Source organism: Paraburkholderia madseniana, assembly GCF_009690905.1.
GTDB lineage: Bacteria > Pseudomonadota > Gammaproteobacteria > Burkholderiales > Burkholderiaceae > Paraburkholderia > Paraburkholderia madseniana.
The window spans coordinates 56,946-114,616 of record NZ_VOSW01000012.1 but is presented as its reverse complement, the minus strand read 5'-3'; the positions used below and the strand labels follow the sequence as shown (position 1 = coordinate 114,616).

At 61.7% G+C, this 57,671-nt stretch carries 44 protein-coding genes (2 of these 44 cut by a window edge); 17 read left to right on the top strand and 27 right to left on the bottom strand.

Going from position 1 to position 57,671, the window contains the following annotated elements:
- Both aguB and FSO04_RS08845 read right to left on the bottom strand, forming a co-directional pair.
- Nucleotides 1-309: the 5' end (the start) of an N-carbamoylputrescine amidase gene (gene aguB / locus FSO04_RS08850; RefSeq protein WP_154559315.1), read on the bottom strand. Its footprint begins 585 nt before the window's first position; the window shows 309 of its 894 coding nt (coding positions 1-309); it begins with the start codon at nucleotides 307-309; its stop codon lies off the left edge, out of view.
- Between the two features lie 197 nt (nucleotides 310-506).
- Nucleotides 507-1,544, bottom strand: a complete 1,038-nt coding sequence (locus tag FSO04_RS08845) for an AraC family transcriptional regulator (RefSeq protein ID WP_154559314.1) — start codon at nucleotides 1,542-1,544, stop codon at nucleotides 507-509.
- A 184-nt stretch (nucleotides 1,545-1,728) separates the two neighbouring features.
- On the opposite strand from FSO04_RS08845, the gene FSO04_RS08840 reads away from it, so the two are divergent.
- The 3 genes from FSO04_RS08840 (at nucleotide 1,729) to FSO04_RS08830 (ending at nucleotide 5,236) form a co-directional block, all read left to right on the top strand.
- Entirely contained in the window at nucleotides 1,729-3,078 is a 1,350-nt protein-coding gene (locus FSO04_RS08840) for a glutamine synthetase family protein (protein ID WP_154559313.1), read from the top strand.
- 13 nt (nucleotides 3,079-3,091) lie between these two features.
- Nucleotides 3,092-4,477 carry an aspartate aminotransferase family protein gene (locus FSO04_RS08835; RefSeq protein WP_414693406.1) on the top strand — a complete coding sequence of 462 codons (1,386 nt, stop codon included), beginning with the start codon at nucleotides 3,092-3,094 and terminating at the stop codon, nucleotides 4,475-4,477.
- 111 nt (nucleotides 4,478-4,588) lie between these two features.
- Nucleotides 4,589-5,236, top strand: a complete 648-nt coding sequence (locus FSO04_RS08830; protein ID WP_154559311.1) for a GntR family transcriptional regulator — start codon at nucleotides 4,589-4,591, stop codon at nucleotides 5,234-5,236.
- A 94-nt stretch (nucleotides 5,237-5,330) separates the two neighbouring features.
- On the opposite strand, the gene FSO04_RS08825 is transcribed toward FSO04_RS08830, so the two are convergent.
- Nucleotides 5,331-6,227 (bottom strand): LysR family transcriptional regulator, encoded by an 897-nt coding sequence (locus tag FSO04_RS08825; protein ID WP_154559310.1) that lies wholly within the window; start codon nucleotides 6,225-6,227, stop codon nucleotides 5,331-5,333.
- Nucleotides 6,228-6,384: 157 nt separating this feature from the next.
- Between FSO04_RS08825 and tam the strand changes: the two genes are divergently transcribed.
- On the top strand, nucleotides 6,385-7,161 hold the full coding sequence (gene tam / locus FSO04_RS08820) for a trans-aconitate 2-methyltransferase (protein WP_154559309.1): 777 nt from the start codon (nucleotides 6,385-6,387) through the stop codon (nucleotides 7,159-7,161).
- Between the two features lie 164 nt (nucleotides 7,162-7,325).
- Nucleotides 7,326-7,691, top strand: coding sequence for a hypothetical protein (locus FSO04_RS08815; RefSeq protein WP_054037539.1), 366 nt, complete (start codon nucleotides 7,326-7,328; stop codon nucleotides 7,689-7,691).
- Nucleotides 7,692-7,773: 82 nt separating this feature from the next.
- On the opposite strand, the gene FSO04_RS08810 is transcribed toward FSO04_RS08815, so the two are convergent.
- From FSO04_RS08810 to FSO04_RS08800, 3 genes are all read right to left on the bottom strand, one after another.
- Nucleotides 7,774-8,988: a porin gene (locus tag FSO04_RS08810; protein WP_154559308.1), complete on the bottom strand. Its 1,215-nt coding sequence runs from the start codon at nucleotides 8,986-8,988 to the stop codon at nucleotides 7,774-7,776.
- A gap of 168 nt (nucleotides 8,989-9,156) precedes the next feature.
- Nucleotides 9,157-10,608 carry an APC family permease gene (locus FSO04_RS08805; RefSeq protein ID WP_174825281.1) on the bottom strand — a complete coding sequence of 484 codons (1,452 nt, stop codon included), beginning with the start codon at nucleotides 10,606-10,608 and terminating at the stop codon, nucleotides 9,157-9,159.
- Between the two features lie 288 nt (nucleotides 10,609-10,896).
- Nucleotides 10,897-11,895 (bottom strand): AraC family transcriptional regulator, encoded by a 999-nt coding sequence (locus FSO04_RS08800; protein WP_154559307.1) that lies wholly within the window; start codon nucleotides 11,893-11,895, stop codon nucleotides 10,897-10,899.
- Nucleotides 11,896-12,091: 196 nt separating this feature from the next.
- On the opposite strand from FSO04_RS08800, the gene FSO04_RS08795 reads away from it, so the two are divergent.
- Nucleotides 12,092-14,077 (top strand): primary-amine oxidase, encoded by a 1,986-nt coding sequence (locus tag FSO04_RS08795; protein ID WP_154559306.1) that lies wholly within the window; start codon nucleotides 12,092-12,094, stop codon nucleotides 14,075-14,077.
- Here the strand turns inward: FSO04_RS08795 and FSO04_RS08790 are convergent.
- Complete coding sequence (locus FSO04_RS08790; RefSeq protein ID WP_154559305.1) at nucleotides 14,006-14,617, bottom strand: hypothetical protein; 612 nt, start codon at nucleotides 14,615-14,617, stop codon at nucleotides 14,006-14,008. The genes FSO04_RS08795 and FSO04_RS08790 overlap by 72 nt on opposite strands.
- Between FSO04_RS08790 and FSO04_RS08785 the strand changes: the two genes are divergently transcribed.
- The 3 genes from FSO04_RS08785 to FSO04_RS08775 all read left to right on the top strand — a co-directional run bounded on the left by FSO04_RS08785 (nucleotide 14,607) and on the right by FSO04_RS08775 (nucleotide 18,245).
- A complete protein-coding gene (locus FSO04_RS08785; protein ID WP_199203018.1) occupies nucleotides 14,607-15,509 on the top strand; it encodes a hypothetical protein in 903 nt (300 codons plus the stop codon). The two genes, FSO04_RS08790 and FSO04_RS08785, sit on opposite strands and share 11 nt — an antisense overlap.
- A 174-nt stretch (nucleotides 15,510-15,683) precedes the next feature.
- Nucleotides 15,684-17,162: a phenylacetaldehyde dehydrogenase StyD gene (gene styD, locus FSO04_RS08780; RefSeq protein WP_154559303.1), complete on the top strand. Its 1,479-nt coding sequence runs from the start codon at nucleotides 15,684-15,686 to the stop codon at nucleotides 17,160-17,162.
- Nucleotides 17,163-17,309: 147 nt separating this feature from the next.
- Complete coding sequence (locus FSO04_RS08775) at nucleotides 17,310-18,245, top strand: LysR substrate-binding domain-containing protein (RefSeq protein WP_154559302.1); 936 nt, start codon at nucleotides 17,310-17,312, stop codon at nucleotides 18,243-18,245.
- An 11-nt stretch (nucleotides 18,246-18,256) separates the two neighbouring features.
- On the opposite strand, the gene FSO04_RS08770 is transcribed toward FSO04_RS08775, so the two are convergent.
- From FSO04_RS08770 to aldA, 4 genes are all read right to left on the bottom strand, one after another.
- On the bottom strand, nucleotides 18,257-19,918 hold the full coding sequence (locus tag FSO04_RS08770) for a GMC family oxidoreductase (RefSeq protein WP_154559301.1): 1,662 nt from the start codon (nucleotides 19,916-19,918) through the stop codon (nucleotides 18,257-18,259).
- Between the two features lie 104 nt (nucleotides 19,919-20,022).
- Nucleotides 20,023-21,240: a mandelate racemase/muconate lactonizing enzyme family protein gene (locus FSO04_RS08765; RefSeq protein ID WP_154559300.1), complete on the bottom strand. Its 1,218-nt coding sequence runs from the start codon at nucleotides 21,238-21,240 to the stop codon at nucleotides 20,023-20,025.
- Entirely contained in the window at nucleotides 21,241-22,563 is a 1,323-nt protein-coding gene (locus tag FSO04_RS08760; RefSeq protein WP_168435615.1) for an MFS transporter, read from the bottom strand.
- Between the two features lie 159 nt (nucleotides 22,564-22,722).
- A complete protein-coding gene (gene aldA, locus FSO04_RS08755) occupies nucleotides 22,723-24,147 on the bottom strand; it encodes an aldehyde dehydrogenase (RefSeq protein ID WP_154559299.1) in 1,425 nt (474 codons plus the stop codon).
- A gap of 283 nt (nucleotides 24,148-24,430) precedes the next feature.
- Here aldA and FSO04_RS08750 point away from each other — a divergent pair, with 283 nt between their 5' ends.
- Entirely contained in the window at nucleotides 24,431-25,588 is a 1,158-nt protein-coding gene (locus FSO04_RS08750; protein ID WP_154559298.1) for a porin, read from the top strand.
- Between the two features lie 126 nt (nucleotides 25,589-25,714).
- Here the strand turns inward: FSO04_RS08750 and FSO04_RS08745 are convergent, their stop codons facing one another.
- The 8 genes from FSO04_RS08745 to FSO04_RS08710 form a co-directional block, all read right to left on the bottom strand.
- On the bottom strand, nucleotides 25,715-26,083 hold the full coding sequence (locus FSO04_RS08745) for an ArsR/SmtB family transcription factor (protein WP_154559297.1): 369 nt from the start codon (nucleotides 26,081-26,083) through the stop codon (nucleotides 25,715-25,717).
- Entirely contained in the window at nucleotides 26,067-26,528 is a 462-nt protein-coding gene (locus FSO04_RS08740) for an SRPBCC family protein (protein WP_168435619.1), read from the bottom strand. Before FSO04_RS08740 ends, FSO04_RS08745 begins: the two co-directional genes overlap by 17 nt.
- A gap of 148 nt (nucleotides 26,529-26,676) precedes the next feature.
- Nucleotides 26,677-27,351: a type IV pili methyl-accepting chemotaxis transducer N-terminal domain-containing protein gene (locus tag FSO04_RS08735; RefSeq protein ID WP_154559295.1), complete on the bottom strand. Its 675-nt coding sequence runs from the start codon at nucleotides 27,349-27,351 to the stop codon at nucleotides 26,677-26,679.
- 100 nt (nucleotides 27,352-27,451) lie between these two features.
- Nucleotides 27,452-28,819 (bottom strand): MFS transporter, encoded by a 1,368-nt coding sequence (locus tag FSO04_RS08730; RefSeq protein ID WP_154559294.1) that lies wholly within the window; start codon nucleotides 28,817-28,819, stop codon nucleotides 27,452-27,454.
- 204 nt (nucleotides 28,820-29,023) lie between these two features.
- Nucleotides 29,024-33,226: a bifunctional nitrate reductase/sulfite reductase flavoprotein subunit alpha gene (locus FSO04_RS08725; protein ID WP_154559293.1), complete on the bottom strand. Its 4,203-nt coding sequence runs from the start codon at nucleotides 33,224-33,226 to the stop codon at nucleotides 29,024-29,026.
- A gap of 48 nt (nucleotides 33,227-33,274) precedes the next feature.
- Nucleotides 33,275-33,628 carry a nitrite reductase small subunit NirD gene (gene nirD / locus FSO04_RS08720; RefSeq protein WP_154559292.1) on the bottom strand — a complete coding sequence of 118 codons (354 nt, stop codon included), beginning with the start codon at nucleotides 33,626-33,628 and terminating at the stop codon, nucleotides 33,275-33,277.
- Nucleotides 33,629-33,663: 35 nt separating this feature from the next.
- Nucleotides 33,664-36,204, bottom strand: a complete 2,541-nt coding sequence (gene nirB / locus FSO04_RS08715) for a nitrite reductase large subunit NirB (protein ID WP_154559291.1) — start codon at nucleotides 36,202-36,204, stop codon at nucleotides 33,664-33,666.
- A gap of 787 nt (nucleotides 36,205-36,991) precedes the next feature.
- Nucleotides 36,992-37,867, bottom strand: a complete 876-nt coding sequence (locus FSO04_RS08710) for an MOSC domain-containing protein (RefSeq protein WP_154559290.1) — start codon at nucleotides 37,865-37,867, stop codon at nucleotides 36,992-36,994.
- 63 nt (nucleotides 37,868-37,930) lie between these two features.
- On the opposite strand from FSO04_RS08710, the gene FSO04_RS08705 reads away from it, so the two are divergent.
- From FSO04_RS08705 to FSO04_RS08695, 3 genes are all read left to right on the top strand, one after another.
- Entirely contained in the window at nucleotides 37,931-38,194 is a 264-nt protein-coding gene (locus FSO04_RS08705; protein ID WP_154559289.1) for a hypothetical protein, read from the top strand.
- A 36-nt stretch (nucleotides 38,195-38,230) separates the two neighbouring features.
- Nucleotides 38,231-38,635 carry a heme-binding protein gene (locus FSO04_RS08700; protein ID WP_054037573.1) on the top strand — a complete coding sequence of 135 codons (405 nt, stop codon included), beginning with the start codon at nucleotides 38,231-38,233 and terminating at the stop codon, nucleotides 38,633-38,635.
- A gap of 102 nt (nucleotides 38,636-38,737) precedes the next feature.
- Entirely contained in the window at nucleotides 38,738-40,912 is a 2,175-nt protein-coding gene (locus tag FSO04_RS08695; RefSeq protein WP_154559288.1) for a malate synthase G, read from the top strand.
- Nucleotides 40,913-41,094: 182 nt separating this feature from the next.
- On the opposite strand, the gene galU is transcribed toward FSO04_RS08695, so the two are convergent.
- Together galU and FSO04_RS46290 are read right to left on the bottom strand one after the other, a co-directional pair.
- Nucleotides 41,095-42,012 carry a UTP--glucose-1-phosphate uridylyltransferase GalU gene (galU, locus tag FSO04_RS08690; protein WP_154559287.1) on the bottom strand — a complete coding sequence of 306 codons (918 nt, stop codon included), beginning with the start codon at nucleotides 42,010-42,012 and terminating at the stop codon, nucleotides 41,095-41,097.
- 306 nt (nucleotides 42,013-42,318) lie between these two features.
- Entirely contained in the window at nucleotides 42,319-42,462 is a 144-nt protein-coding gene (locus tag FSO04_RS46290) for a hypothetical protein (RefSeq protein WP_165923841.1), read from the bottom strand.
- A gap of 243 nt (nucleotides 42,463-42,705) precedes the next feature.
- Here FSO04_RS46290 and FSO04_RS08685 point away from each other — a divergent pair, with 243 nt between their 5' ends.
- The gene (locus FSO04_RS08685; RefSeq protein WP_154559286.1) at nucleotides 42,706-43,908 is read left to right on the top strand and encodes an acyltransferase family protein; all 1,203 of its coding nucleotides are present in this window, start codon (nucleotides 42,706-42,708) and stop codon (nucleotides 43,906-43,908) included.
- Between the two features lie 262 nt (nucleotides 43,909-44,170).
- Here the strand turns inward: FSO04_RS08685 and FSO04_RS08680 are convergent, their stop codons facing one another.
- From FSO04_RS08680 to FSO04_RS08670, 3 genes are all read right to left on the bottom strand, one after another.
- Entirely contained in the window at nucleotides 44,171-46,618 is a 2,448-nt protein-coding gene (locus tag FSO04_RS08680; RefSeq protein ID WP_154559285.1) for a glycosyltransferase family 4 protein, read from the bottom strand.
- A complete protein-coding gene (locus tag FSO04_RS08675; RefSeq protein WP_154559284.1) occupies nucleotides 46,615-48,081 on the bottom strand; it encodes a flippase in 1,467 nt (488 codons plus the stop codon). The genes FSO04_RS08680 and FSO04_RS08675 overlap by 4 nt, the downstream gene beginning before the upstream one ends.
- A 66-nt stretch (nucleotides 48,082-48,147) precedes the next feature.
- The gene (locus tag FSO04_RS08670) at nucleotides 48,148-50,349 is read right to left on the bottom strand and encodes an NHL repeat-containing protein (protein ID WP_154559283.1); all 2,202 of its coding nucleotides are present in this window, start codon (nucleotides 50,347-50,349) and stop codon (nucleotides 48,148-48,150) included.
- Nucleotides 50,350-51,036: 687 nt separating this feature from the next.
- Here FSO04_RS08670 and FSO04_RS08665 point away from each other — a divergent pair.
- Genes FSO04_RS08665 through gmd form a run of 3 tightly spaced genes read left to right on the top strand, consistent with a single transcriptional unit; the run spans nucleotide 51,037 to nucleotide 53,952 of the window.
- Nucleotides 51,037-52,125, top strand: coding sequence for an acyltransferase family protein (locus FSO04_RS08665; protein ID WP_154559282.1), 1,089 nt, complete (start codon nucleotides 51,037-51,039; stop codon nucleotides 52,123-52,125).
- Nucleotides 52,122-52,853: an SGNH/GDSL hydrolase family protein gene (locus tag FSO04_RS08660; protein ID WP_154559281.1), complete on the top strand. Its 732-nt coding sequence runs from the start codon at nucleotides 52,122-52,124 to the stop codon at nucleotides 52,851-52,853. The genes FSO04_RS08665 and FSO04_RS08660 overlap by 4 nt, the downstream gene beginning before the upstream one ends.
- 55 nt (nucleotides 52,854-52,908) lie before the next feature.
- On the top strand, nucleotides 52,909-53,952 hold the full coding sequence (gmd, locus tag FSO04_RS08655) for a GDP-mannose 4,6-dehydratase (RefSeq protein WP_154559280.1): 1,044 nt from the start codon (nucleotides 52,909-52,911) through the stop codon (nucleotides 53,950-53,952).
- 99 nt (nucleotides 53,953-54,051) lie between these two features.
- On the opposite strand, the gene FSO04_RS08650 is transcribed toward gmd, so the two are convergent.
- The 3 genes in view from FSO04_RS08650 to FSO04_RS08640 are tightly spaced (each overlapping or abutting the next) and all read right to left on the bottom strand, a layout consistent with a single transcriptional unit that may run on beyond the window.
- Nucleotides 54,052-55,218, bottom strand: a complete 1,167-nt coding sequence (locus tag FSO04_RS08650; RefSeq protein WP_154559279.1) for a glycosyltransferase family 4 protein — start codon at nucleotides 55,216-55,218, stop codon at nucleotides 54,052-54,054.
- Entirely contained in the window at nucleotides 55,215-56,474 is a 1,260-nt protein-coding gene (locus FSO04_RS08645; protein WP_154559278.1) for a glycosyltransferase family 4 protein, read from the bottom strand. The genes FSO04_RS08650 and FSO04_RS08645 overlap by 4 nt, the downstream gene beginning before the upstream one ends.
- On the bottom strand, nucleotides 56,471-57,671 hold the 3' portion of the coding sequence (locus FSO04_RS08640; protein ID WP_154559277.1) for a glucose-6-phosphate isomerase. It continues 260 nt past the right edge of the window; only the last 1,201 of its 1,461 coding nucleotides appear in the window; the start codon falls outside the window, past its right edge — the gene reads right to left on this strand; the stop codon is at nucleotides 56,471-56,473. The genes FSO04_RS08645 and FSO04_RS08640 overlap by 4 nt, the downstream gene beginning before the upstream one ends.

The window sequence follows — 57,671 nt, the reverse complement described above, 5'->3', positions numbered from 1 at the left end:
CGCCACCGTGTTGTAGAAGACGTTGCCGGCCCTTTCGAAAAAGCTGATCGGCAGGACCACGTTTAACTCGGCCGCGACGCGGCTAAAGCGCGTGATGGCGGGATGTCCATCGAACGGCAGCGCATGGCGGAAGTGCTTTGAATCCTGTTCGGTGCAGAAGTACGGCAGCTCGAAAAGCTCGGGCAGCAGGATCACCTGCGCGCCCTGCGCCGCCGCTTCGCGCGCGAGGCGCTCGGCTTGCGCGAGATTCGCCTCGCGATCCCATCCGGGTACGGCCAACTGGATTGCCGCCACGCTGACTTCGCGCATCTGATGTCTCCTCCGTGTTCGTCTGGGAAAATTCTGCCCGAGGAACGCGGCTGGGCGATAACGGGGAAACGGTCATCGAGGGGATAAATGTGGCCAATCTGGCCGGGGCGGCATGACGTTGGAGCTGGACTCGACGACAGCACGTAGCCGCGCCGCCGACACAGTGCGCACAAAAGAACTCCGGAAAGAACCGCAGGCTACGCGCAGCGGTAGTCGCTCGGACAACGACCGGTCCAGCGGCGAAACGCGTGCCGGAAGCCGGCCGTTTCGCTATAGCCGAGCCGCTCGGCGATATCCGACATCGACAGGCGCGTACGCACCAGGTAGTCGAGCGCGAGATCGTGGCGCACGCGGTCGAGCAGCGCCTGGAAGGCGGAGCCGCTGCCCGCGAGACGCCGTCTGAGCGTGCGCTCCGACACGCACAGCGCATCGGCGAGCGAGCGCAGCGAGCCGTAGCGGCGTGGGTCGGAATACAGCAGGCGCAGGCTGCGCGCCGTGACGTCGTTGCCCGCCGCGGTGGCCCATTCGCGTTCGAGTTGCGCGCATTGCTGGCGCGACATCAGATAGCTCACCGGCTCGGCGAGGGGCAACGGTTCGTCGAGCCAGTTGGCCGGAAAAATCAGCGCGTTTTCAGCAGCGTCGAAGGTGGCGTGGCGGCCTATCCGCTCTTCGTAGGCATCCGCATGGGCGGGTGCGCCGAACGCCACCTCAAGCGCGGATGGCGCGCGCCGCGCCGACAGCACGTCGCAGACCACCGCCCACATCGACGCGAGACACATGTCCGTATTGATCGCGGCGAGATCCGGCCGGTAGCGATAATCGGCCGCGACGATCGCCGCGACGTCTGCGTTGCGGCGCAGCGAAACCTTGAAGTAGCTTCCGAGCAGTAAGGGAAAGTCCTGGGCACATTGCAGCGCGTCGCCAAGCGTGGGGCTCACCAGCATCGCGTAACCGAGGATGCCGTAGCTCGAGATATGCATCGCGCGGCCGATGTCGAGGCCGATGCGCGTATCGCCGCAAGCCTGCAACGCGTTGGAGAACACGATCAATTCCTGCGCGTGCGTGACGAGCCCGGACGGCTGACGCAAATCGCCCTCGCTGACGCCGCTTCCCGCCAGCAACACCTCAGCGCGAATCCCCTGCCGCTCCAGCAAGGAGACGGCGGCGGCAATCGTATGCAAGGTCGCAACGCATTGGGCCGGCGACGGGTGCGGCGACCACGGTGCATCGGTCATGGGTGATTCTCAGGTTCCCTCGATCAACCGATGATATTTGATCAAATTTCCCAAAAGGAAAAATCCATGCGATGATTTGATCAAATCCTATGATGCAAAACGCCCAGCTTTTCCGAACAGGCTCGTCCGCGCAAAGTTTGCAGCCGCGCTTCGCGCCGTCTTCATCAACCGACTGGAGTCAACCTTGCAAAGCGACCTACGCGACGACCTGCGTGAATTCCTGGAACATCACCGCATCCATGAAGTGGAATGCGTGATACCGGACATGACGGGCGTCGCGCGCGGCAAGATCGTGCCGAAGAACCTGTTTCTCTCGGAAGGCAAGATGCACATGTCGAACGCGCTCCTGATGATTACCGTCAACGGCGAGTTCGCGGATTTCGAGCGCTTTGTCGGGCCGAGCGATCCCGACATGGTCTGCATTCCCGATCCGAACACGGTACGGCTCGTCCCATGGGCGATCGAACAGGTCGCGGTAGTGATCCACGATTGTGTCGGGCTCGACGGCAAGCCGATCGGCATTTCGCCGCGCGCGGTGTTGCGGCGTGTGCTGAAGCTCTATGAGGAAAAAGGCTGGCGCCCTGTGGTCGCGCCGGAGATGGAGTTCTACCTGATCGCGCAGAACAAGAATCCGCATGAACCGCTGCGCCCGCCGCTCGGCCGCGCGGGGCGCAGCGAAGCCGGCCGCCAGTCGTTCTCGATCGACGCCGTCAACGAATTCGATCCGTTCTTCCAGGACCTCTCACGTTTCTGCGAGATGACGCATCTCGGCGTCGAAACGCTTGTGCATGAAGTCGGCGCGGGGCAGATGGAAATCAATTTTTCGCACGGCGACGCGCTCGATCTCGCCGACCGCGTGTTTCTGTTCAAGCGCGCGGTGCGCGAAACCGCCTACCGTCATGGCATTTTCGCGACGTTCATGGCCAAGCCGATGGAGCATGAGCCCGGCAGCGCGATGCATATTCATCAGAGCATCGTCGATAGTCAAACCGGCGAGAACATCTTTTCACTTCCCGATGGAACGGCGAGCCCGCTGTTTTTCAACTATATCGGCGGCTTGCAGAAGTACATGCCGCAAGCCATGCCGATGTTCGCGCCCTACGTGAACTCCTACCGGCGTCTGTCGCGCTTCACCGCCGCGCCGATCAACGTGCGCTGGGGTTACGACAACCGCACTTGCGGCATCCGCGTGCCGAATTCCGGACCGGATGGACGGCGGCTCGAAAACCGCGTGCCGGGCGTCGACGTCAACCCCTATCTGGCGATGGCGGCCACTCTCGCCTGCGGCTATCTCGGCATGGTGGAGCAGCAGGAAGCGTCGGCGCCGATGATCGAAAGCGCCTACGACCTCGAATACGAATTACCACGTGGTCTCGAAGACGCGCTCAAGGCGCTCCTTAAGTGCACCGAACTCGCGGACGTGCTCGGCGACAACTTCGTGCAGGCCTATTGCGCGGTGAAGGAAAAGGAGTTCGAGACATTCTCGCAAGGCATTACCGCGTGGGAACGCGAGCATCTGCAACTGCTCGTCTGAACGCGGGCGGCTTATGGAAACGTCATCGGAGAAGCTGGATTTGAATACTCGCCAAGGCATCAACTGGGAGCGCGCGCAAGCGCTCGTCGAACGCGAACGCCGCGCGTTTGCCGAAGCCATGCCGAAATCTCGCGCGCTGTCCGAACGCGCTGCGCGCCACCTGTTGTTCGGCGTGCCGCTGCACTGGATGAACGACTGGTCGACGCCTTTCTCACTCTATGTCGAAGAAGCACGCGGCGCCGCGTTTACCGACGTGGACGGTCATCATTACGCGGACTTCTGCCTCGGCGACACGGGCGCGATGTTCGGCCACTCACCCGCTCCCGTGGCTCGCGCGCTGGCGGTACAGGCTGAGCGTGGTCTGACGACCATGTTGCCGGGCGAGGATGCCGCGTGGGTCGGCGAAGAACTCGCGCGCCGTTTCGGCCTGCCCTACTGGCAGTTCGCAATGACCGCGAGCGACGCCAACCGCTTTGCGTTGCGCTGGGCACGCGCGGCGACCGGTCGCAAACAGATCGTGATCTTCAACGGCTGCTATCACGGCACCGTGGACGACGTGTTCGTCGATCTCGTCGACGGCAAGCCGCAACAGCGCGACAGCCTGATCGGCCAGGTGCACGACCTGCTCGGCACCACGCGCGTGATCGAATTCAACGATCTGGCCGCACTGGAAAACGCGCTGAAAGATGGCGACGTGGCCTGCGTGCTGGCTGAACCCGCGATGACCAACATCGGCATGGTGCTGCCCGAACCGGACTACTGGCGGCAAGCGCAAGCGCTCATGCGGCGCTACGGCACGCTGCTCGCGATCGACGAAACCCACACCATCAGTTGCGGGCCGGGCGGTTATACGAGAGCGTACGGCCTCGAACCCGATCTGTTCATTCTCGGCAAACCGGTGGGCGGCGGCTTTCCGTGCGCGGTGTACGGTTTCAGCGCGGAGCTCGCGGCCCGCGCGCAGCACGCCAAGCGCAGCGCACCGCCCGGTCACTCCGGCATCGGCACGACCCTCACGGCGAACATGCTGGCGATGAGCGCGATCCGCGCGACGCTCGCCGAGGTAATGACCGACGCCGCCTACGACCACATGTTCGCGCTTGCCGAGCGGATCGAGACCGGCCTGAAAAGTGCGATCGCGCGTCACGGCCTCGCGTGGTGCGTGACGCGCGTCGGCGCCCGCACCGAATTCCAGTTCACGCCGACGCCGCCGCGCAACGGTGACGAAGCCGGCCGCCAGCTCGACCCGGAACTGGAGCACATCGTGCACCTGTACCTGCTCAATCGCGGCGTGCTGATCACGCCGTTTCACAACATGATCCTGGTATGCCCCGACACGTCGGCGGCCGACGTCGACAGACTGGTTTCTACATTCGACGCCTGCCTAGCGGAACTGACCTGAGCTGAGCTGAGCGTTTTCAGATCGAGGTTGATCGAGCGTGGCCGACGCTAAACTCTCGGCCCGTTTTTCCGGCCTTTTTGCAGTCTTTTTTCGGCTCCCGAACCGAGCTTTATGAAAACTTCGCGCCATCACACGCTGCAGGATCAGACCTACGAAACGCTGCGGCAGTGGCTGACGATCGGGCGCTTCGTGCCGGGCGAGCGCATCAAGATCCGTCACGTCGCCGCCGAGCTCGGCGTGGGCGAAATGCCGGTGCGCTCCGCCTTGCAGCGCCTTGCGGCCGAATCGGCGCTGGTGAACGTGCCCAATTGCGGCGTGACGGTGCCGCGCCTGTCGAAAGAGCAATTCGACGACGTGCTGCGCGTGCGTCTGATTCTCGAGGGCCAGGCCGCCGAACTGGGTGTGCCGCATCTCAGCGAGCATGATCTGGAAACGCTGGAAAAATTGAATGCGCAGATGGTGCAGGCCTTGCGGACCGCCGACGCCAAGGGCTATCTCGACGCCAACGAGGCGTTTCACCTGATTCTGTATCGCGCGGCCGGCTCGCCGCTTTTGCTCGAATTGATCGAAACGGTGTGGCTGCAGGTTGGGCCGATTTCGAATCTGTTGTTCGGCGACGCGCAGTTCGCCGCTACGCTCAACGACGCCCACGACGATTTGCTGAACGCCGCGAAGGCGCGTGATGCGGCTGGTGTGCGACGCGCGATTGAGCACGATCTGAGTCATGCGGCGAGCTGTTTGCGCGCGCAGTGTTTGTAGAAGCTGGACTTGCCCTGGGCGTTCGTACTCGGGATTCGCGTCACGTTTCAGGCTTCAGGTTTCGAGCCCGATACCCTGCGCCCGGCCGCCCTCGTCACGCTTTCAACGTCGCCTGCTCAAGAATCATGTCGTAAAGCGCCTGCGCCGCTGGCGACAACTGAGCGGTCTTACGCGCCACAAGGACGAGTGTGCGCGAAACCACCGGATGCGTGAGCTCAACCGTGCGAACCGTCGGATACGCGCCCTTCTGAATCGCGAGTGCCGGCACGACCGCCGCGCCCACACCCTGAGCGACCAGCCCCACGGCAGTCGAACTGCGCTGCACTTCATAAAACGAGCGCAGCGCCAGTTCGCTCTTTTCCAGCGCGACATCGAGCAATGCGCGATTGCCGCTGACCTCGCCGGCAAAAATCAGCGGATACGATTGCAATTGCCGCCAGGCAATGCGCCGCCGTTTCGCCAACGGATGATCTTCATGGCAAATCAGCACGTAGCGGTCTTCCGTCAACGGCACGCTGGCAAGATCCGGATGATGCTCGCCGGCGATATTGATGCCGAACTCCACCTCCCGGCGCAGCACCGCCTCCTCCACCGCGGACGACGCGTGATCGAGAATCTTGATCCGGTTATGCGGATAACGCGCAGCATAGGCCTGCAGAATGCGCGGCAGATACTGCACGCCCACGGTCGGCACGCAGGCGATCGACACATCGCCGCGACGGGCAACCCCCGTCTCGCGAATCTCCACCAGCGCATCGGCAAGCTCGCCCAACAAACGGCGCGCCTGCGGCAGAAAACTGCGCCCGATTTCCGTCAGCGCCATGGAACGCGTGGTCCGCTCGATCAGCGTGACGCCGAGATACGTTTCGAGCTTGCGCAGACGCTGCGTAATGGCCGTTTGCGTGACGTGCAGTGAATCGGCGGCGCCTTGAAAGCTGCCGCGATCCGCGATCGCGACGAACGCCTGTACGCCGAGCGTGTCGATTTTCATTAGAAAAATGAAGGAATTGGAATGATAAATTCATTTTACTCCGCCTTCGCCGCCGCACAGAATGAGCGGATTGGATCGATTTGACACCGCACACTGTGCGCGGATGTCAGCGAAAACGGTCCGGCAATCGGGTGCAATCGGGACAAAGGAGCGCGAGATGACTTCATCGACGAATTGGCAGGCAAAACAGTACGTGTTGTTCGAAAACGAGCGCACGCGTCCAGTCAGGGATCTGCTGGCGGCGGTCCCGGCGACGGATGTGCGAGTGGCGGTAGACATCGGCTGCAGCCCCGGCAATTCCACCGAAGCGCTGGCGGCCCGCCTGCCCGGCGCGGCGGTCAGCGGTATGGACAGTTCCGCCGACATGATCGCGGCGGCTGCGAGGCGCCTGCCGCAATTCCAGTTCGAGGTGAGCGACATTGAAACATGGGATGCTCCCGGCCCCTACGACCTGATCCTCGCCAATGCCGTGCTGCAGTGGGTACCGAATCACGAGCAACTGTTTCCATCGCTGGTGAAAAAACTTGCGCCGGGCGGCAACCTGGCCGTGCAGATGCCGGACAACCTCGACGAACCCGCGCACCGTCTGCTGCGCGAAATCGCGGCGGACGGCCCCTGGGCGAACAAGCTGAGGGGTGTGGAACGCACCATGCGCTACGGCGCCGACTGGTACTACGCGCTGCTCAAGCCACTGTGCGCACGGGTCGACGTGTGGCGCACCGTCTACCATCACCCCCTCGCGGGCGGCGCGGACGCGGTGGTCGAATGGTTCAAGGGCAGCGCGCTGAGGCCGTTCCTCGCCGAGCTCGACGACAGCGAGGAAGGCGTCTTCCTCTCGCGCTACCGGGATGCGATCGCGCGAGCCTATCCGGCCCAGGCTGACGGCACCGTGCTGCTGCCCTTCCCGCGGCTGTTTATCGTCGCTACGCGCTAGCGAAGTCGGGCCGCTAGCCGGTTGCCGCGCGGCGTTTGTGGTGCCGGAGTCGCTAGGGTCAGTCAGGCATTGCCGCTCGTGAATTCTGCGTGATATTGTGTAACGTATGCGGGGGGCGGCTTGCCGTCCTCACCGGAACGCAAATTACACCAGCGAGCGTCGCCATGAGTGATGTACGCCATCATCTGAGTCCGCGAGACCGTTTGGAGCTGTTGTGCTGGCTCACATGCGGCTGCCTGGGCGCCTATTACCTGAATGAGGACTGGCCTGACGCGGCGTTTCACGTGCAGGCCGCTCATAAGTGGCTCGACTACCGGTCCCGGGAAGCAGACTGGTTGAGTATCGCCAGATTGTCCGCAACCGCACTGGAGATTGCCCAGCGGCACGCGAAATTTGTCGAGGCCGATTGGGCGCGGGATGCTGTCGAGGAAATTCTCGATACAGACGAGCTCGACCCTCAGGCGAGGCTGGTGAAACAGGTGCTGGCGGATTGCCAGAACGCGCTTTCGGATAAGCGCCTGGCAGATTAATTTTTTCCCCACGCGGCACTTTGAGTGAGTCGGGACGCGGCGTTGGCTCCGCTGATCTGTTTGCCAGCGCCGCGCAGGCAGATTAAAAATTGTGCCGCAAACCTACGATCACGGAGAGTTGTTTATCCGTGTCCGAATTGACGATATTCGGAATCTGCGCCAGATTCTCCGTCTGCCCCGTCGCCGGGTTGATCCCCAGCCCGGCGCCGGAAGACTTCTGCCCGATCGCCACCGCATAGACCGCCGTCCGCTTCGACAGGCTATACACCGCGCCAAGGTTGATCTGGTGCACGCGTGTCGAAGCGCTGCTGCTCGGTTTGGCGTCGTTGAAAATATAGGCCAGACCAAGCTGCAAATCCGGCGCGAGCATATAGGTCGTATTCACCTCGGCAATGTCGAAAGAGACATCCTCCCCCGCGGGCCTCGCCGCACTCGCGAAATACTGGCTCTGCGACAGACGAGTATGCGTATAGGTGAGCGCCACGCCCGCCTTGCCGAACGCATACGAGCCCCCTGCTCCGAAAATCCTCACCTTGCTTGCCTGCTGCAGCAGACAATACGACGCATCGGCATTCGCGCAACTGAAATCGCCGATATATCCGGCAGTGCCGCCCAAGGCCGCCTGCAACGGCTGGTTCAACTCGAGATACCCCGCGCTCAGCGACAACGGACCCTGCGCGTAATTCGCCGCCAATGCCCAGCCCTTGTTCTGCGAAAATTTCCCCGCCACGCCACCCAGGCTGAACAACCCGCCCACCGTCAAGCCACCGAAGCTCGGGCTGATGTATTTGATCGAGTTGTTGAAGTTGAACGCTTCGTTGAGGTTGTCGACGTCGCCGAAATGCGAGCCGTACAGCGTCGCCCAGTTATTGCTCGATGCGTACGCACCCATGTAGTCGGAGAACGGATCGTATTGACGGCCGAACGTCAGCGCGCCGTACGTGCCGTTGTTCAAACCGACCCATGCGTTGCGGTTGAACAGCGTATTCGATTGCAACATCGCGCCGTTGCCGATCAGAAAGCTGTTCTCCAACGTGAAGTTCACTGTGGTGCCGCCACCGATATCTTCAGCGCCCGTCAGGCCCCAACGCGACGGCACCAGATTGCCGCCCGCCAGTTGATAATTCGCGTGGCCGTTGGTACTGCCGTCGGCGAGCGTCGTCTGCTGGTTGGTGGTGTACACGACGCCGGCGTCGACCGTGCCATAGAGCGTCACCGAAGATTGCGCATGTGCGCCCATCGCGAGGCCGCACGCGGCCAGCGCAAGCGCTGAGCGCTTGACGAATGTGTCTGCCATATTTTTTAGCCGGAAGTTGAGTGGTGAAATCAGCAACAACAAACAGGACACCCCGAGGACGCCCCGAACGAACGACACCATTCCGCCGCCGCTCAGCAATGAACGGCAACAGTCGATTGTTAGAACGTGGCGAGCTGGCGCGCGCTGGGTGTCTTGCGCGCTGTTCGATTACTGCCCGAAGCGCGCGTAGATATCCGGTCGCTTCTTACGCAAGATGAGACCGATCACGACGCCAAAGAGCGCCACCGCGAATACGATCCAGGGGAAAGACTTGACGATCGGGCTATCGGAGCCGCTGAGCGCATCGAGATTGCGCACCAGAATCACGCCGATATACAGCAGGCCGATGCCACCGATGAGGGGCGCGACGAACGAGTGCCATACGCGCGTATCCTTGCGCGTCTTGCGAAAGAACGCGATGATGGAAAAACTCGTCACCGCTTGAAGCATCACGATCCCGATCGTGCCGAGCGCCGAACTCCAGCTGAATACGATGTTGAACGCATCGCTGCCCGCCGCGATGAAGAGCCCGAGCAGAACGCACACAGAGAGCGTTTGCAGATAGCTCGCCACATACGGTGAACGGTATTTTTCGTGCACGCGATTGAGCGCTTGCGGCAGGATGCCCTCCAGGCTGAGCGCGTGGATATAACGCACCAGCGTGTTATGAAACGACAGCAGGCTCGCGAAGATACTGCTGAGCAACAGGAAGCTCATCACCGTCGTCACTGCACCGCCCAGGTACTTGCCGGATTGAATGAACCAGAAGTCACCCGGCTGCTTCGTCGCGACGGTGACCACGTCGTTCAGTCCGTACGCGCAAACAATCGTCCACGTGACGAAAGCGAAGAACACGAGAATCAGCATCACCGACACATACGTCGCGCGTGGCACGGTCACCTTCGGGTCCCGGCATTCCTTGCCGTAAATCGCCGTCGCTTCGAAACCGATAAACGACGCGAAGGCGAACATCACCGCAATGCCGAGGTGGCCGCTGAACACATGCTCCGGCGTGAACGGTGCAAGCGTGAGGCCGTTCGGGCCACCACCATGCACGACGATCGCAATCGCAAGCAGCAACAGGATGCCCAGTTCGAGACACATCAGCACGCCGAGCAACCGGCTATTCAGATCGATACCGCGGATGCCCGTGAATTGCACCACGGCCACGCAGATCAGCGAATAGCCGTACCAGGGCATCGCCGTGTGCAGGAGTGGAGAAAGAATCACCGTACAGAAAAATCCAAACAGCCCATACAGCGCGATCTGGATGAAGGTGTACGACATCAACGCGACGAGTGCGCCGGCCATGCCCAACGGCCGCCCAAGTCCGGCGGTGATGTACGCGTAGAACGCACCGGCGCGCACCACGTGGCGGCTCATCGACGCGAAGCCCACGCTAAAGATCAGCAGCACGACGCCGGCAATCACGAACGCGCCCGGAATGCCGGCGCCATTGCCCAGACTGATCGCGGGCGGCACCGCGCCAAGCATGCCGGTAAGCGGCGCGGCCGCGGAAATCACGAGAAACACGATCTGCCACAGGCCCAACGTATTGCCCTTCAGTTCCACGGGATTCTCCGCGTCGACCAGACGGGTCGGAGAGTAGGGTTCATTCATCGCTGCCTCTATTTTGTTGGCTAGTCTGGAACTCGCCTAAACCCTGGAAATACTGGTCCAGACGCTCGCTTGACCGACGTTCGACGTTTCGGTGTGAGCGCATGGTAGGTAGCTAAAAAATAAAGCGACTTCGCGAACTGCGCCAAATTTTCGATAAATTGCGCCAATGCTCGTGAGCGTCTCAGGCAGTGCGGTTCGCAGCGAATAGTTAGGAAACGGAAGTTTTTTCGTGTGAAGATTGCGCCTTCACGTGCTTTCAGAATGAAAGCAACTGCGGCGCCACCACCTTTATTGTTTTTTCCAGTTGCGCGTGGCGCGCCACAGCACGGTTGCGTCGGCATAACCCACGGCGCGAGCGATCGCCGCGTTGGTGAGCCCTTCACGTTCAAGCAGTCCTTCCACACTACGCTGCCGCTCTTCGCGCACGATCTGCCGCACGGAAGTCCCCGCCTCGGCCAGGTGCCGCTGCAACGAGCGATGCGAGAGACCGAGATCTTTCGCAATGTCGGCAACGATCAGCTTTTCGTGCGCGAGCCGCCGCGTCACCAGATCGCGCACCTGGTCGGCGATGCTGTGGGGCACCGCATCGCGCGCAATCAGATCGGTGGCATGGCGCTCCATCATGCGCGCCATTTGCGTGTCGGCGCTTTTGAGCGGCGCATCGAGATCCGACGGACGCAGGATCACGCCATTGAAAGGCTGCTGAAAGCGCACTGGCACGCGGAAAATGCGTGCATACGGTTTGAGGTCAGCGGGCGCGGCATGCTCGAAATGCACTTCGGCCGGATTCCACGCCGCGCCGCGCACGGCCCGGATCATATGGCACATCGTCGAGAGGCTGTATTCCGCGTCCTGCCGGCGCGGCCAGATCTGCGGATTGGCGATCTGATAGGTCCATACCGGCCATTCGCCATCGCGCAGCAACTCGCAGGTCGTGGTGTTCTGCCACGACGCGAGCGCGAGCGAGAACTTGCGCACTGCCGCGTTCAAGGTCGGCGACGACAGAAACACGAGACCCGCCGGCCCGAGCTCCGTCACCTGCAATTCGCTGCCCAGACGCAAGCCGAGCAACGGTTCGCCGAGTACTTCGGCCGCGCGCTCGAAAGCTGCCACGTAACGCGTGAGCGGCAGGATTTCATAGGGATTCGACAGGAGCTTGCGGCTCATGCCGAACGCTTCGAGCAGCGCGTCGCAATTGGCGCCTGATGCATCGAGTGCGCGCACAACCGGCCCCATGACCGCGGCGCGGATCATCGGGAAGCTACCGTTGAGCGTGACTTTTTTCATGCTGAGCGTCTCCTCTCAAGTCTTCGCTGATGTGCTGCAGTGTTCTTCCTCGTGGCGCACTTTATCGTTCATTTGGCGCGATAAGCAAGCGCGAAAATATTATTGGGTTCCTACGATTTGCCATCGACTCAGCGTTCGATGCGTTTCACGCAGCCTCGCGCGCAGTCCGGTCCAGCAAACTCCTTCCGGGAATCTTATGAACACGAATGCCACGAAAACCGCACACGCCCCCGTTCATCCGCTCGATCCGCTGAGTCCGGACGAAATGCAGCTTGCCTGCGATCTCGTGAAGGCCGCCGAAAACCTCGACGGGCACGCGCGCTTTCCGATGGTCGAATTGCGCGAGCCGCCGAAGGCCGAAGTGATCGCATTCAAGGCCGGCGAATATTTTTCGCGCACGGCGTTCGTCCTGGCAATTGATCGTACGAATGGAGCGACCACCGAATTCCATGTAGACCTGAGAGAGAAAAGAGTCGCCTCGCACAACGTGCTGCCGTTCGATCAGGCGCCATATGGCCAGCCGCCGATCATGATCGAAGATTTCATGAACGCCGAGCAAATCGTCAAGAGCGACGACGCATGGCGCGTTGCGGTGATGAAGCGCGGCCTCACCGAGAAGGATCTGGAGCGCGTCCAGGTCGATCCGTTTTCCGCCGGCTGCTTCGACCGCGAGAACGAGAATGGCCGCCGCCTCGTGCGTTGCGTGAGCTACTACCGCGAGACCGTGACCGACAACGGCTATGCGCATCCGATCGAGGGCGTGGTGGCGGTGGTCAATCTGCTCGAGAAGAAAGTGATCGAGTTGGTGGACGACGGCCGCATCATTCCGATTCCGCGCGCGAAACACAACTACGACACACCGAGCCTCGGCGAGCCGCGCAGCACACTCAAACCGCTGTCGATCAGCCAACCCGAGGGGCCCAGCTTCAAGATCGACGGTTGGCACGTGAGCTGGCAGAACTGGAACTTCCGGGTCGGCTTCACGCCGCGCGAAGGGCTGGTGCTGCATCAATTGTCGTGGGACGACGGCAAGAACACGCGGCCGATCATCTACCGTGCGAGCGTGACGGAGATGTGCGTGCCCTACTCCGACCCGAGCACGAATCACTACTGGAAGAGCGCATTCGATGCCGGCGAATACGGCCTCGGCAAACTGGCGAATCAGCTTGAACTCGGTTGCGATTGCCTCGGCACGATCCGTTATTTCGACATTCCGTCCGCCGACGATTTCGGCAATGCGTTCGTGATGAAGAACGCCGTGTGCATGCACGAAGAGGACTACGGCACCTTGTGGAAGCACTACGAGTTTCGCACCGGCGTCTTCGAAATGCGCCGCTCGCGACGCCTCGTGATCTCCTTCTTCGCGACGGTCGGCAACTACGACTACGGCTTCTACTGGTACCTGTACCAGGACGGCACCATCCAGCTCGAATGCAAGCTGACCGGCATCGTCCAAACCTCGGCCGTAGCCGACGGCGACACGTATCCGTGGGGCGGCATGATCACCGAGAACCTCGGCGGCCCGACCCATCAGCACTTCTTCAATGCACGGATGCACATGATGGTGGACGGCGAGCGCAACACCGTGACCGAACACGAATTCGTGCCGCGTCCGATGGGCGAAACGAATCCGTACGGCAACGTCTTCGACACCACCAAACACGTGTTCAAGACCGAGAGCGAAGCCGCACGCCTGGCGAACGGCCGCACCGGACGTTATTGGAAGGTGACCAACCCGAACGTGAAGAACGCTGTCGGCGCGAATCCGGGCTACAAGCTGATCGTGAACGACTCCCCGCTGATGCTCGCCGACGAGCGCTCGAAGGTCCGCCAACGCGGCGGCTTTGCGACACGTCACGTGTGGGTTACACCATTCGATCCGGCTGAACGTTACGCGAGCGGCGACTATCCGAACCAGCACGCGGGCGGTGACGGGTTGCCGCGCTACGTCGAGGCGAACCGCAACATCGAGAACGAGGACATCGTTTTGTGGCACAGCTTCGGCCACACGCATGTGTGCAAACCCGAGGACTTCCCCGTGATGCCGGTGGAATACGCCGGCTTCATGCTCAAGCCGAACAACTTCTTCTCCGCCAACCCGACGATGGACTTACCGTCGGAGCGTGACCAGAACAGCGTCGAAGACGGCAAGTCCGCGGATCATGGCTGCTGCAAGCGCTGATTCGATGGCGCGCCGCGCGCGGCTCGCTGCTGCACGCGTGGCCGACGCGGCATGCGTGCGTCCCGCGACTGCGTGCAGCGTAGTACGCCGGCTGACTTCAAACGAAGGCGGCGTGGCACGCATGCTGATTGCGGGCGCGGGTGCGGGCGCGGGCGCTGCGGTGCACGGGCGGATTGCGTGCGCGAGGAGCACGGTACGCGGGTTAATTGCGGGCGTGGGTTGGGTAGCACGTGTGTTGATGGCGAGCATGGGTGGCGCAGCGCGCGGGCTGACGGCGAGCGTGAGTTGGGCAGCGCGTGTGTTGGTGACGAGCGTCGGTGGCGCGGCACGCCGGCTGACGGCGAGCATGAGTGGTGCGGCGTGTGTGCTGCTCGTGAGCGGTGCCGCGACGCTGGTGACGCAAGCCGGCCTCGGCCAACGAGCCAACGCGTTGTGGATGAGCGCGTTGGCGTTAGCAACGATGACGATCGTGCCGCTGTTGATGTCGCGCGTATCCAGGACACACACCACGCTTGCGACGGCGGTGACGTTGATTGCCACGATGAGTGCGATGGGCGTCGTGCCGGCGTATGTGAGTGGACTGGAGCATTCCACCACGATAGCTGGGTTGTTTGTGGCGGTAGGTGGCGTGTTGCTGTTGTACGGGCGGCATCTTGTTGGCTCGTCAGCCTTGCCTCATGAGGATTTCGATCGAAATCAGTACGCGGATCAAAACACGGATCAGTCGCCCAGAGCCATCCACGCAACCGGCACGACGGCGCTGCTCGCATTGCTTGCGGGCATATCGAGCGGCAGTCTTGCGCGTTTCCAGTTGTATGCGATTTGCGGCATGAGTGGCGCCCAACCGATATGGCAGATCTTGCTCTCGGCGGGTGCCGTTTGCGCGCTGGCGTTCATCGCCGACCGTTCCGGCAACAGCAACCGAATGTTGATTGTGCTGTACGTGCTACGAGCGGCGTTAATTGGGGTCCTCGCAGCCGTGGACAGTCCAACACTTGCACTACTCGCAGCAAAGATATTTCTGGTTCTCGACTGCCTGACGATTCCGGCGCTGATGAAACTGCGGAAAAAATCGCGCAGCGCATTGAGCGCGGGTTGTCCCGGCGGGGCGCACCACATCGGGATGGTGTTGGGCGCAACGTTATCGACGACGCCCTACTTTTTCGGCGACGGATTCATCGTGCTGTATGCGCTAAGCGCGATCACGAACCTGATATGTGCCGGCACATTAGCAACCAACTGGTTCGAAAGAAAGGCGCACCGCGAGCACCTAAACCATCACTCCCGCCAGGCAGACTCTTCCGACGAGCACGAAGTGCAAGTCGGGAAGTATGACTCCTTTGTCACGAACGCCGAATGCACGAGAACACAGATTCCAGATGCACCACTACCGTCTGCGAGCTGCGGGCCCCACTTAGCAGGAGTGGTTTGAGCCGCTTTCTTTTGCCTACTTTTCTTTGCGGCATGCAAAGAAAAGTAGGTGCCGCCCCGCACAGGGGCAACGCTAATAGACCACTAGCAATTCAAGGAAAGGCCAAAGCCCCAGGCAAGCAAACAAAGCGACAACCGAATAGCACCACCACCATCACCCCGTCGGAGACAAATGATGCCCGAACAGAAAACCCCAGCAAAGCTGCCAACCACAATGTTCATCAACGGCGAAAAAACCCCAAGCGCCGCAGGCAAAACCTTCCCCATCTACAACCCATCGACAGGCGAAGAACTAGCCCACCTCCCAGACGCATCAGAAACCGACATCGACCACGCGGTCAAAACCTCAAAAGCAGCCTTCGAGTCAGACACCTGGCGCAGAATACCGCCAGCCGCTCGCGAACGTCTGATGCTAAAACTAGCCGACCTGGTAGAACAACACACTGACGAACTAGCCACATTAGAAACCCTAAACCAGGGAAAACTAATAGCCTTCTCCAAGATGCTGGAAGTCTCAGGCAGCGTCCAATGGCTCCGCTACATGGCCGGCTGGGCCACCAAAATCGAGGGCACCACCTTCGACGTGTCGATCCCCTTCCCACCCGGCACCCGCTACAACGCCTCAACAAAACGCGTCCCAGCAGGCGTAGTCGCCGCAATCGTGCCGTGGAATTTCCCGCTCCTGATGGCGGTCTGGAAGATCGCCCCAGCCCTCGCATGCGGTTGCACCGTCGTGCTGAAACCAGCGGAAGAAACGCCTTTAACAGCAATCCGCCTGGCCGAACTGGCCTATGAAGCCGGCTTCCCTCCGGGCGTATTCAACGTCGTCACAGGCCGCGGCGAAACCGCCGGCGCAGCGCTAGTCAAGCATCCGCTCGTGAACAAAGTCACCTTCACGGGATCAACAGAAGTGGGCCGCATCATCGGCCGCCAATGCGCAGGCGATCTGAAACGCGCATCGCTGGAACTGGGCGGCAAGAGCCCCGTGATCGTACTGGACGACTGCGACCCGAAGAAAGCGATCGAAGGCGCCGCCGGCGCGATTTTCTTCAACCACGGGCAGGTCTGTACCGCGGGTTCCCGCCTGTACGTTGCGCGCTCGATTTACGACGAAGTGGTGGAAGGTATCGCCGCCGTAGCCGATGGGATCACATTGGGTTCCGGTTTCGATGCCGCAACGCAGATGGGACCCATGGTTTCCGCACGGCACCGCGACAAGGTCATGGGAATGATCGCGCAAGGCCGCCAGGAAGGCGGCGAGATCCTGTCACGTGACGCGGCCGTTGATGCGGATGGCTTCTTTGTCCGCCCGACGGTCATTGCCAATCGCGCATGCAAGCCGCTTTCCGTGGTCAGGGAGGAGGTTTTCGGACCGGTGCTGGTGGCGATGCCTTATGACGATATCGATGAGGTCCTGATTCAGGCCAACGCATCGGAATATGGTCTTGGCGCGAGTGTGTGGACGAATCAGCTCGACAAGGCGCTGCGGCTGGTTGACGGCATCGAAGCGGGGACCGTTTGGGTCAACACGCACAACATGGTCGATCCCGCCATGCCGTTCGGCGGATTCAAGGCGTCCGGAATCGGACGCGAGCACGGCAACGCCATTGTGGATGCTTATACGGAAAGCAAGTCGGTCTGCATCGCGTATTGACCGGTCGCTGCACGTCTTGCGGCACGAACACATCGTCGCCGCAAGACGTGCAGACCTGTAACACCTCGAGGGCAACACAGTAAAATACCAGGCACCCGCGCCGCTGCGCGTCAGCCTACCCTTGGGTGCCCAATCTTGAAACGCAAAATGCCCGCGCTGAACGCGCTGAAAGCCTTCGAAGTCGCCGGCCGCACAGGCAGCTTCACGCGCGCAGCGGAACTGCTGAACGTGACGCAAAGCGCGGTCAGCCGGCAAGTCCGGCAACTGGAAGCCCAACTCGGCGAGACGTTGCTCCAGCGTCACCATCACCACCTCGAACTCTCGGCCGCCGGCCGCATTCTCCTGCAAGCACTGCAACAATCATTCGACCGGATCGAGCTCACGGTTCGCAGCTTGCAGGAGAAAACCCATCGCAACCGTCTGCGTATCAACGCGCCACCCACCTTCACGAGCCGCTGGCTGATGCCGCGTCTCGGACGTCTGCGCGACGCGCATCCGCATCTCGAACTCAGCCTGTCGACCCGCATCGACGACAATCTCGCCGAATCAGGCGTGCTCGACTGCGCCATCCGCTTCGGCAACGGCGAGTGGGAAGGCGTGGACAACCGCTTGCTGATGAACGAACGGCACATCGCCGTCTGCGCCCCCGCGTTGCTCGCGCGCGAGGCAGGCCGCGCGGCCATCGATCTGAATCAGTTCACGCTGCTGCACGTGCTCGCGAGCGCCGATCAGCGCTATCTGACCTGGCAGCATTGGTTGAAGGCCGCCGGCATCGAGAACGTCGACACCCGCGGCGGCTACGAATTCGATTTGCTCGATCACGCGATCCAGGCCGCTATCGACGGGCTCGGCGTGACCATCGCCGATCGTCACATGATCGGGCGCGAACTCGCGGAAGGCCAACTCGTACAGGTGCTGAACGTGCACGTCGACGGACATCAGTCGTATTGGCTCGTCACGCGTGCGGAACAGGACGAGCTGCCGCACGTCGCGCTGTTCCGCGACTGGCTGCAGCAGGAGATCTGGTTGACCGAGCGCGCGCTCGATTCGTCGGAGTCGGCGCAGTTGGGCGAAGCGGATTGAGCCGGGCGAAGTCAGGCGGCCGCAGCGAGCTCCGCCGCTTCGGGTTTAAAGGCAGCTTCGACGGCAGCGTCCATGAGGATCATCTCGGCGCCCTTCTCCGCGACCATCATCGTCGGTGCATTGATGTTGCCCGACGTGATGTTCGGGAAGATCGACGCATCGACCACGCGCAAGCCGGTAATGCCGTGCACCCGCAACCGCGCATCGACCACTGAGGTGCGTGGGTCGTCGCCCATCGCGCACGAGCCGCACAGGTGATAGATCGAACCCGATTGCTCGCGGAAATACTGCAGGAAGCCTTCGCGCGTATTCACCTGCGGTCCCGGCGAGATTTCCTCGACCGTGATCTCCTTCAACGCCGGCGAAGCCATCACTTTGCGCACCAGTTCGCAACCCTGGATCACTTCGTCGATGTCTTTCTCCGTGGTCAATGCGTTGATACGGATTTTCGCGGCGTCTTCAGCACGGTTCGACGCGATCTCGATCGAACCGCGGCTGGTCGGCCGGCACGGGTTGAATGCCAGCAGGAAGCCCGAATACGGCTCGGGTTCGAGATTCGCCTTGTTGCTCTTCGGAATCCGGTACGACAGCGGATTGAAGTACAACTGCAGATTCGGCTGCACTTCCTGATCGTTGCCCTTAAAGAACCCGCCCGACTGGTTCACGCTCATCGCGAGCGGCCCCTTGCGCGTCAGCAGATACTGCAGGCCGAGCTTGAGCTTGCCGAGCAACGGGCGCATTTCGTCATTCAACGTCTTCACGTTCGCGCGATAGTAGAAGCTCACGCACAGATGGTCCTGCAGATTCTGCCCCACAGCGGGCAGTTCCTTGACCATCGCGATGCGATGCTTCGCCAGCAATGCGCTGTCGCCTACGCCTGAGAGTTGCAGCAGCTTGGGCGAATCGACCGCGCCCGCCGACAGGATCACCTCGCGGTTCGCCATGAACTGCCGCGTGGCACCATTCTGCGTCACGCTCACACCAATTGCCCGCTGGTTGCCGTCGAATAGCACGCGGCTCGCGAGCACGTCTCGCTCGACCGTCAGGTTCTTGCGCGTCAGCACCGGATGCAGATATTCGAAGCTGCTCGACGAACGCTGCCCGTTGCGCGTATTCACGTCGTAGATGCCCGCGCCTTCGAATCGTTCACCGTTGAAGTCGTCGCTGCGCTTGTAGCCGGCCTGGTCGCAGCCTTTCAGGAACACGTGGCAGATCGGATGAACTGCATCTTTCATCGGCGAGATACGGATCGGGCCGTCCGCGCCGTGATACTCCGTGTTGCCGAGCGGATGCGATTCGAGCTTGCGGAAATACGGCAGCACGTCGCGAAACGCCCAGCCCTGATTGCCCGCCGCAGCCCAGTCGTCGAAATCATGCGGCTGGCCGCGCACGTAGATCATCGCGTTGATCGAGCCGGAACCGCCCTGCACCTTGCCGCGCGGGCAATAGATCGGCCGGTTGTCGAGTTCCTTTTCGGGCTCGCTGTAGTACATCCAGTTATAGGTTTCGTTGTAGTACGTCTTGGTGAAACCCACCGGGATCTTGAACCAGAACGAGCTGTCCTTGCCGCCCGCTTCGAGCAGCAGCACCGAATATTGGCCCGACGCCGAAAGGCGATTGGCGAGAATGCAGCCCGCCGAACCCGCGCCGACGATGATGTAATCGTAGTTCATGCTCTATGTCGCCAAGCGGCGCCCAATCCATTGAATGCGTAAAACAGCTTGAAACCCGGCAGCCTGAAACCCACGGCTTGAAACCCGGCAGCTTCAGCCCGGCCTCAACCCTTGGCCGGCGCGAGATCCTTCACGTCGGCAGGTTGTGCTGCCATCTGCAGATGCAGACGCTCCCCGGTGTACGGCGTGTGCTGCCGAACGACGTCCATGTTCAACTCCACGCCCAAGCCCGGTTCCTGCGACGGAATGATGTAGCCGTCTTCCCATTGAATCGGCTTCTTCAATACGGCCGCATGGAAACCATCCCACGTGCCGATGCTTTCCTGAATCAGGAAGTTCGGCGTGCAGGCTGCGAGCTGAATGCTGGCGGCCGCGCCGATCGGACCGTTGTATAGATGTGGCGCGATCTGCGCGTAATACACCTCGGCGATCGCCGCGACTTTCTTCGCTTCGAGCAGGCCGCCCACACGCGCCACGTTCAGTTGCAGAATCGACGCCGCGCCCGCTTCGAGCAGCTTGAAGAATTCATACTTGGTGGTCAGGCGCTCGCCCGCCGCAATCGGAATGCTCGTGTGCTGCGCGACCTGCGCCATCGCGCCTTCCTGTCCCGGCGGCACCGGTTCTTCGAACCACAACGGATCGTATTTCTCGAGGCGCTTGGCGAGCCGGATTGCCGACGACGGCACCATCTGCCCATGCGTGCCGAACAGCAGATCGGCCTTGCTGCCGACGGCTTCACGCACGCGGCGGCAGAAGGTCTCGCAGCGGTCGAGCACTTCCATCGACAACTGGTGACCCGAATACGCCGTGTACGGACCTGCCGGATCGAACTTCACCGCGGTGAAACCACGCTTGACGTTTTCAACCGCACATTCGGCAGCGAGATCGGGATCGTCGTAGTCGTATTCGCCGCGGCTGTTCTTCGGATACAGATAGGTGTACGAGCGCAGACGCTGGTTCACCATGCCGCCGAGCAGTTCATACACCGGCTTGTTCGCCGCCTTGCCGATAATGTCCCAGCACGCCATTTCCAGCCCGCTCACCACGCCCATCATCGTGAGATCGGGGCGTTGCGTGAAGCCGCTCGAATACGCTTCGCGCCAGAGCCGTTCGATATGGTGCGGATCCTTATCGAGCAGATAGCGGCCGAATACATCGTCGATAATGTGGGTCATCGCTTTCGGATGGAACGTCGCCGAATAGATTTCGCCGACGCCTTCAATACCGCAATCGGTCTTGAGCTTGACGAAGATCCAGTACATGCCGCCCACGTGCGGCGGCGGTACGGCGACGATATGCGTTTCGAGCGAGACGACTTTCATTTACGCAACCCCTTTTTTGTTAAGCATGTTTCTCAGCGCCAGGCCGGCGAAGCCGCCGAGCGCCGCCATTCCTGCCACATAGCCGAAGTAAAGCTGGTAACCGAAGACGCCCGGGAAGTTCTGCGTCAGATAGCCGTTGATCAACGGCAGGAACACGTCGGGCGAATAACCGAGTACGGAGATCAGGCCGATGGCGAGGCCCATCGTTTCGACCGGGATATTGCAGCGATCCAGGAGCGACCAGTACAGCCCGCGAATCGCGTAAGTCAGGATACCGATGAACAACACGAGGAACACCAGCAGCACATGGCTCGAGATACGCGGCGCCGCCATCAGACCCAGCAGCGACAATGCAGCGAGGAAGAGCGCGATCACCAGCACTGAGACCTTCGAATAACGGTCGCCGAGAAAACCGCCGCCGATGCCGCCGATCGGACGCATCCACAGCTTGAGCGTAGTGATCGTGCCGGCCATCACCACCGTCAAGCCGATCTCGCCTTCATGCAGATACGCGGAGAAGCTGTAAGTAGCCCAGAACACCTGGTAACCGCAGAACACGATCGCCGCGACCAGCCACAACTCAGGAATCGACGCGAGCGTTTTCAGATCGACCAGCACGTTGCTGCGTTTCTTCGTGGCACGGTTGGCGGCGGCGTCTTTAGCGCCTTGCTTATCTTTAACAAGCGCAAGCACCACGCCAAGTGCGATGCACAGAAACGCGTACATGTAGACGACCAGCTTGAAACCAGCCGCAACCGGCTCACCCCTGGTCTGCGTGAACCACGCGAACAGCGTGATCGCGATGGTCGCGAGCATCGCTTCGATCAGGCCGCGTCCGCCGTCGAGCAAACCGAAGAAACGGCCCTGCTCGTGCGTGCCGGCGATCATCGTCACGCGTTTGATGACGGCGGCCCAGAAGGTCAATCCAGTCGTCAAACCCCAACCGCCGAAGATCAGCATCAACATCTGGAACGACGGTGCGGTCGAATACCACAGGCCGAGCACGCCGGTTGCGATCAGCGAGAAGCAGATCAGGAGGCGCGGCGCGATCCGGTCGGCGAGCCAGCCGCTCGGCAAGTAACTCAGCAGAAAGATCGTGCCGAGCGACGAATACAGATAGCCGAGTTGACTATCGGTGATGTGGAACACTTCGAGCATCGTCGGCTGATAGACCTGCCGCAGATACAGAATCGGGTAAATCGCGCCGGCCGCCACGACCAGCAACATGAGCTGGATGTAGCGTTGAGCCTTGTTGGCTTGCAATGCGGTTTCCGCGGCGCTTGAGGCGAGCGCAGCGGTGGTTTGAACGGGCTGAGATGACACGTGAGCGCTCCTGGAAGACACAGCGCCGGTTCACCGGGCCGCCGGGTCTTCAAATATTTTTATAAGTGCAGCGGACTTGCTGCGTTTCTGCGGGTTTCAAGGCGACGCGTGCCGTCTACTCCGAATCGCACGGCACGCGCCGGTTTCAGCTTTTCAGCTTTAGTACTTCATGACTACGAGACGGGTCTGCGTGAATTCGAGCATGCCGTGCTTGCCGTCGTCGCCGCCGAGACCCGAGCGTTTCCAGCCCGCATGGAAACCTTGATACGGATCGGCCGGCGTACGGTTCACATACAACTCGCCTGCCTCGATGCCGTTGGCGACCTTCATCGCACTGCGGTAGTTCTCGGTATAGAGCACCGACGACAAACCAAACTGATGGTCGTTGGCCATTTCCAGCGCTTCGTCGAGCGTGCGGTATTTGACGACCGGCATGATCGGACCGAAGGTTTCTTCCTGGATGATTTCCATGTTCTGACGGCAGTTCGACAGCAACGTGGCCGGATAGAAGAAGCCCTTGCCTTGCGGCAGCCTGCCGCCGGTTTCGAGCGTGGCGCCCGCGGCGAGCGCGCGTTCGACCATGCCGTGAATCGACTGGCGCGACGCGTCGTTGACAAGCGGCCCCATCAGCGACGGCTGTTCGCTGCGATCGCCGCTTTCCACCGCGCTCATGTGCTTCTTCAGCAGCGCGACGAAACGGTCATGCACGGTTTCCTGCACGTAGACGCGTTCGATCGCCGTGCAAAGCTGCCCGCAGTGAGTGGTTTTGGATGCGACCAGATCGCGCGCGGCCTTCTCCAGATCGGCATCTGCCTCGATGATCGCGGGCGTCTTGCCGCCCAGTTCGAGCGACGGCTTGGCGATGTTCGTCTTGCAGTATTCGAGCACCTTGCGGCCCGCGCCGACGCTGCCGGTCAGCGTGATCATGCCGACCTTCGGATGCGTGCAAAGCGCTTCGGCGGTTGCGTGATTCATCGCGAGAATGTTCACGACGCCGGCCGGCAACCCTGCCTTCTCAACCGCTCTTGCGATCTCGAACGCCGATGTCGGCGTGTTGTTGCTCGGGCGCACCACCACGGTATTGCCGGCGATCAGCGCGGGCGCCACCTTGCGCATGAACGTATAGACCGGGTAATTGAATGGGATCAGACACGCGACCACGCCGATCGGCTCGCGATGCAGCACGAGGTTTTCGTCGGGCGTGTCGCTCGGAATCACCTCGCCTTCGATGCGGCGCGCCCATTCGGCGTGGTAGCGGGTGATCTGGCCGGCGTAGATCGCTTCGCTGGTGGCGTCGGCGACGCTCTTGCCCGACTCCAGCGCGAGCGCCGCGCCAATGGCAGGCGCGCATTCGGTGAGCGCGTCGGCGAGCTTGTGCAGATAGACCGCGCGCTCGGCCGAAGGCAGCTTGCGCCAGCCCTTCTGGGCGGCGGCTGCGGCGTCGACTGCGGCGATAGCCTCGGCTTCGGTGGCGCCCGTGACGTGGGCAATCACGGCTTCGGTGGCGGGGTTGGTGACGGCGATGAGCTCGTCGCTTGCCGCGTCGATAAAGCAGCCGTTAGCAAAATTCCGATCGAGTCGCATGTCGTCTCCTGAAAACCTGGTGCGGTGGTGCATTGCCTTCGGCTATCGCCTTCATGCCAAAGGTGCATGAACGGAATTTTTCTCTCCGGCACGGCGCGCCACAAGCGAATAATTCGCGGGACAAACATTCGAAAAAATCACGTTTATCCAGGGATGTGCCTCATACGCGAATCCCATCCCGAATAGCAGAATCCGGGCTTTGCCAAAAGCAGCGGCCTTTGCAAGCGGTCGAACCCCGTTTCGAACCACTGGGGTCACTCATTACCAACGTCTGGAGTTCACAATGAAAAAGAATGTCATCGCCACCGCCGCCTTCACGGCACTCACCTCGCTGGCGGGCCCGTGCGCCTTCGCGCAAAGCAGCGTGACCCTGTACGGCGTGCTCGATGAAGGCATTGATTACACCAACAACGCCGGGCGCGGCGCGGTCTGGGAAATGGCGAGCGGCTATGCGCAAGGCAGCCGCTGGGGCATGAAGGGTTCGGAAGATCTGGGCGGCGGCATGAAGGCCGTGTTTCAACTGGAAAACGGCTTCGACGTAAGCTCGGGGCGGCTTAACCAGGGCGGCCGCATGTTCGGCCGCCAGGCCTATGTGGGCTTGAGCGACAACCGGTTCGGCACGGTCACGCTCGGGCGCCAGTACGACTCGGTGGTCGACTACCTCGCGCAAACCACCGCCAACGGAAACTGGGCCGGCTACCTGTTTGCGCATCCGTACGACAACGACAATACGGACAACTCGTTCCGTCTCGGCAACAGCGTGAAGTACGCGAGCCCGGAAATCGCGGGCTTCCAGTTCGGCGGCGCGTACAGCTTCAGCAACGACACGAACTTCGCGAACAACCGCGCCTATAGCTTCGGTGGCCAGTACGCGAACGGCGGCCTGCTGATTGCAGCCGCGTACCTGCAGGCGAACAATCCGGGCGCAGGCTCGACCGGCGCGATCACCGCGAACGACGCGAGCTTCATCGCCGGACGCATGCGCGTGTTCGGCGCCGGCATCAACTACACGTTCGGTTCGGCGACCGCCGGTTTTGCTTACACCAACTCCAACTATAAGGATCCGACCGGCAACGGCTATATCGGCATCCCATTGGCGGCATCGGGTGTCAGCCTGAATACGCTGAAGTATCAGAACTTCGAAGTGAACGGCAAATACCAGTTCACGCCGGCCTTCTTTATCGGCGCGCAGTATGTGTACACGATGGAAAACTACGACGCGTCGACGGGCAGCGTGAAGCCGAAGATTCACTCGGTCGGTTTGATGGCGGATTACAACCTGTCCAAACGCACGGACGTTTATGTGCAGGGCGAGTATCAGAAGGTCGCGGGCGACTCGACCCACTCGATTCTCGACAACGCGTTCATTCCGGGTGTGCAGGCGCCGTCGTCGACGGGGAATCAGGTCGCCGTGCGGCTCGCGCTGCGGCACAAGTTCTGAGGGTTAGGGGATTCGTGCGCTGGAGCCGCGCCGTGAGCGGCTCCAGGCCACAGGCGTTCAATTTTTCGCGATGTTCACGTTCAGTATACAGTCCGATTTTCTGAACGCGGACGACCGCCAACGGCATCAATCCCCCTCCACCGCTGCCTTCAACCTCAGCAACGCGTGATCCCACTGCTGCGAGATCGCTTCAAGCGCGCGCCGCGCTTCGTCGAGGTGCGCCGGCTCGAACGCCCACAAGCGTTCACGGCCCACCTTGATGTCGCGCACGAGGCCCGCATTGGCAAGCACCTGCAAATGCTGCGTAACCGACTGCCGCGTCATCTCCGTGCCGGCGGTCAACTGCGCAATCGACATCGCACTGCCCGCGCACAATACGGCGATCAGACGCAGTCGTGTTTCGTCGCCGAGCGCCGCAAAAATCTGCGCGGAACTTCGCAGCATGGCCGCCTTCACTCGCGCATTGCCCACAGCCGGCTTATCCCTTGGCGACATGCTTTTCGATGTTAATCAACTGCTCTTCCCACCCGCCGCTATTCATGCGGAACGCTTCCTCGCGACGTGCGGCGGGAATTTGATCGAAGCCCGATTCGACCACCCGCAGCAACGTGCACGAATCGACCTCGCTCAGCTCGAATACGACCAGCGTGGTGGGCTCGGGCGAGTAGTCGACCGACACATCGACCGCGGCCGGATGCCAGCGAAAAGACAGAAGATGTTCCGGCTCGACGCGCTCGACCAGCACGTCCATGACGAGATGCTCGTATCCGGGATAGGTGATGTTGCCTTGCACGGATTGACCGGCGGCAAACTGTTTGCCGCTGAAATCCACGCAAAACCATTTGCCGAATTCCTCGGCGTTGGACAACGCGCGCCACACTCGCGAGCGCGGTGCCTTCAGCAGGATCTGTTTTTCGATGCGGTCAGTCGACGCGTTAATGGGTGTGTCAGATGAGATCGTCATATGCAGCCTCCTGACTGCATATTAGGTTCGCAACTGGCAACAAGCAAGTATTTGCCTGCGTATTTTCAGGTAGCGCCCTGCTTGCTACTGAAGGACGGCGAAACAGATCGCCACAGGCGCTTGCTTATCCCGCCGACGTCTTCTGCACAAACGCGCTCACCACAGCCTCAAGTTCCTTGGTGATGGAAGTCATCACGCCCGCTATCACGGCGAACTCCCGGCCAGTCACATTCGAGCGGCTCGCCACGATCTGGCCGTTGAACGAGACAATATGTGCTTCCTTTGCGATCGCTTTGATCCGCTCGATGAGATCCTGCTGGCCCTTCTTCTGCGCCCGCGCAATGCGCCGGCTTTCCTGCTCGTAGACAGCGGTCACGGTGTGCAGATGCATCAGCAACGGATCGACGGAACCGATCAACGCGTTCAGTGCTTCATTGGCGCGCGGCGAGCCGCGTTCGATCGCTTCCAACGCCACCGAGGCCAGCGCGATAAAGTCCGTGATCTTCTTCGCAACGTTCCCGCTGCCGTGAAAAGCTTCGCGCAACGCCGGCGAGAACAGTCCGGGCAAGCCGTCGCGGCCTTGCACCAGCGCCGTGTGGCTGTCTGAAAACGTACGCAAGGTCTCCCGCGCGATCACCATCGCACCGTCGAACTGTTGAAACGCCAACATCGACTGCAACGCGATGCGCTGCGACAGCATCCGTTGACGGCCCGCCATGTTGATCAACGAGCTCAATACCTCGCTGGAGACGTCCGCTTCGGACGGCGGTGCTTGAACCCGATCTTTCGTAATGCTCATGTCATCTGCTTATGATTCGATTGACCTCTTCGCTCTGACCGGCATCCGCGCCGCGTGACCGCCATCGGCAGACACGCAGCGGTGTGGATACCGAATTGCATTACTCCGTTGCGTGCACGTGCATCACATTGCTGTGCATCGACCACGCCATCCACGGACGGCGCAGCGCGACGATCGCGAGGAACGCGCAAGCCGCCAGCGCGCCGAAGGTCGCGAAGCCCATCTGATAGCTGCCCGTGCTTTCCTTCGCGATGCCCATCACGACCGGCAGATAGAATCCACCGATGCCGCCCGCGGCGCCGACGATGCCCGACATCAAACCGGTGCGGCCGGCCCAGCGATGCGGCACCAACTGGAAGGTCGCGCCATTGCCAAGACCGAAGGCCACGTACAGGCACAGCAGCAGCACAATCCCGCCCACCATCGACGGCATCGCGGCAGCAAAAACGAAGTCGCACAGCGAAATGACCGCCAGCAGGAAGGTCAACGCGCGAACACCCGACACCTTGTCGGCGATCAGGCCGCCGAGCGGCCGCACGATCGCGCCGGTCGCGGCAAGCAGCGCCATGAACAGGCCCGCGTCGATCTTCGACAGCTGATACAGGTTGGTCAGCAGCAGCGAAACATACGAAGACATGCCGACAAACCCCCCGAACGTGATGCTGTACACCAGCATGATCGCCCACGTGTCGCGCTCAGACAGTACCGAGCGATAGCGCTTGGGCAGCACCGCGATCGCCAGCAGCGCACCGATCACCGGCAACAGCAGCACACCGGTCTTGCCGGAGCCGAACACGCCCGCTTCGACCAGCAGCACGAGCACGATCAAACCGACGAGCGTCACCGCGAAGCTGCCGAATGCGCGCAGCACACTGCCGGATTTGATACCGGAATCGTTGGCCCAGAAGTACAGCGTGATCGCGGCAATCGCGAGCAACGGGAGTGCGCCTGCGGTCGCCATTTGCCAGCCGTAGTGCGTCGCCAGTTGCGGGAACAGGAAGCCGTCGAGCACCGCGCCGATGTTGCCGGCTGCGGCCAGACCCAGCACCAGACCCTGCACCTTCGGCGGATAGTTGCTGCCGGCCATCGGCAGCGCCACCGCGAAGCTCGCCCCACCCACGCCGAGGAACACGCCGAGCACCAGCAGCAAGGTGTACGACGGCACGAACGGCAACAACGGCAGCACGATCGTCGGCACCGCCGACAGCAATACGCCCATCAGCGCGATGCGCTTGCCATGCGCGGATTGATAGAGATTACCGAGCGTCACGCGCAGGATCGCTGCCGACAGCACCGGCACGGCGACCAGCAAACCTTGCTGCGCAGGCGTCATTGCAACGCTCTTGCTGATGAACGGCGCGAGCGGCCCGTACAACACCCAAACGGTGAAGCCGGTGTCGAAATAGAGAAAACACGCCACTAGTGCGCGCCAGTCCCCACTCTTTAGGGAGCTCATCACGTTTTTCATTCGGCATCCTCAAATATGCTGATTGTTTGCTAACCTGGTGCGCGGCGCTGGTACTTTGCGCTGAATCACTGCGCACCGGAACGGTCACGATGTTGAATACCGGTCTGAACATGCAACCTTCATGCCATCCGGACTCTGCTTCTGAAGCTTGACTGCGTACTCGTTGAAACTGTGATGCCGCGACCGTGCCGGCCGCTTCAAAAATCAATAAACGTCGCGTGCATAGCGCTTTTCTTGCGCTAAACGCCCCACATACTCGGCGGCTTTTTCTTCGCTCATGCCACCGTGCTGAGCAACCACATGCCTGAGCGTCGCGTCGACGTCTCTGGCCATCCGGTTTGCGTCGCCGCAAACGTAGAAATGCGCACCTTCTTCGAGCCATGCCCACACTTGCGCACCCTGCTCGCGCATGCGGTCCTGCACATAGATCTTTTCCGTTTGATCGCGCGAGAAAGCGACGTCGAGCCGGGTCAGCACACCGCTGTCACGCATCGCTTCCAGTTCGTCGCGATAGTAGAAATCGGTGGCCGCATGTTGCTCGCCGAAGAACAGCCAATTGCGCCCCTTGTCACCGCGTGCACGCCGCTCGTGCAGAAAGCCGCGAAACGGTGCAACGCCGGTTCCCGGACCGACCATGATGATCGGTGTGTCAGAACTATGAGGAGGCCGAAAGTGTGCGGATTTCTGCACGAATACCGGCACATTCACGTCGCCGGCGCGATCGGCGAGGAACGTCGACGACACGCCCTTGCGATGGCGGCGGCCATTGCTATAGCGAACCGCGGCAACCGTCAGATGAACTTCGCCAGGATGTGCTTTCGGACTCGACGCAATCGAATACAAACGCGGCTGCAGGCGCTTGAGCATGCCGGTCAATTCGGTGGCCGTCAGGTCCACGGGAAATTCGTGGAGTACGTCGGCGAGTTGTTGGCCCCACAACCATTGTTTGAGATCGGATTTGCGTGCCGGCGTCAACAGATCGCGCAATGCGCCGTTGCTGCTTCGGGCAGCGATGAATGCCAGTGAGTCAGGGCTGGGGCGCGCGATTTCGTAGTGCTTGGCGAGCGCGTCGGCGAGGCGCATGTCGCCCACACCGGACACATTGACCGCGGCGTCGGCGCTCAGGCCGCTCAGGCTGATCAATTCGTCTACCAGTTGAGGACAATTGCTCGGCCATACGCCCAGCGCATCGCCGGCTTCGTATTCGAGACCCGAGTCGCCCGTGCTCAAGGAGAAGTAGCGCGTATCCTTGGCTGCGCCCTGCTTATTTAGTTGCAGATTCCTGACGAGCCGCGAGGCAGCCGGACGCGTTTTGGTCGGTACGGCGCCGGGCACCACGGCATTGATCATGCCGCCCGGCGGCACTGCGTGCAGCGCCGCATCTTCTTCCTTGATGCGCAGGATGATGCTTTCGAGCCACGCGTCGGCATTCTCCTGATACTCGCTGTCGCAGTCGACGCGATCCATCAGACGCAGCGCGCCTTGCGCGGCGAGACGCTCATCCAGACGACGCCCGTGGCCGCAAAATTGATCGTAGTTGCGATCGCCCAGCGCGAGCACCGCGTAGCGCAGACCATCGAGACGAGGCGCCGCGTCGCTGGCCAGTTGGGACCAGAAACCTTGCGCGTTATCGGGCGGATCGCCGTCGCCGAAGGTGCTCGACATCAGCAGCACGTATTGCGCTTTAGCGAGCGCAGACACCTGGTAGTCCGCCATACACGACGTGCGGATTTCGAAGCCCGACTCCATCAGACGCGTGGCATAACGCTCGGTCAGCGATTCCGTGTTGCCGGTTTGCGAGGCCCACAGCAAGGTCACTTTGGGCCGCACGCGCAAGATGCGCACACTGGACGCATGCGCCGCTTCAGAATGCGGTGCGGCAAGCGCACCTGCCGGCGCGGCCGCATGGGTTCCGCTGCGGCTATAGAGTCCGGCCAGCAAACCGTCCACATACAAGCGGTTCACCGGATCGAACGGCGCGCCTGCCGGAAGGACCGGCACGCTGTCGATGCCCTGTCCTTCGGCCGAACGCAGGCCACTGACGAAACCGGCAAGATACGCCCGCTCGGTTTCCGTGAACGAAGGCGCGAGTGTCTGCGGAAGCTGCAACAGGCTAGTCAATGCATTGATGCGGGGCATTTCCAGTTCCTCGGTGTTCGCCGATATAGCACTTGCTGTCGCCGGGTCGACTGCAGCGGCAGGCGCATCGATGAGCGTCTCGTCATCCGCATTCGAAACCGGCTCGATGACGTCGAGCGCAACCGGGCTCAGCGCGACCGCACAGAACTTGAGTTCGGGTTGCTGCGAGATCGGATCGATTGCATCGCTGGTGACGGCGTTGATGCACAGGTCGTCGCCGAAGACGTCGTTCCAGTGCATCGGCGCGAAGCAGTTCCCTGCTTGCACGCGCTCCGTGACGACCGCCGGCAACACGGCACGTCCGCGGCGCGAACGGATTTCAACCGGATCTTTTGCCTTGATGCCAAGCGTGGCAGCGTCTTCGGGATGAATCTCGACGAACGGGCCCGGGTTCAGCTTGTTGAGCATCGCGACCTTGCCGGTCTTGGTCATGGTGTGCCATTGATGCTGCAAGCGGCCCGTGTTTAACACGATCGGAAATTCCCGATCGGGCAATTCGGCCGGGGCTGCAAAGGCGCGGGCAAAGAACACCGCTTTGCCGCTTGCGGTCGGGAACACGAGCCGCGGAAGGCTGCCGTCGGGCCGTTCCTTCAGCGTCTGGCTGACGCCGTCGTTGATGTAGCGAATGGGATTGCGGTCTGCTGCGCCGTCGGAAGCAAGCGGCCATTGCAGCGGTGTTTCCATCAGACGGCGATAGCTCGCGCCGCGCAGGTCGTAACCCGTTTTCGGATTCGATGCACGGGTGATCTCTGCGAACACTTCCTCGGCGCTCGCATAGGCAAACGCATCGGCGAAACCCATTTCACACGCGACACGCGCGATGATCTGCCAATCCGCCAACGCAGCGCCCGGCGGTTCGATGCCCTTTCGCATCAGCGTCAGGTTGCGCTCGGAGTTGATCATCACACCTTCAGCTTCGGCCCACAGCGCGCCGGGCAACAGCACATCGGCGTAACGGTTGGTCTCGGTGTCAAGGAAGGCATCCTGTGAAATCACGAGCTCGGCCGCGCGCAAACCAGCGATCGCGTTCTGACGGTTCGCAACGCTCGCCACCGGATTCGTGCAGATGATCCAGCACGCCTTGATCTCGCCCGCAGCCATGCGAGTGAACATATCGATCGTGCCATTGCCCACTTCAGTCTTCAGCGTACCCTTCGGAATGCCCCACAGATCTTCGATAAACACGCGGTCTTCTTCGACCAGCACGGAACGTTGCCCCGGCAAACCGGGCCCCATGTACCCCATTTCTCGGCCGCCCATCGCATTGGGCTGCCCGGTCAGCGAGAACGGTCCACTGCCACGGCGGCAGATCTTGCCCGTCGCCAGATGCAGATTGCAGATCGCATTCGTGTGCCACGTGCCATGCGTGCTTTGATTCAGGCCCATGGTCCAACAACTGATCCACTCCGGCGCGGCGCCGATCATTTGCGCGGCCTGACGGATGTTTTCTACAGAAAGACCGGTAATCGCCGACACATTTTCCGGCGTGTAGTCCGCGAGGAAAACGGGCATTCCGTCCCAGCCTTCGGTGAAGTCCGCAATAAAAGCCGCATCCGTGTGGCCGTTTTCATGCAGCAAATGCAGCAAGCCGTTCAGCAACGCCAGATCGGTGCCCGGCTTGATCTGCAGAAAGAGATCGGCCTTGTCCGCCGTCGTATTGCGGCGCGGATCGACCACAATCAGTTTCGCACCCGCCTTCACGCGATCCATTATCCGCAGGAACAGAATCGGGTGACAGTCGGCCATATTCGCGCCGATCACGAAGAACAGGTCGGCATGATCGATGTCTTCGTACGATCCCGGCGGGCCGTCCGCGCCGAGCGAAAGCTTGTAGCCGCTGCCTGCGCTCGCCATACACAGACGCGAATTCGATTCGATGTTGTTGGTGCCAACAAAGCCCTTGGCGAGCTTGTTGACGAGGTACTGCGCCTCGACCGACATCTGTCCCGATACGTAGAACGAAAGCGCGTCCGGTCCGTGTTCGTCGAGCAGGCCGCGCAAACGCGCCGCCGTGGTGCTGATCGCCTGCGCCATCGGCAGCGGCGTCGGATCCTGGTCGCGTGCATGACGCACGAACGCGCCTTCCAGACGGCCCGACTTGCGCAACGCGACGTGCGCCGACTGGCCCTTCGTGCAGAGCCGTCCGAAATTGGCCGGATGCTCTTTATCGCCGGAGATCTTGACGACCTGCCCGTCCTCGACGTGCAGCACCATTCCGCAGCCAACGCCGCAGTAGGGGCACACGGTTTTTACGCTAGTGGAGGACATGGCAAGCGACGTCGTTCGAGAAGAGAAGGTTGACAAAAAATCAGTGACTCACACCGCGACCCACACCTGCCCGTTTTCCACCCGTGCGTTGAACGCGCTGACGGAATACGCCGGTGTTTCGAGGCACTCGCCGGTGCGCAGATCGAAGTGATGCTTGTAGATCGGCGAAGCGACGACGAGGCGCTCGCCGAGATTGCCGATCAGCCCACGCGAGAGCACAGCCGCCTGCGAGCCCGGATCGTAGTTTTCGATCGCATACACGACGGTGTCCGCGTCGCCGTTGCTCACATGAAACACCGCCACCTGTTCGCCGTTGACGAGTGCGCACACGCCCGTGTTGGGGACGATCTCGTCGAGCGGGCAAATCGGCGTCCAGGCAAGCGGAAGGCGGTCAAGGTTCATGGCGGAAGTCCTCGGTGAATAACGCGAAAAAAGAATCAAACGGTTTCGGCAACCACAGGAATCGAAGCGAGCTTCGATCGGCGCTCGACCACCGTCGCGGGCCGGATCTGACCGCGCTCCTCGACGAAGGCGACATTGCTGTCCGGCTCGCCGCTGTTGACGAAGTGACGGAAGCGCTTGCGCGTTTCAGGATCGGTGACGGCCTTCTTCCATTCGCATTCGTAGGTGTCGACCACGTGCTGCATTTCCGCTTCGAGTTCCGCGGCCACACCCAGGTGATCGTTCACGACCACATCGATCAGATAGTCGAGCCCGCCTTCGAGGTTGTCGCGCCATACGCTGGTGCGTTGCAGACGGTCCGCGGTGCGCACGTAGAACATCAGGAAGCGGTCGATGTAGCGCACCAGCGTTTCCTTATCGAGGTCCGAGGCAAGCAGTTCGGCATGGCGGGGCTTCATCCCGCCGTTGCCGCACACGTAGAGGTTCCAGCCCTTCTCGGTGGCGATGATGCCGACGTCCTTGCCCTGTGCCTCCGCGCATTCGCGAGTGCAGCCGGATACGCCGAACTTGATCTTGTGCGGTGTGCGCAGGCCTTTGTAGCGATTCTCGAGTTCAACCGCGAGGCCCACCGAATCGCCGACACCGTAACGGCACCACGTCGAGCCGACGCACGACTTAACGGTGCGCAGCGATTTGCCGTACGCATGGCCCGATTCGAAACCGGCCGCAATCAATTCTTCCCAGATGAACGGCAGTTGTTCGACGCGAGCACCGAACAGATCGACTCGCTGACCGCCGGTGATCTTGGTGTAGAGGCCGTACTTCTTCGCCACCTGGCCGACGGCGATCAATCCGTCCGGCGTCACTTCGCCGCCGGCCATACGCGGCACGACCGAATAGGTGCCGTCGCGCTGGATGTTGGCGAGGTAGTAATCGTTAGTGTCCTGCAGCGCCGCGTGCTCCTTCTTCAGCACGAATTCGTTCCAGCACGACGCAAGAATGCTTGCCACCGCCGGTTTGCAGATATCGCAGCCGAGGCCGTGGCCATGCTTCGACAGCAACTCGCCGAAGCTGCGCACGCCCTCCACGCGCACGAGGTGATACAACTCCTGGCGCGAATACGGGAAGTGCTCGCACACGTGGTTGTTGACCGCGAGGCCCTGCTTTTTCATCTCGGCCTTCATCACCTGCGTGACGAGCGGCACGCAGCCGCCGCACGACGTGCCGGCCTGGGTCGCGCACTTCAAGGCGCCGATGTCGGTCGCGCCCGCGCACACGGCGGCACAGAGGTCACCCTTCGAGACGTTGTTGCACGAACAGATTTGCGCGCCGGCGGGCAATGCCTCGACGCCGAGCGCCGGTTTCGCCTGACCGTCGGACGACGGCAGGATCAGGAATTCGGGCGACGCCGGCAACTCGATCCGGTTCAGCATCATCTGCAGCAGCGTGCCGTATTCGCTCGCATCGCCGACCATCACGCCGCCGAGCAGATACTTGCCGCATTCGGACACGACCAGCTTCTTGTAGACCTGCTTGCGTTCGTCGCTGAACTGATAGGCGCGGCTGCCTGGCGTGCTGCCATGCGCGTCGCCGATGCTCGCGACGTCCACGCCCATCAGCTTCAACTTGGTGCTCATGTCGGCACCGGCGAATTCCGCCGAGTCGCCGTGCAGTTGCTTCGCCACCGCGCGTGCCATCTCGTAGCCGGGCGCGACGAGGCCGAACAGCTTGCCCTCCCACAGCGCGCACTCGCCGATCGCGTAGATGTGCGAGTCGCTGGTGCGGCACGCGTTGTCGATCACGATGCCGCCGCGTTCGCCGAGCGCAAGGCCGCTTTGACGCGCGAGGTCGTCACGCGGACGAATGCCCGCAGAGAACACGATCATGTCGGTGTCGAGGTGACTGCCGTCCGCGAATTGCATGCGATGCGTGCCCGTCTCGCCATCGACAATCGCCGAGGTGTTCTTCTGCGTGTGCACCGTCACACCCAGCTCTTCGATCTTGGCGCGCAGCACGCGGCCGCCGCCTTCGTCGACTTGCACCGCCATCAGGCGCGGTGCGAACTCGACCACGTGCGTTTCGAGCCCCATGTCGCGCAACGCCTTCGCGCATTCGAGACCGAGCAGGCCGCCGCCGACCACCGTACCGGTCTTCGAACGGGCACCGCATTCCTGCATCGCTTCGAGGTCGTCAATGGTGCGGTAGACAAAGCAGTCCGCGCGTTCGCGGCCTTGCACGGGCGGCACGAATGGATAGGAACCCGTAGCGAACACCAGCTTGTCGTACGGCAAGGTTTCACCGGTCGATACCGTTACGGTGCGCGCGTCGCGATCGATCGCCACGGCTTTTGCATTGAGCTTCAGCAAGACGTTCTGGCGCTCGAAGAAACCCGGCTCGACGAGCGACAGATCGTCCGCCGTCTTACCCGCGAAGAATTCGGACAGGTGCACGCGGTCGTACGCCGGGCGTGATTCCTCGCACAGCACGGTGATGTCGAGCCCATGCGCCGCGTCTTGCGCCAGGCATTCGACCAGTTTGTGGCCGACCATCCCGTGACCGATAACGATGATTTTCATGACCGCGGCTTCCTCAATGTGCTGGGCTCGAATCGCTGCCGGCTGGCTGCTGCGCGAAAGCGATTCCGGAAATAAAAACGGCGTCCCGCGAACCCAGTCGATGACTGAGTTCGGGGGACGCCGTTGTCCTGACCTGTGCTGCGGCGAGTACTTTGTTGTTGCACTCGCGGCGGATCCACGTTGATCCGATGGCAAGGCTTAACGCAAAGGTTGTGCCAATTGAGTGAGATTCCCGCTGCAGCGCCGTGGAACGGGGATTTGCGGCATATGACACGGGTCTGCTGTCAGCAGGATGTGGGGCACGTCTTGATGCAGCGAGGCACAGGGATGGTGCGACGCAGCACCGTACGCGTGCGGGCAGTGTTTCGCGGCACTTAGCGACACTCACCGCGCACGATCTGACCGATCGGTATGGAAATATACCTACACAGGTTGTAGATCCGCTCTGTGTGCCGGCCGTTATGGAGCGATGGTGGCGAAGCCCAACCCGATGTTCTTGCAGATCAGACGCAGGATCGAGGACACGGCGTAGATGCGGCTGCCCGCTTCGCTATCCCGTGCGATTCGCGCTACCTCGTCCTCCCGAGCGGCAATTTGTTCGTAAGAAAGCCGTGCCAGATACCTTGCCGGAATGACCGAAGAAAACAGAATAGTGAGCTTCGATTCTGTCGGGACTTCAAATTGCTCAATACAGGCGCGAGTCGTTACGCTCCGGATTCAATCATCATTTCGTCAAGCCCGTGCCGATGCCGGTGATCCTCGCGGCGCTGACCGGGCGTGGCCGGCGTTAATCGCCAAAGCCCAATTCAGCGTCGACCGTTTGCCCGACGCGCAGCCACGCTCCGGCCCCGCGCGCGACGAGCGCGTTGTTGCCGAATGTCACCGCACCATCCCGCTGCGGATTCGCCCGGTAGACGCTCATCGTGTCGGTCGGCTCGTTCGGCCAATCGGGATCGCGCGCGCCCTTCGCCTGATCGATAGTCGGCATCGGACAGCGCGAGCATGGCTTGACCAGTTGCAGTTGCACGGCCTCCTCCTCTGCGCCGTCGACACTCAGACTCTCGACATAATCCTCTTCGTACGCATCGAGTCCCGTCAGCACGACGTTGGGGCGAAACCGGTCCATCGGAATCGACGGCGCGCCTTTACTGTTCAGGCGCACGTTCAGATCGTCGAGTGAGGCCTGGCCGATCACCAGCAGCGGAAAACCATCGGCGAAATACGTGGTGGCCCCGGGGACGCTAGCGGTGTAGTCCGGATCGACCTGCCGTTCGCGTTCGGGATCGAAGCGCAGAAGCCGCGACGGCACGCCGAGAAACGCTGAAAACCACGCTGCGCTCTCTTCTCCGGTGTCGAGTCCATAGGCCGCGTCGCCCCAGACCACGGTTTGCACCTTCTGCGGAGCGCTCAGCCCGGCGGCGTCGAGCGGCGTGCGCAGCTCGCTCATGCCCGGCGCGCGGATCACGAGTTCATGTTCGCCGAGCTCGACCCTGATCAGCGCCATGCGCGGATACGCGCGCTGTGTGAGCATTGCGCCGCTCGGGTCGGTGACCATCCAGCATCGATCGTATTCGAGGCCGGTGGCGAGCAGGCGTGCTTCGTTCAACGCAATGCCGGCGCAGGATTTGATCGGATAGACGAAAAGCTCGCTGATGGTAGGCATAGTGTGAGTGGTGTGGGAAACACGCGCTTTTTGTGTTGAACTCCGATTGTAAAGCGCCGGCGCGTGTTGCCGGATATCGGTTGCGCCGAACTTGAGCGGCGTATTGAGCTTCGTATTGAGCGGCCCGCCCCGGAACGCCTGCTGCGCAAGAGTTTGCGCCGCGCGAGCGCGAATCCGGCGGGATTCGACGCGCTGCCTGAAACCGGCCGGGCGATGCGGCCGTTTCTTCCGACAGCGCTTGGACGTAAAATCCACAATCGAACCGCTCGGGCAAAGACAGAGCCGGCGCCGGGCACACTCCGGCGCGTCACTGGATTCAACGTGTAGAAGCATCCCTACCATAAACGAAACAGGAAATTCATTATGCTGAGCAAACCCGTGTTGACCGTTGCCGAAACGACCCGAATCCTCGAAGCCGCTCGCGCGGAGGCCGAGAAGAACCAGTGGGCCGTTGCCATCGTGGTGGTCGACGACGGCGGCCATCAACTCGGCATGCTGCGTCTGGACGGCAGCGCGCCGGCCAGCGCGTACATCGCGACGGAAAAAGCCCGCACTTCGGCGATCGGCCGCCGCGAAACCAAGGTATATGAAGACATGATCAACAATGGCCGCACGGCATTCCTGAGCGCACCGCTGCAAGGCACGCTGGAAGGCGGCGTGCCGGTGATCGTCGACGGCCAGGTGGTCGGCGCGGTCGGCGTGTCGGGCGTCAAGTCGGATCAGGACGCACAAATCGCCAAGGCGGGTATTCAGGCAATCGCCGCTTAAGTCCGGAGCCATTCGGAATCCGTTCAAAGCGGCGGCAATAAAAACGAAGCACAACACGGACCGATGCCCCCTCATCGGTCCCATTCAAGGATGGAGCAGTCGATGACTCAGATGAACACGCGCGGTGGACTGCAAGTCGCCGCCAACCTCGACCAGTTCGTCGAAACCGAAGCCCTGCCCGGCACCGGAATCGACAGCGCCGCATTCTGGTCAAGTTTCGACGCCCTCGTGCATGAGCTGGCGCCGAAAAACCGTGCGCTGCTGGCCGAGCGCGACCGCCTGCAAACCGAACTCGATACATGGAATCGCGCCAATCCGGGTCCGGTGCGCGATCTGCGCGCGTACCGTGCCTTCCTCGAAGGCATCGGCTACATCGTGCCGTCGCCGGCAAGCGTCAAAGCCACGACCGACCACGTGGACACCGAAATCGCCGAACAGGCCGGCCCGCAGCTCGTCGTGCCGCTGTCGAATCAGCGCTATGCGCTGAACGCGGCCAACGCACGCTGGGGCAGCCTGTACGACGCGCTGTACGGCACCGATGCGATCCCCGAGACCAACGGCGCAGAAAAGCAGAAGGCCTTCAACCCGGTGCGTGGCGCCGCGGTGATCGCTTATGCCCGCAAGTTTCTCGACCAGGCCGCCCCGCTCGCGAACGGCTCGCACGTCGACGCCACGCTGTATAGCGTCGAAGGCGGCAAGCTCGTCGTCACGCTGAAAAGCGGCAAGACCGAACTGAAAACGCCGGCGCAGTTCATCGGCTATCAGGGCGACGCGAGCGCACCGTCCGCCGTGCTGTTGAAGCACAACGGCCTGCACTTCGAAATCCAGATCGACGCGAACGATTCGATCGGCAAGACCGATTCGGCGCACGTGAAGGATGTGCTGGTCGAAGCCGCGGTGAGTACGATCATCGACTGCGAAGACTCGGTTGCAGCAGTGGATGCGGACGACAAGGTCCAGCTCTATCGCAACTGGCTCGGCCTGATGAACGGCACCCTGACGGAAGAAGTCACGAAGGGCGGCAAGACCTTCACGCGCAGTCTGAACACCGATCGCGTGTACACCGCCGCGAACGGCACGGCGCCGATCGTGCTGCATGGCCGCTCGCTGCTGTTTATCCGCAACGTCGGTCATTTGATGACGAATCCGGCCGTGCTGACGAAAGACGGCAAGGAGATTCCGGAAGGCATTCTCGATGGTGTCATCACCACGCTGTGCGCGCTGCACGACCGCAAGCACAAGCTGAATTCGCGCACCGGTTCGATCTATATCGTGAAGCCGAAAATGCACGGCCCGGCCGAAGTCGCGTTCGCGAGCGAACTGTTCGCGCGCGTCGAAGACCTGTTCAAGCTGCCGCGCAACACGATCAAGATGGGCATCATGGACGAGGAGCGCCGCACCAGCGTCAACCTGCTCGCCTGTATCGGCGAAGCGTCCGAGCGTGTCGCGTTCATCAACACGGGCTTCCTCGACCGCACCGGCGACGAAATGCACACGGCGATGGAAGCCGGCCCGATGATGCGCAAGGGCGACATGAAGTCGAGCGCATGGATTGCCGCGTACGAGCGCAGCAACGTGCTGGTCGGTTTGAGCGCGGGCCTGCGTGGCCGCTCGCAGATCGGCAAGGGCATGTGGGCCATGCCGGACCTGATGCACGCCATGCTCGAACAGAAGATCGCGCATCCGAAGGCCGGTGCGAACACCGCATGGGTGCCCTCGCCGACCGCCGCGACGCTGCATGCGCTGCACTATCACCAGGTCGACGTGCAGGCGGTTCAGCAGGAACTCGAACGCACGGACTACGCGAAGGTTCGCGACGAACTGCTCGACGGCCTGCTGACGATCCCGGTCGTCGCCGAAGCGAAGTGGAACGCGGACGAGATCCGCAGCGAAGTCGAGAACAACGTGCAAGGCATTCTCGGCTACGTGGTGCGCTGGGTCGATCAGGGCGTGGGCTGCTCGAAGGTGCCGGACATTCACAACGTCGGTCTGATGGAAGACCGCGCCACGCTGCGCATCTCCAGCCAGCACATTGCGAACTGGCTGCATCACGGTGTGGTCACGCGCGAGCTGGTCGAAGAGACCTTCAAGCGCATGGCGAAGGTGGTCGACGAGCAGAACGCGGGCGATCCGCACTACCAGCCGATGGCGCCGGGCTTCGACACGCTGGCGTTCAAGGCCGCGCAGGCACTGGTGTTCGAAGGACGTGAACAACCGAGCGGCTACACGGAACCGTTGCTGCATAAGTTCCGGCTGGAAGTGAAGAAGGCGCAGTAAAGGCTTTTTTGGGCAGTGGCCCAGGCATAAGGCTCGATCTTTCGGGCCCGCCTGAGTCTTGAATCTCAGCCCCAAACCAGGCCAGATAGAAAGACGGGCGCCGCATCATGCGGCGCCCGTTTTAATTTGCGCGGTAGTACTGCGCGTTGCTTCTGCGTGAAGCGTGAAAGGTCTCCTACACGTTAAGCTGCTTCAGCCGTGTACTGCGCCGGCACGCTGGCCTGCATATTCGCCTGCATATAGGTTTGCAAATACGCTTCGAATTCCGCCTTCACTTCCGGATGACGCAGCGCGAATTCCACCGTCGCCTTCAGATAGCCCAACTTGCTGCCGCAATCGAAGCGTGTGCCGAAGTAGCGGTACGCGAGCACCTGTTCTTCGGTCAGCAGCGATTGCACCGCGTCGGTCAATTGCAGCTCACCGCCCGCGCCCGGCTTGAGCGCGCGGATATGCTTGAAGATGGTCGGCATCAACACGTAGCGGCCCACCACGCCGAGGTTCGACGGGGCCTTGTCCGGCGCCGGCTTTTCGACGATGCCTGACAGCTTGATCACATTGTCTTCCCACTCGCGGCCATCCACGACGCCGTACGAACGGCTGTCTTCGCGCGCGATGGTTTCGACGCCGATCACCGAGCTGTGATAGTGGTTGAAGGTGTCGACGAGTTGGCTCATCACCGGCTTCGAGCTATGCAGCAAGTCGTCCGCCAGAATCACGGCGAACGGGCTGTCGCCCACCAGTTTCTCGGCGCACAGCACCGCATGACCCAGACCGAGGGCTTCGGCCTGACGCACATAGAAGCAGTCGACGTTAGCCGGCTTGATGCTGCGCACGAGGTCGAGCAGCTTCTGCTTGTTGCGTGCCTCGAGTTCCGCTTCGATCTCGTAGGACTTGTCGAAATGATCTTCGATAGCGCGCTTGCTGCGGCCCGTCACGAAGATCATCTCGGTGATGCCGGCGGCAATCGCTTCCTCAACCGCGTATTGAATCAGCGGCTTGTCGACGATCGGCAGCATTTCCTTGGGGCTTGCTTTGGTAGCCGGCAAAAAGCGTGTCCCGAGGCCCGCTACGGGAAACACGGCTTTGGTGACTTTCAGCATGGTTGGCATTCCCACATCGGTTAGAAATTAGTGTGTTCGCGGGCCTCGCGGCCACTCGATGTCGCCGAAAAGACTAACAAAAAAATTAATCCATTTCGTGCGTTAATTTTTCTCGATTCGAATAAATAATTCGATTGGCTTTCGATATTCCGGATCGTGACATGCATCAGGAAACAATTACGTACCGGCAACGAATTATTTTCTGAAATTCCGAAAATTTTACGTATCCGGCGAAGCGGATCGCAGGTCACCTCGCGCGCGTCCGGGGGCGCATGGTGGATGCACGACGGCGCTCCCGGACACAGATCATTCGTTCTCGTCGAGCTGGGGCAGCTTGCCCGGGTTCATCCGAAAACGGCGGATCGGTTCGTTGCGCAGCGCCTCCCGGTAGGCGGAGGCGGCGACAAGGATCAGCAGCACGGCAATGCCGGCGAGTAAATGCAGGTTCATGACTTCACCTCTGGTCAAGAGAATCCGTGCCTTAAATTAGCACAACAAAACCGGCAAATAATTCGATGTAGCAAGTACTTATACGGAATTACACTTCGTCACAAAATCGCCATTTAATTCGATTTCCCACGCAATTTTTTATCGATTTTTTACCTCCGTGGTGCACTAGCATGTGATGCACCGCGGGCGCGCACGGCGTGCCCGGGGGATAAGCTTTTTCTTCCTTCAGATTAAGGACCGCGCATGAGCGACTCAGCACTGGATGCCGCCGGCTCATCCCTGCCCCTTTCCCCGTCACGAAAGGCCGCCGCGCCGCGCGCGCAGAGCGAAGCGCGCGCCGAGAGCGCCGGCAAGGAACATGTAATCGACGCCATGCGGGGCTTCGCCGCGCTTCTGGTCGCCTATTTTCATTGCCGCCAGGTCGAATGGGTGGGCATGCAGACCTTTCACCAGAGCGTCGGCCATTCTTTCAGTCTGAGTACGATCGCCGCCTACCTGACCTTCCCGATTGCGTGGGGTTCGGCCGGCGTGCCGATTTTCTTCGTGATCAGCGGCTACTGCATTCATCGCGGCGGCGCGCTACGTCTGGCAAAAAATCCCGACTACCGGCTCGACACCGGCAATTTCTGGATCCGCCGTTTTGCGCGTATTTATCCGGTATTGCTGGCGGCGCTCGTGCTGACTTTTGCGCTCGACTGGGCCAGCTTGCAGTTGCCGCCGGTCAACCACAAGATCCGCGAGATCGGCCTGCAGGCATTCCTCGTCAACCTGTTTTCGCTGCAAGGCGTGGCCGGCAAGACGTTTGGGTCGAACGGCGCGCTCTGGACGCTATCGCTCGAAGTGCAGTTCTACGCGATCTATCCGCTGCTGTTCGCGCTGCGCCGGCGTCTGGGCATGACTTCCGTGCTGGCGATCGTCGCGGTCATTAACGTGGTGTCCGCCTATGTGCTCGAACGCCACGACATGCAGTTCTTCACGTCCTATTGGTTTTCGTGGACGCTCGGCGCGTGGATCGCCGACGCGAAGGCCCGTAGCGCGCCGGATGCGCGTTCGTCGGTCTGGCTCTACGCACTCGCCGCGGCGTTCATTGCGCTCGGCTGCGCGGCGTTTCATTTCGGCCAGTACGGCGCGTTCCAGCTCTGGGCCGTCGGTTTCGCGTTCTACCTGTACAAGGCACTGGAACGCCGCAATGCCGATACCCCGGGCGTGCGCCTCCTGTCACGGTTCGGCGATTTCAGCTTCTCGCTGTATCTGATCCATCTGCCCATCTTCGTGCTGCTGTCGTCGATCCTGTTCCGCTCGTCGCTGCAGATGTCGATCTGGCCGTCGTTCGGCTACATGCTGGTGGCCGTGCCGGTGGCCTACGTGTTCTACCGGCTGGTCGAACTGCCGGCGATGAAGTGGTCCGCGAGTTTCAAACCGAAGAATGTAGTGAAGCCAGCCTGAGAGCGATGCAGTAGAAAGATCGGAGAAACACAATGTTCACTTCAGAAACAGGTTTCTCCTTCGACAATGCGAGCAAGCCTTGCCGCCGGGATCACGTTGTACAACCCAGTTGCATAGGTGGTGTGTAGCGCGAAAAAAACGGAGCGGAAGTCCTCAGGACTTTCGCTCCGCTGCGCTAACGACAGAAACCGGCCGAGTCCCTGCCTACCCCCGCGTTAAATCACTTCGCACGTTCATCCGCTTAAGCGCCCGCACAAGCCCCTCAACGCCCCGCCACGCGCTTCAGAATCCGCTCGACACCTTCCACATACGTCGCCGTCCCGAACCGGCTCAACGCCGTCTGATAGCCATTTCTGACCAGCCTGTTACGCAGCTCGTCGTTCGAGCGCAACTCGGCGAGCGTATCGGCGAGACCATGCGCGTCGCCGGGGGTGCATAGCACGCCGTTCTCGTAATCGTCGATGATCTCCAGCACGCCGCCTGCGCGTGCCGCCACCACCGGCCGCTGCGCCAGCATCCCCTCGACGATCACGCGACCGAACGGCTCCGGCGTAATCGACGTATGGACGACCGCATCGACCGCGCACATGCAAGCCGGAATGTCGTGCTGGAAGCCGAGGAAATGCACCCGGCCACCGAGGTTATGCGCGGCGACGAAAGCATGCAGTTCGATCTCGTACGCGTCCTCGCCGAACAACGGCGCGCCCACCAGCACCGCATGCATCTGCGGATTGAGGACCATCGCTTCGAGCAACACGTGTTGGCCCTTCCAGCGCGCGAGGCGGCTGAACGAGCCGACCAGAAACGCATCCTGCGGCAGGTTCAGGCGCTGGCGCAACGTCGCTTGCGGGACCGTACGCAACGCGTCGAACGGCGCCGCGGAGATACCGTTGAACACCACGTCGATATGCTTTTTGTCGAAGTGCGTGAGTTCCGCGAAGGCGCGGGCGGAAGCCGCCGAATTGGCGATCACGTGCGTGAGGCCGAGGCGCGCGCACCACTTGATAATCGCCAGTTGCTTACCGCCAAAATGCTCGGGACTCACGATATCCCGCAGATGCCAGACCACCGGCCGCCTGGCAAGCTTGCCGGCAATCGCACCGATCACCATCGCGCGCTGCGTGTTCGCATAGATCACCTCGGCGTCGCGCGCGCGTTTCGCGGTGGCGCGCACGAGCGACATCAAGCCCTTGAGCGCCTGACCCTTCGGCAGCGAACCGCCCTGCTTACGCACATTGCGCAATGCGCCGGCATCCAGCACGTTGACAGTCACGCCAGCCTTCGCCAAAGCAGTGCGGAACGGGCCGTCGTCGAACAGTACGACTTCGATGCGCGAGCGCAAAGCTTTGACGATTTCCAGCAGCGATAACTCGGCGCCGCCGAGCACCCCACTCTGGTCGACCGCGAGGATGCGCGGTGCGTTGGCACCCGGCTCTGCTTTATACGGAACGTACGGCGGCAGCGTCGCCGAGCGCAATGCCGGCACCGAAGCCCGCACGTGGGCGAAGAAACGTTCGCGGAAATTCGCGGCCGAGAACTGCTCGGCGTTCGCGCGGCAATCCACTGGCGAAAAACGCTTCACGTGGCCGTCGAAACGCTCGACCGCCGCAATGATCGACTCGACGTTCTGCTCGTCGAAGAACATGCCGGTGGGCCGCGACTCGGACAGATCGCGCACGGTTTCAAGCGCCCCGCCCTTGCCGTAGGCGATCACCGGCGTGCCGCAGGCCTGCGCTTCGACCACTGAAATGCCGAAGTCTTCTTCCGCGGCGAACACGAAAGCTTTCGCGCGGCTCATCTTTTCCTTGAGCACCTTGAACGGCTGATAGCCCATGATCTCGACATTCGGCCCTGCCTTCGCGCGGATCTTCTGCATATCGGGGCCGTCGCCGATCACCACCAGCTTGCGCTCCGGCATCTGCGCGAACGCTTCGACGATCAGATCGATCTTCTTGTACGGCACCATCCGCGAGGCGGTCAGATAGAAATCATCCTTGTCGGTGCATAGCGCAAACGCTTCGACATCGACGGGCGGAAAGATCACCTGCGCTTCGCGCTGATAAACCTTCCTGATCCGCCGCGCGATGAAATCGGAGTTTGCAACAAAGCCGTCCACCGAGTTCGACGTGCGGATATCCCAGTTGCGGATGTAGTGCAGAATCAGCCGCGCCATCGCGGACTTCGGCCCGGCGGTCAGCTTCGACTGCTGCAGGTACTGATGCTGCAGATCCCATGCGTAGCGAATCGGCGAATGCACGTAGCTGATATGCACCTGATCGGGGCCGGTCAGAACGCCCTTCGCGACCGCGTGACTGCTGGAAATCACCACGTCGTAGGCCGACACGTCGAGCTGCTCGATCGCGAGCGGCATCAAGGGCAGATACGTGCGGTATTTGGTCCGTGCAAGCGGCAGTTTCTGGATGAACGAGGTGGTGACCGGCTTGCCACGCAGAAAGCTGCGGTCGTCGAGAAAATCGACGAGGCTGAACAGGTCCGCGTCCGGAAAGCACGCGACAATCTGTTCGAGCACCTTCTCGGCGCCCGCATAGGTGACGAGCCAGTCGTGCACGATCGCGACACGCACCGTCTTGTCGCTACGCAACGCCGAGCGGCGCGACGGCGCCTGAACACCGGGAACGGTGGTGAGTTCAGCCAGTGCGCTGCGCGTCGCGGGTTGCAGCACGGCTTCTTCAAGGACTTCGTGGTTCATGCGCTTTTCCTCGGATTCAGTCGCAACAGCAGTGAACGCGCAAGATCGCGCAAAGCGGGTGTCATCGTGATCGACCAGGCGACGTTCGCGCCAACCATCAACAGGCCGGCGACGATCGCCAAGGCGAGACTCGGCAGGAAGCTGGCAAGCCACAGGCTGGCCAGCAGAAAAGCGAGGTGGGCGAGCATGTCGAGCGCGATCTGGCGGGCGCGAATCGCCGACAGGCGCAGCAGCACCGCGTAATCGAACAGCGCCCGGCCGGCCACGGCCATCGCCGCGCCGGTCAAACCAAAATGCGTAATGCCGAGCCACAATGCCCCTGCAAACAAGGGCAATTCGAACAAACCGACCCGCGCGGCGGTGGCCGGGTTGACCTGTGACTGAATCAGAATCCGCGTGACGTTCGCCTGGCCGACGAGCCACACGGCAACGATCATGATCCGGCCCACCGGCGCGGCCACGGTGGCGATCTCATTGCCGACCCACAGATGCAGGAACGGTTCGAGCACCAGCATCGCGACCAACGCGACCGGCGTGAACACGCCGTTAAGGAATTCGAGCGATTGCTGCGTGATGGTGTCCGCATCCGCGCGGCCCACGGCTGAGAGGCGTGGAAACAACGTGCGCACCAGCGCGGTCGGCACGATATTCAGACGCGTCACGAGGTTCTGCGGCACCGTGTAGTAGGTGACGAAACGCGCGCCGAGACTCGTGCCGAGCATCACGCGGTCGAGCGATTCGGCGATCATGTTAGTGACGCTCGCAATCAGCATCCAGCCGCCGAAGTTGAAGAGCCCCTTTGCCACGCCGAGTTGCGGCGGCAGAACACTGCGGATGTCCAACACCTTCAGCGCGGAGCGGCCCAGCAGAATCGCTGCGAGAATCCGTGCGAACACCGCCGCGGCGAGTACGTTCTGCAAGGTCGCCCCCAGCCACAAAGCAGCGCCGAGCGGCAGCAACTGGAACAGGAAGGTGCCGATCGTCTGGTTGGTGTTGTAGACACCAAAGCGCTCCGCGCCGTTGATTGCACCGGCGAACACCCACGACACGTTGGCAATCGGAATCGCCACCGCGAGCCACGGCAGCGCCATATAGACCTCATGCTGCAACTCGGGCGACACCTTGGTGAAGTACGCGGTGTACAGAAACGCGCCGAAATAGATGATCAGGCCGCCGATCACACCCGTCGCGAGATTGAGCCACGTCGCGCTCCAGAACACGCGCGCGCTCTCGCCCTTGTCGCCCGAGGCGCGCGCCTTCGAGATGTGATTCTGCGCGGCCATGCTCATGCCAAGATCGAGAATCCCGAAGTAGCCGATCAGGGTCCACACGAGACTGATCACGCCGTAGCGCTCGACGCCGAGCAGCTTGATATACGACGGCACGGTCACGAGCGAGACGAAAGTCGGCAGCACCAACCCGAAGAAGTTGATCGCTACGTTCTTGAGAATGCCTTTGTCCATCGGATGCCTTGGGTTTGACTACATTTGCCTGGTATTGCGAAGAAAGCGGTCATGCCATGCGTTGTGTCATGGTTTCCAGCGATACATCATCACTTTCCCGCGCGCGTCTTCTTCGACGAACACGAGGTACTCGCCATTGCTGCGCTTCGCGGCGCTGATGCCGTTGGGCACATCGACCCAACCCGACGCGCTGCCCACTTCCGGGCCTGGACGGATCACGCCGATCTCCTTGCCGCTGTCCTTGTCCCACACGTGCACTGCGCCGACCGGCTCGACGCCGAATAGGTATTGCCCTTCAACGGTGAGGCCGATGATCGTGGCGATGGGTTTGGTTTGCGTCGTCCACGGCAGCGTGATCGAATAGCGCTGCACCGGATTGCCGCTCGACCATTTGTCGTAGCGCACCAGCACGCGGCCCACTTCTTTCCAGAAGCCGCGATCCACCGGCGTATCGGGCGTATAGCCGGTCACATACATCGTGTCGGTGTCGGGCTCGTAGATCGCGCGATGCAGTTCGGTGAACGGTTGCGGCACCGGGTACTGCGTCAGGTTCGAATACGAGTAGATCGGGTTGCCCTTCGCATCGAGTCCGCCGAAACGGAAGCGATAAATGCCCTTGTTATCGCGGGTGCGCCAGATGTCGCCTGCACTATCGACCCACCAGCCCCAGCCGCCCGCGAGCTTCGTGCCGCTCGTGTTGAGCGTGAATTCGTCCGTGTTGAACTTGCCGTCGCCGTTCACGTCGCGCCAGATCCAGTCGCCCCCCGGCGGCGCGTTCGGCACCTTGGAGACCGCGCGCTCACGCCCGGCGATGAAGCCCGAAGGAATCGCAGTCTCGCCGTCGTGCTGCGGATCGAAGCGATAGATCTTCAGGTGGTCCGCGTACATGTCGGTCAAGTACAGAAACGTGCGGCCCTTGAGCTTGCGAGCGATCGGCAAGCCGGGATATTGATCGGTGTGAAAGACCGGGTCGTCGGGATACTTGAAGCGGTTCGACAGAAAGCCCGCGTATTTCCAGTCCTGCCCCGCAGGCTTCGAGAGATCGAGTTCGAAGCGCTTGTTGCCGGTATAGACGCTGTCCGGACGCGACGGATCGATCCACGCGCCGTCGACGAACAACAAGCCTTGCACCTGCCAGTTCTGTTTGCCGTCCGGCGCGTAACTCTCGAGCGTGGCACCGAGGCCCGCGCCGATCGGTTCGTAGCGTGGTCCGATGCCGTTGGTCGACACATAGACGTTGCCGCGTGCATCCACGCCAACGCCGGTCAAACCGTTGAAGCGCTGCGGGCCTGGCTTGCCGGGCGTACCGCTGAAAATGCCACCGCGTTCACCGAGCGAGCCCGACTCCGCATAACGGCCGTTGCCCTTGCTGAAAAACAGCACCTGTTGGCGCGGACCGTTGTCCGCGATCAGAACGCGGCCCTGTGCATCCAAAGCGATATCGACCGCGACCGTATCGGCGGGCAACGTGAATGTTTCGTCGATGCGCTTGCCCGCGGCGGTGTAGTGCTCCACTTGCGGCGCCTTATCGTTGCGCGTGCCGCTCAACACCCAGAGCGTGCCGTCGGGGGCTAGCGCGATACGGCCCGGCTCGTGCACGGTCCAGGTTGTTTTCTGCTGCATCGATTCCGCGTCATACACTTCGATGCGATCGCGCGCCGTGTTCGCCGCGTAAAGCGTGGTGTCATTCGCCGCCATGCCGCCGATTTCGGCACTCGTGCCGGTCGGCACTTCGTTCATCATCAAAAAGCCCGCTGCGAGTTGCGCATGCGGGTCAGCGCTTTTCGCGGCCGGCTGGAACGGCGCGGCGCGCTTCGGATCGGCGATCTGCCGACGCGAAATGCCGAACCACTGTTTGCCCTTTTCCGGCCACACGCCCTGCTCGACCAGACGTCCTTTCTCGTTGCCGACTTCGATCGCCACGAAGGCGTACTTGCGATTCACCGCGATCGCGCTGCCGCCGCCGTTGCCCCAACCATGCGTGCCGCCCGCGAAGCCGAGCATCTTGCCGTTCTGGTAGACGCTCGCTTCGGCGCCGCTTTCGTCCCACGGCGCGTTCGTATAGACCTTGCCGTCAGGCGCGACCGCAATCGCGGTGATGTTGATCTGCGTCCACGTGCCATCGCCGAAACCGAAGGTGTTACCGATCCAGGAATTTTTCGCGTTCAACACGGTTTCCGCGGATGCCGTGAAGCTGACCGACGCCGCCGTCATTCCGGCCGCATAGGCAAACACAGCAATCCAGGTTTTGAACGTGAAACGGGCCAAAGTTATTCCTCCAATCAGGGCCGTGCCGCGATCAGGCAACGGGCCCGCGCGGATGCAAAATCCAATGAGATGACGGCTGAGGCCGCTAGCAGCGACGCAAGAACACGAGACTGATTCCCGCAAGACACGACGTATAAGAAGGGGCTTAGTAATCAGGCTCATCACAGCGCCCACGGTCCAACGCGAACCCGATCGAATACGAGCAGTCGGCGCGTGACGCACGCGCCATCCCCGGCCACCCGTCCACACGGCTCACATTACGCGGAAAGAATGCCGCGACGAAAATCGAAAATAATTCAAAAATATTCGGCGCTTTAAGCATCGTGAAAGAAAATGATTTAAAAATCGATTAAATGAAAATGGACGTGAACGCCTGCGTCCCGCAGTGCCCTTGCGCCCCATCCTTACCGATGTAGCCTGATTCCGGCTGCACTTCTTACGGATTGCGACAGCCACAAGGCACAAGCATAAAAATCTATTGCGAATGGATAACGAAACACCCTGTTGCAATCTGATTCATTTATCTATTTCATTCCCGTTTTTTCATCAATTTATTTTCCCTAGAATCGAATGCACTTCCGTTGCGACGCGAAGCGAGCGCGCCCTTGCCCTCAAGCCCTGTTCCTGACTTGAGAAGACTTGCGCGATCCTTCGCCCGGCCCATCCGCTTCACACCATGGACGGTTCATGACTGCTAGCGCACTGCCCTTAGCGCCTTCTCACTCTCGCCGCATCGTGCAGCTCGACGGTTTGCGCGCCATCGCTGTGCTCGCGGTATTCGCCCAGCACGCCTTGAAAGCGCCGCTGTGGATGGGCGTCGATCTGTTTTTTGTTTTGAGCGGTTTCCTGATTACCGGCATCCTGCTCGAACGAAAGGCGCGTCAGCAGTCGTATTTCGGCTATTTCTATGCACGCCGGGCGCGGCGCATCCTGCCGCCTTATCTGCTGCTGATGGCGGTGTCGTCGATTCTGTTCGGCTTCGGCTGGGCGCAGCACTGGCAGTGGTATGCGTTCTTCGCGACCAATATCGGCGACGCGCTCAATCAAAGCGGTCACGACAGCCTGAATGTGCTGTGGTCACTGGCGGTCGAAGAGCAGTTCTATATCTTCTGGCCGTTCGTGATCCTGCTGCTGCCCGAGCGCGTGCTCGGCTACGCGGCGGCCGCGTTGATCGTGCTGGTGCCGGTGCTGCGCGCGGTCGCCACGCCCTGGTTCGATTCGTTCTGGCCGATCTATTACCTGACGCCGTTCCGCATGGACCTGTTGGCGGCCGGCGCGTTGCTCGCCGTCGCCGTACGGCGCGATCGCAATGCACTCGAACCGTTCAAGGGTCTCGCCGTGCTCGGCTTTTTTGCCGCGCTCGCGGTGCTGGCGTGGCTGCATCTGCACTATCCGCGGTTCCGGGCGGCCAATACGCCGCTGTCGAACGCCGCGCTCTACAGCGTTTCGTTGGTGCTTTGTACTTCGGTCGTGGTCATCGCCCTGCAAAGCAAGGGCATCGTCAAGCGGCTGCTGTGCAACCCCGTGCTGGTCTATATCGGCACGATCAGCTACACGATCTATCTGATTCACCTGAGCGTGCTGTACACGCTGTGGCCGCTGCATCTGAACCGCTATCTGACCGCGGCGCTCGCACTCGCGATCACCCTCGCCTACGCCAGCATCACGTGGTTCGCGTTCGAAAAACGCTTGATCTTCGGCTCGGCAGGCAAAGCCCATGCGCCCGCCGGCAGCGTGTCGGGGGGCGCATCGCAAGCGCCGCAAAGCCGCGCATGAGGCGCCGCGCGTGGTTCGCTGCGGGCGTGTCGGCCGCTGCGTCAGTGCTGGTTTCGCTGACACTGGATGCGCACGCCAGCGGACCGGCATCGCAGGTGCTGGTCGACGCCTACGGCGATTCGACCACGCTCGGCATTACGTGCAGCGAAGGCCACTGCGGACCGCAGGCGCAAAACGCCGTGTCGTATCTGCAGGACGAATTGCAGGCCAGGTACGGTCAACGGGTGCGCGTCACGAACTACGGCGTGGGCGGCACGATGGCCAGCCAACTGCGCGACGGCACCGGCAACCGCCGCGCCGGCCCGACCGCCGGCCTGCCGTGGCAGGAACGGCTCGCCGCTTCGCCCGCGCAGATCGTGTTGATCAACTACGGCATTAACGAAGTGATGCGGAACCAGACGCCCGAGCAGTTTTACACGGCCGAAACGACGCTCGTGAAAACGGCCCGCGCGCTCGGCAAAGAGCCGGTTCTACAGACCTCGAACCCGATGCCCGACAACCGCCTGAACGCGCGGCTCGCCGCGATGGTCGCGATGACGCGACGGGTGGCCGCCGAACAGCAGGTGCCGCTCGTCGATCAGTTCGCGTACGTCAGCAATCTGCCGGACTGGAAGACGCTGATGTCCGACGGCGCGCATCCCAAGCCGGGTTTGTACCGGCTCAAGGCGGAACAGGATTTTCAGGTCGTCGATCCGCTGGTGCGGCGACTGCTGGACGGCACGCTTTGAAGCTCCTTTTTCAAGTGCACTTCTCTTTCTCTTTTACCAATATCGAAGGCAAGCTATGAGCCAACCACGCAAAGCGATCATCACCGGCGTATCCGGACAGGACGGCGCCTATCTGACCAAACTGCTGCTCGACAAGGGCTACCACGTGACCGGCACGTACCGGCGCACGAGTTCGGTCAATTTCTGGCGCATCCGTGAGCTCGGCGTGCTCGATCATCCGAATCTGCGTCTGGTCGAACACGACCTGACCGATCTGGGCTCGACGCTGCGCCTGCTCGAAGGCGCGCAGGCCGACGAGCTGTACAACCTCGCCGCGCAGAGCTTCGTGGGTGTCTCGTTCGACCAGCCCGTGACGACCGCCGAAGTGACCGGCATCGGCGCGTTGAATCTGCTCGAAGGCATCCGCATTCTGAATCCGAAGACCCGTTTTTATCAGGCGTCGACTTCGGAAATGTTCGGTCTCGTGCAGGCCGTGCCGCAACGCGAGGACACGCCTTTCTATCCGCGCAGCCCGTATGGTGTGGCCAAGCTGTTCGCGCACTGGTCGACCATCAACTATCGCGAGTCGTACAACCTGTTTGCGAGCAGCGGGATTCTGTTCAATCACGAATCGCCGCTACGTGGCCGTGAATTCGTCACCCGCAAGATCACGGACACCGTCGCGAAGATCAAGCTCGGCAAACAGGATGCGCTGGAGCTCGGCAACCTGAGCGCCAAGCGCGACTGGGGCTTCGCGCTCGAATACGTGGAAGGCATGTGGCGCATGCTGCAAGCCGATGAACCCGACACCTTCGTGCTCGCCACCGGCCGCACCGAGACGGTTCGCGACTTCGTACGCATGGCGTTCGCCGCCGCGGGGTATCAGATCGAATGGTCGGGCAAGGAAGAGCGCGAGACCGGCATCGACGTGGCAACCGGCAAGACGCTGGTGCGCGTGAATCCGAAGTTCTATCGCCCGGCGGAAGTGGATCTGCTGATCGGTTGCGCGGACAAGGCGCACGAGAAGCTCGGCTGGAAGCCGGAAACCACGCTTGAACAGTTGTGCCACATGATGGTTCATGCGGACCTTGGCCGGAACGAGCATCACGAGACGTTCTGATTCTGTCCTGAGTGTCGGCTGCGCGGGCAGCCGTCACTCCATGAAAAAAGGCCTGATCGCAATGATTCAGGCCTTTTTTCTATTCCGTCACAAAGCCCTTCAGTGCACCCCACCCGCCGCGATCGCCTCGCTATACACCGACGCCACACGCTTCGCGATCACCGAATTATCGAAGTTCTCGCGCGCATAACGGCGGCATGCATCGGCATCCGGCAACTTCAGTGAGCCGTTCAACGCGCCTGCCAGGCCTTCCGCAATCGCCTTCGCGCCGGTCTCCGGCAACACCAGATTCGGCGACAGACCTGCCACCGCTTCGGGCAAACCGCCGACCGGCGTCACCAGCACCGGCGTGCCGGAAGCCAGCGATTCAACGGTAATCAGCCCGAAGCCCTCCAACGCCACCGTCGGCACCACGCTGATATTCGCCGCACGGTACAACGCAGCCAGATGCTGATCGGGCACGAAGCCCAGCAGCTTCACGTTGTCCTCGAGGCCCGCCTCGGTGATACGTGCCTGCAACTCGCCTTCGAGCCGCCCCTTGCCCGCGATCAGCAACAGCACATCGGGTTCGGTGCGCTTGAGCAGCTTCACCGCATCGATCAGATCTTCGAGACCCATGCGGCGCACCAGACGCCGCACGGCCAGCACGATCGGCCGGTCTTGCGGCAGTTGCAGCTTCAGACGCGCCTCGGCCGGCGTGATCGGCAGATTGAACTGCTCGACATCCACGCAGCCCGGCACGACGCGCACGCGGTCCGGCGCGATGCGATAGCGCGAAGTCAAAATCTTGCCAAAGGCTTCCGACAAGACGATCAGCCGGGATGAGCGCGCATACACCGATTGCTCCAGATAGCGCTTCGCGCGCTGACCGAGCGAATCGGCGCCTTCGACGTGACTCTCGTCGGCCCACGGTCCCTGAAAATGCGAGACCTGCGGAATGCCGCGCGTCACGTCGAGACCCGGAAACGTGTACAGCGCGAAGTGCGACGAAATCACGTCGGGACGCGAGGTGCTGATCTCCTGGCGCAGCGCGCGGCGTGCTGCCATCAACCGCAGCGGCAGCGATTGCGCGGCGGAACCGAAACCGTTGATCGCGCCACCGGTGTCCGCAGCCACTTTGGGTGAGCCGGCCACCACGCCGCGCACCGCGACGCCCGCGCCCGGCAATGCGCCGACTAGCGAGTAGTACATGCGGTCGAGGCCGCCCGCGCGTTCCGGAAACCAGTGCATCCCGATCTGCAGCGATTTGATTGATCTTGTGGTCATAGTTGTTGTCCCTGAGCGTTCTGAGCGTTGTGGTGGATTGTCTGCCCGGCCAGCGTGTTCAGCGTCAGCGCGTCGGTCTTGGCGACCACCGTGGCTTCCGCTTCGCTGCGTCGGCGGTCCTTCTGCTGCCCCGCCAGTTGCCGGTACAGCGCGATGTATTGCGCGGCCATCCGCGCCCAGCCGAAGCCGGTCGCAAGTTCGTTGGCGGCGACGCCCATCGCGCGGCGTGCGTCGTCGTTGTCAGCAAGACGTGCGATAGCGCCCGCCAATGCCTTGGGATCGTCCGGATCGTCGAGCACGATGCCGCATTCCGGCGTGATGATTTCCGCACCGCCCGCCGTGCGCGCCGTGACCACCGGCAGACCCGCGGCCATCGCTTCGAGCAGCGACAGGCTCATCGCTTCATAGCGTGACGGGAACACGAACGCGTCGACCGAATGCATCAGCACCGGCATTTCCTTGACCAGCCCGAGAAAATGCACGCGATGCGCAATGCCGAGCGCCTTCGCTTCTTCCGGATACGGGCTGCCCGGCAGAAAACCGGCCACTGCGATCTGCACGTGTTCGGGCAGATGCTTGAGCGCTTGCAACACCGTGCCGAGGTTCTTGCGCGGCGTGCGCAAGTCGCCGACGAACAGCAGCAGGAACGCGTCCGCCGGCAAGCCGAACTTCGCGCGGTCGCCCGTGGCAGCCGCGAAACCTTGCGTATCGACGCCGTTGTAGATCACGTCGACCCGGTTATGAGGCGTCAGTCCGATCGCGCGAATTTCATCGGCGACCTTTTGCGACACCGCCGTAATCACCTTCGAGCGCCGGTAAGCCCAGCGTTCGAGCAACGCGTTGCAGCGCGTATAGACCGACTGATACGCGGACCACACGCCCTTTGTGAGCCCGAACGGGTAATACTTGCTGCCGAACCAGCCGCTATGCACGAAGTGCGAGGTGTTGACGTCGGCCGGCACCCACGTGATGAAGCCGTTCACGTGCAGCACGTCGAATTCGCGGCGATGTGCGCGCAGCCACATCGCACTTTTGAACGCGAACACCTGCTGGCGCAGCAGATTGGTGGGCCACCAGCGGCCGATCTTCATCGGCACCCAGCGGACGTTCGGATGCGCGAGCAAATCCGGCGCAACGTGCGACGCAACCAGCGTCACAGCGATGTTTTCCTCGAGGGCGGCGCGCGCAATCTCGTGGTTGACGCGCCCCTGGCCGTCGTTATGGCGCACGACGTGCGTGACAATGGCGACTCTCAATCAGTGCCTCCGTGGAAAAGTAGCGTGCGTCTGCGGTTCATCTTTTCGTAGTGCACCGCGGATAGGATCGAAAAAACACTCATGAAAAGCAGCAGCCCGCCGGTGCCGACCAGCGAATTGGTGAACACCAGCATCGCGAAGGTCGCAAGACTGAGACTCAGGCAGGCCGAAACGAATTTGTCGTTGCGCAGCTTGAACGACGCGAGCGCCGCGCGCACCACCAGCCACACGATGCCGGACATGTAGAGCAAGGTGCCGGGCCAGCCGAGCACGAACGGGATGTTCATCACGCCGCTGTCGAAGTTGCCGTACTGGCCGAGCTGACCGCCGTCGTTCGAGAGCTTGGTCGAGGTGCCGGTCGCGCCCATGCCTTCGCCGGAGACGTCGGTAAAGGCCGTCTTCGCGAAGGTCGCGTAGAACTCGTTACGCGCGGCGTAGCTCTGGTCGTCGCTCAGGTTGACGAGCGTGTTCAGGCGCGCCTGCATCCGCTCGGCCACCGGGCCGACCGTGAGCAGCGGCACGCAAAGACCGGCAAGCAGCACCGCACTCGCAACGATCCGCACGCGCACCTTGTTGTTCGCCTTGACCAGTTGGATCAGGAGCGCGATCACCCAGCCGCCCCACGTCGAGCGCACGAGGCTCAGCGCGAAAGCAAAGAAGCCCAGCGCCGCAGCAACCCAGCGCACGCGATGCGTCGCCGCCATCACGTAGACCATCGCGCCCATCATCGCGAACGCGAACGGTCCCGACGAGTTCATCGTGCTGAACACGCGCACGCCCATCGGCACAGGATCGCCCTGCGAATTCATCTGCGAGCCGAGCATCCACAGCGCGTCCCACGGCGGCATGATGAAGAACTGGATCAGGCCGTAGCCGCCCATCACCAGCATGCCCCAGATGAAGGTACTCACGATCGTGTCGCGATACTTCGGGTACTGACGCGTGTGCGCCATGATGTGAAAACCGATCAGAATCGGATAGAGCCAGTTCGCGAGGTCATACGTCGCGGCGAGCGGCCCGCTCGACATCACGCCGATCATGAACGCGTAGGCGAGCCCCATCAGAACCAGCAGCACCGGCAGGCCGCGCCGCTGCGAAAGCAGCTTGTAGTAGCGGAGCAAGGACAAGGCACTGATCATCGTCACCGCGAGCGGCGCGACCTGGATCAGGCTGGTGGGCGTGAACGAGCCTTTGGAC

What these genes read in the sequence shown, in the direction of transcription:
- FSO04_RS08795 (WP_154559306.1), top strand. Translation starts at nt 12,092, where the DNA reads ATGAACACGAATGCCACGAAAACCGCACACGCCCCCGTTCATCCGCTC.
- FSO04_RS08685 (WP_154559286.1), top strand. Translation starts at nt 42,706, where the DNA reads ATGAGCGACTCAGCACTGGATGCCGCCGGCTCATCCCTGCCCCTTTCC.
- gmd (WP_154559280.1), top strand. Translation starts at nt 52,909, where the DNA reads ATGAGCCAACCACGCAAAGCGATCATCACCGGCGTATCCGGACAGGAC.
- FSO04_RS08660 (WP_154559281.1), top strand. Translation starts at nt 52,122, where the DNA reads ATGAGGCGCCGCGCGTGGTTCGCTGCGGGCGTGTCGGCCGCTGCGTCA.
- FSO04_RS08680 (WP_154559285.1), bottom strand. Translation starts at nt 46,618, where the DNA reads ATGAACCACGAAGTCCTTGAAGAAGCCGTGCTGCAACCCGCGACGCGC.
- FSO04_RS46290 (WP_165923841.1), bottom strand. Translation starts at nt 42,462, where the DNA reads ATGAACCTGCATTTACTCGCCGGCATTGCCGTGCTGCTGATCCTTGTC.
- FSO04_RS08815 (WP_054037539.1), top strand. Translation starts at nt 7,326, where the DNA reads ATGAGTGATGTACGCCATCATCTGAGTCCGCGAGACCGTTTGGAGCTG.
- FSO04_RS08830 (WP_154559311.1), top strand. Translation starts at nt 4,589, where the DNA reads ATGAAAACTTCGCGCCATCACACGCTGCAGGATCAGACCTACGAAACG.
- FSO04_RS08825 (WP_154559310.1), bottom strand. Translation starts at nt 6,227, where the DNA reads ATGAAAATCGACACGCTCGGCGTACAGGCGTTCGTCGCGATCGCGGAT.
- FSO04_RS08675 (WP_154559284.1), bottom strand. Translation starts at nt 48,081, where the DNA reads ATGGACAAAGGCATTCTCAAGAACGTAGCGATCAACTTCTTCGGGTTG.
- FSO04_RS08665 (WP_154559282.1), top strand. Translation starts at nt 51,037, where the DNA reads ATGACTGCTAGCGCACTGCCCTTAGCGCCTTCTCACTCTCGCCGCATC.
- FSO04_RS08835 (WP_414693406.1), top strand. Translation starts at nt 3,092, where the DNA reads ATGGAAACGTCATCGGAGAAGCTGGATTTGAATACTCGCCAAGGCATC.
- FSO04_RS08750 (WP_154559298.1), top strand. Translation starts at nt 24,431, where the DNA reads ATGAAAAAGAATGTCATCGCCACCGCCGCCTTCACGGCACTCACCTCG.
- nirD (WP_154559292.1), bottom strand. Translation starts at nt 33,628, where the DNA reads ATGAACCTTGACCGCCTTCCGCTTGCCTGGACGCCGATTTGCCCGCTC.
- FSO04_RS08735 (WP_154559295.1), bottom strand. Translation starts at nt 27,351, where the DNA reads ATGAGCATTACGAAAGATCGGGTTCAAGCACCGCCGTCCGAAGCGGAC.
- FSO04_RS08745 (WP_154559297.1), bottom strand. Translation starts at nt 26,083, where the DNA reads ATGTCGCCAAGGGATAAGCCGGCTGTGGGCAATGCGCGAGTGAAGGCG.
- FSO04_RS08700 (WP_054037573.1), top strand. Translation starts at nt 38,231, where the DNA reads ATGCTGAGCAAACCCGTGTTGACCGTTGCCGAAACGACCCGAATCCTC.
- FSO04_RS08845 (WP_154559314.1), bottom strand. Translation starts at nt 1,544, where the DNA reads ATGACCGATGCACCGTGGTCGCCGCACCCGTCGCCGGCCCAATGCGTT.
- nirB (WP_154559291.1), bottom strand. Translation starts at nt 36,204, where the DNA reads ATGAAAATCATCGTTATCGGTCACGGGATGGTCGGCCACAAACTGGTC.
- FSO04_RS08800 (WP_154559307.1), bottom strand. Translation starts at nt 11,895, where the DNA reads ATGAAAAAAGTCACGCTCAACGGTAGCTTCCCGATGATCCGCGCCGCG.
- aldA (WP_154559299.1), bottom strand. Translation starts at nt 24,147, where the DNA reads ATGCGACTCGATCGGAATTTTGCTAACGGCTGCTTTATCGACGCGGCA.
- FSO04_RS08805 (WP_174825281.1), bottom strand. Translation starts at nt 10,608, where the DNA reads ATGAATGAACCCTACTCTCCGACCCGTCTGGTCGACGCGGAGAATCCC.
- FSO04_RS08775 (WP_154559302.1), top strand. Translation starts at nt 17,310, where the DNA reads ATGCCCGCGCTGAACGCGCTGAAAGCCTTCGAAGTCGCCGGCCGCACA.
- FSO04_RS08725 (WP_154559293.1), bottom strand. Translation starts at nt 33,226, where the DNA reads ATGTCCTCCACTAGCGTAAAAACCGTGTGCCCCTACTGCGGCGTTGGC.
- FSO04_RS08710 (WP_154559290.1), bottom strand. Translation starts at nt 37,867, where the DNA reads ATGCCTACCATCAGCGAGCTTTTCGTCTATCCGATCAAATCCTGCGCC.
- FSO04_RS08730 (WP_154559294.1), bottom strand. Translation starts at nt 28,819, where the DNA reads ATGAAAAACGTGATGAGCTCCCTAAAGAGTGGGGACTGGCGCGCACTA.
- galU (WP_154559287.1), bottom strand. Translation starts at nt 42,012, where the DNA reads ATGCTGAAAGTCACCAAAGCCGTGTTTCCCGTAGCGGGCCTCGGGACA.
- FSO04_RS08765 (WP_154559300.1), bottom strand. Translation starts at nt 21,240, where the DNA reads ATGAAAGTCGTCTCGCTCGAAACGCATATCGTCGCCGTACCGCCGCCG.
- styD (WP_154559303.1), top strand. Translation starts at nt 15,684, where the DNA reads ATGCCCGAACAGAAAACCCCAGCAAAGCTGCCAACCACAATGTTCATC.
- FSO04_RS08650 (WP_154559279.1), bottom strand. Translation starts at nt 55,218, where the DNA reads ATGACCACAAGATCAATCAAATCGCTGCAGATCGGGATGCACTGGTTT.
- FSO04_RS08770 (WP_154559301.1), bottom strand. Translation starts at nt 19,918, where the DNA reads ATGAACTACGATTACATCATCGTCGGCGCGGGTTCGGCGGGCTGCATT.
- tam (WP_154559309.1), top strand. Translation starts at nt 6,385, where the DNA reads ATGACTTCATCGACGAATTGGCAGGCAAAACAGTACGTGTTGTTCGAA.
- FSO04_RS08810 (WP_154559308.1), bottom strand. Translation starts at nt 8,988, where the DNA reads ATGGCAGACACATTCGTCAAGCGCTCAGCGCTTGCGCTGGCCGCGTGC.
- FSO04_RS08695 (WP_154559288.1), top strand. Translation starts at nt 38,738, where the DNA reads ATGACTCAGATGAACACGCGCGGTGGACTGCAAGTCGCCGCCAACCTC.